Source organism: Gordonia sp. DT219, assembly GCF_049847065.1.
Classification (GTDB): domain Bacteria; phylum Actinomycetota; class Actinomycetes; order Mycobacteriales; family Mycobacteriaceae; genus Gordonia.
This window is the reverse complement of record NZ_JBNCNR010000002.1, coordinates 56,611-114,281: the sequence shown is the minus strand read 5'-3', so window position 1 is coordinate 114,281 and position 57,671 is coordinate 56,611. Positions and strand designations below refer to the sequence as shown.

General features: G+C 66.5%; 49 protein-coding genes, 1 tRNA gene and 1 pseudogene (1 of these 51 running past the window's edge). 18 read left to right on the top strand and 33 right to left on the bottom strand.

The features are described 5' to 3' along the window. Positions 1-522: 522 nt before the first annotated feature. The 3 genes from ACPXB3_RS03880 to ACPXB3_RS03870 form a co-directional block, all read right to left on the bottom strand. A complete protein-coding gene (locus ACPXB3_RS03880; protein ID WP_425726529.1) occupies positions 523-1,608 on the bottom strand; it encodes an IS110 family transposase in 1,086 nt (361 codons plus the stop codon). 115 nt (positions 1,609-1,723) lie between these two features. Further along, the gene (locus ACPXB3_RS03875; RefSeq protein WP_425726527.1) at positions 1,724-2,446 is read right to left on the bottom strand and encodes a type 1 glutamine amidotransferase; all 723 of its coding nucleotides are present in this window, start codon (positions 2,444-2,446) and stop codon (positions 1,724-1,726) included. After that, positions 2,443-3,759, bottom strand: a complete 1,317-nt coding sequence (locus ACPXB3_RS03870; protein ID WP_425726525.1) for a MurT ligase domain-containing protein — start codon at positions 3,757-3,759, stop codon at positions 2,443-2,445. The genes ACPXB3_RS03875 and ACPXB3_RS03870 overlap by 4 nt, the downstream gene beginning before the upstream one ends. A gap of 65 nt (positions 3,760-3,824) precedes the next feature. Between ACPXB3_RS03870 and ACPXB3_RS03865 the strand changes: the two genes are divergently transcribed. Continuing rightward, positions 3,825-4,886, top strand: coding sequence for an alpha/beta hydrolase (locus ACPXB3_RS03865; protein WP_425726523.1), 1,062 nt, complete (start codon positions 3,825-3,827; stop codon positions 4,884-4,886). A 44-nt stretch (positions 4,887-4,930) separates the two neighbouring features. Here the strand turns inward: ACPXB3_RS03865 and ACPXB3_RS03860 are convergent, their stop codons facing one another. Next, positions 4,931-5,716 (bottom strand): crotonase/enoyl-CoA hydratase family protein, encoded by a 786-nt coding sequence (locus ACPXB3_RS03860; RefSeq protein WP_425726896.1) that lies wholly within the window; start codon positions 5,714-5,716, stop codon positions 4,931-4,933. Further along, positions 5,706-7,205: an MFS transporter gene (locus tag ACPXB3_RS03855; RefSeq protein WP_425726521.1), complete on the bottom strand. Its 1,500-nt coding sequence runs from the start codon at positions 7,203-7,205 to the stop codon at positions 5,706-5,708. Before ACPXB3_RS03855 ends, ACPXB3_RS03860 begins: the two co-directional genes overlap by 11 nt. Positions 7,206-7,306: 101 nt before the next feature. Between ACPXB3_RS03855 and ACPXB3_RS03850 the strand changes: the two genes are divergently transcribed. Together ACPXB3_RS03850 and ACPXB3_RS03845 are read left to right on the top strand one after the other, a co-directional pair. Beyond that, entirely contained in the window at positions 7,307-8,203 is an 897-nt protein-coding gene (locus tag ACPXB3_RS03850) for a helix-turn-helix transcriptional regulator (RefSeq protein WP_425726519.1), read from the top strand. A gap of 55 nt (positions 8,204-8,258) precedes the next feature. After that, complete coding sequence (locus ACPXB3_RS03845; RefSeq protein WP_425726516.1) at positions 8,259-9,923, top strand: ABC-F family ATP-binding cassette domain-containing protein; 1,665 nt, start codon at positions 8,259-8,261, stop codon at positions 9,921-9,923. Positions 9,924-9,969: 46 nt separating this feature from the next. On the opposite strand, the gene ACPXB3_RS03840 is transcribed toward ACPXB3_RS03845, so the two are convergent. From ACPXB3_RS03840 to ACPXB3_RS03830, 3 genes are all read right to left on the bottom strand, one after another. After that, positions 9,970-10,908, bottom strand: a complete 939-nt coding sequence (locus ACPXB3_RS03840; protein WP_425726514.1) for an EamA family transporter — start codon at positions 10,906-10,908, stop codon at positions 9,970-9,972. A 121-nt stretch (positions 10,909-11,029) separates the two neighbouring features. Continuing rightward, positions 11,030-12,052 (bottom strand): LLM class flavin-dependent oxidoreductase, encoded by a 1,023-nt coding sequence (locus ACPXB3_RS03835; protein ID WP_425726512.1) that lies wholly within the window; start codon positions 12,050-12,052, stop codon positions 11,030-11,032. An 8-nt stretch (positions 12,053-12,060) separates the two neighbouring features. Then, complete coding sequence (locus ACPXB3_RS03830; protein ID WP_425726510.1) at positions 12,061-12,225, bottom strand: hypothetical protein; 165 nt, start codon at positions 12,223-12,225, stop codon at positions 12,061-12,063. Positions 12,226-12,285: 60 nt separating this feature from the next. Here ACPXB3_RS03830 and ACPXB3_RS03825 point away from each other — a divergent pair, with 60 nt between their 5' ends. Next, positions 12,286-13,176 (top strand): LysR family transcriptional regulator, encoded by an 891-nt coding sequence (locus tag ACPXB3_RS03825; protein WP_425726508.1) that lies wholly within the window; start codon positions 12,286-12,288, stop codon positions 13,174-13,176. A gap of 63 nt (positions 13,177-13,239) precedes the next feature. On the opposite strand, the gene ACPXB3_RS03820 is transcribed toward ACPXB3_RS03825, so the two are convergent. Continuing rightward, a complete protein-coding gene (locus tag ACPXB3_RS03820; RefSeq protein WP_425726506.1) occupies positions 13,240-13,797 on the bottom strand; it encodes an RES domain-containing protein in 558 nt (185 codons plus the stop codon). Positions 13,798-13,800: 3 nt separating this feature from the next. Further along, positions 13,801-14,226 carry an antitoxin Xre/MbcA/ParS toxin-binding domain-containing protein gene (locus ACPXB3_RS03815; protein WP_425705993.1) on the bottom strand — a complete coding sequence of 142 codons (426 nt, stop codon included), beginning with the start codon at positions 14,224-14,226 and terminating at the stop codon, positions 13,801-13,803. A gap of 134 nt (positions 14,227-14,360) precedes the next feature. On the opposite strand from ACPXB3_RS03815, the pseudogene ACPXB3_RS03810 reads away from it, so the two are divergent. Continuing rightward, positions 14,361-15,272, top strand: a pseudogene (locus tag ACPXB3_RS03810) (MFS transporter); the annotation flags it as partial. A 34-nt stretch (positions 15,273-15,306) separates the two neighbouring features. Here the strand turns inward: ACPXB3_RS03810 and ACPXB3_RS03805 are convergent. From ACPXB3_RS03805 to ACPXB3_RS03790, 4 genes are all read right to left on the bottom strand, one after another. After that, entirely contained in the window at positions 15,307-17,382 is a 2,076-nt protein-coding gene (locus ACPXB3_RS03805) for a neutral/alkaline non-lysosomal ceramidase N-terminal domain-containing protein (RefSeq protein ID WP_425726504.1), read from the bottom strand. Further along, positions 17,379-18,023 (bottom strand): TetR/AcrR family transcriptional regulator, encoded by a 645-nt coding sequence (locus ACPXB3_RS03800; protein ID WP_425726502.1) that lies wholly within the window; start codon positions 18,021-18,023, stop codon positions 17,379-17,381. The genes ACPXB3_RS03805 and ACPXB3_RS03800 overlap by 4 nt, the downstream gene beginning before the upstream one ends. Positions 18,024-18,327: 304 nt before the next feature. Further along, positions 18,328-20,223 carry an alkyl/aryl-sulfatase gene (locus ACPXB3_RS03795; protein ID WP_425726500.1) on the bottom strand — a complete coding sequence of 632 codons (1,896 nt, stop codon included), beginning with the start codon at positions 20,221-20,223 and terminating at the stop codon, positions 18,328-18,330. A gap of 119 nt (positions 20,224-20,342) precedes the next feature. Continuing rightward, positions 20,343-21,356 (bottom strand): TIGR00341 family protein, encoded by a 1,014-nt coding sequence (locus ACPXB3_RS03790; RefSeq protein ID WP_425726498.1) that lies wholly within the window; start codon positions 21,354-21,356, stop codon positions 20,343-20,345. A 169-nt stretch (positions 21,357-21,525) separates the two neighbouring features. Between ACPXB3_RS03790 and ACPXB3_RS03785 the strand changes: the two genes are divergently transcribed. Continuing rightward, complete coding sequence (locus tag ACPXB3_RS03785) at positions 21,526-23,148, top strand: MFS transporter (RefSeq protein WP_425726496.1); 1,623 nt, start codon at positions 21,526-21,528, stop codon at positions 23,146-23,148. A 19-nt stretch (positions 23,149-23,167) separates the two neighbouring features. Here ACPXB3_RS03785 and ACPXB3_RS03780 read toward each other — a convergent pair whose 3' ends face one another. Beyond that, complete coding sequence (locus tag ACPXB3_RS03780; RefSeq protein WP_425726494.1) at positions 23,168-25,750, bottom strand: LuxR C-terminal-related transcriptional regulator; 2,583 nt, start codon at positions 25,748-25,750, stop codon at positions 23,168-23,170. Between the two features lie 224 nt (positions 25,751-25,974). Between ACPXB3_RS03780 and ACPXB3_RS03775 the strand changes: the two genes are divergently transcribed. After that, the gene (locus tag ACPXB3_RS03775) at positions 25,975-26,907 is read left to right on the top strand and encodes an LLM class F420-dependent oxidoreductase (RefSeq protein WP_425726492.1); all 933 of its coding nucleotides are present in this window, start codon (positions 25,975-25,977) and stop codon (positions 26,905-26,907) included. Between the two features lie 112 nt (positions 26,908-27,019). Here the strand turns inward: ACPXB3_RS03775 and ACPXB3_RS03770 are convergent, their stop codons facing one another. The 5 genes from ACPXB3_RS03770 to ACPXB3_RS03750 form a co-directional block, all read right to left on the bottom strand. Further along, positions 27,020-29,668, bottom strand: coding sequence for an MFS transporter (locus ACPXB3_RS03770; RefSeq protein ID WP_425726490.1), 2,649 nt, complete (start codon positions 29,666-29,668; stop codon positions 27,020-27,022). Positions 29,669-29,750: 82 nt separating this feature from the next. Further along, positions 29,751-30,560, bottom strand: coding sequence for a YceI family protein (locus tag ACPXB3_RS03765; RefSeq protein WP_425706002.1), 810 nt, complete (start codon positions 30,558-30,560; stop codon positions 29,751-29,753). Then, positions 30,557-31,360, bottom strand: a complete 804-nt coding sequence (locus ACPXB3_RS03760; RefSeq protein WP_425706003.1) for an MSCRAMM family protein — start codon at positions 31,358-31,360, stop codon at positions 30,557-30,559. The genes ACPXB3_RS03765 and ACPXB3_RS03760 overlap by 4 nt, the downstream gene beginning before the upstream one ends. Then, positions 31,360-31,851, bottom strand: coding sequence for a MarR family winged helix-turn-helix transcriptional regulator (locus tag ACPXB3_RS03755; protein ID WP_425706004.1), 492 nt, complete (start codon positions 31,849-31,851; stop codon positions 31,360-31,362). The genes ACPXB3_RS03760 and ACPXB3_RS03755 overlap by 1 nt, the downstream gene beginning before the upstream one ends. A gap of 168 nt (positions 31,852-32,019) precedes the next feature. Next, on the bottom strand, positions 32,020-32,604 hold the full coding sequence (locus ACPXB3_RS03750) for a TetR/AcrR family transcriptional regulator (RefSeq protein WP_425706005.1): 585 nt from the start codon (positions 32,602-32,604) through the stop codon (positions 32,020-32,022). Positions 32,605-32,666: 62 nt separating this feature from the next. Here ACPXB3_RS03750 and ACPXB3_RS03745 point away from each other — a divergent pair, with 62 nt between their 5' ends. Next, complete coding sequence (locus ACPXB3_RS03745; protein WP_425706006.1) at positions 32,667-33,443, top strand: SDR family NAD(P)-dependent oxidoreductase; 777 nt, start codon at positions 32,667-32,669, stop codon at positions 33,441-33,443. Positions 33,444-33,530: 87 nt separating this feature from the next. Here the strand turns inward: ACPXB3_RS03745 and ACPXB3_RS03740 are convergent, their stop codons facing one another. From ACPXB3_RS03740 to ACPXB3_RS03720, 5 genes are all read right to left on the bottom strand, one after another. After that, positions 33,531-35,186, bottom strand: coding sequence for a SulP family inorganic anion transporter (locus ACPXB3_RS03740; RefSeq protein WP_425726488.1), 1,656 nt, complete (start codon positions 35,184-35,186; stop codon positions 33,531-33,533). A 38-nt stretch (positions 35,187-35,224) separates the two neighbouring features. After that, positions 35,225-36,553, bottom strand: a complete 1,329-nt coding sequence (locus tag ACPXB3_RS03735; RefSeq protein ID WP_425726486.1) for an ion channel protein — start codon at positions 36,551-36,553, stop codon at positions 35,225-35,227. Between the two features lie 66 nt (positions 36,554-36,619). Further along, positions 36,620-38,515: an alkyl/aryl-sulfatase gene (locus tag ACPXB3_RS03730; protein ID WP_425726484.1), complete on the bottom strand. Its 1,896-nt coding sequence runs from the start codon at positions 38,513-38,515 to the stop codon at positions 36,620-36,622. 34 nt (positions 38,516-38,549) lie between these two features. After that, positions 38,550-39,143 carry a hypothetical protein gene (locus ACPXB3_RS03725; RefSeq protein WP_425726482.1) on the bottom strand — a complete coding sequence of 198 codons (594 nt, stop codon included), beginning with the start codon at positions 39,141-39,143 and terminating at the stop codon, positions 38,550-38,552. Then, the gene (locus tag ACPXB3_RS03720) at positions 39,140-39,790 is read right to left on the bottom strand and encodes a TetR/AcrR family transcriptional regulator (protein WP_425726480.1); all 651 of its coding nucleotides are present in this window, start codon (positions 39,788-39,790) and stop codon (positions 39,140-39,142) included. Before ACPXB3_RS03720 ends, ACPXB3_RS03725 begins: the two co-directional genes overlap by 4 nt. A gap of 160 nt (positions 39,791-39,950) precedes the next feature. On the opposite strand from ACPXB3_RS03720, the gene ACPXB3_RS03715 reads away from it, so the two are divergent. The 3 genes from ACPXB3_RS03715 to ACPXB3_RS03705 all read left to right on the top strand — a co-directional run bounded on the left by ACPXB3_RS03715 (position 39,951) and on the right by ACPXB3_RS03705 (position 42,584). Next, a complete protein-coding gene (locus ACPXB3_RS03715) occupies positions 39,951-40,433 on the top strand; it encodes a hypothetical protein (RefSeq protein ID WP_425726479.1) in 483 nt (160 codons plus the stop codon). Beyond that, entirely contained in the window at positions 40,414-40,923 is a 510-nt protein-coding gene (locus ACPXB3_RS03710) for an alpha/beta hydrolase family esterase (RefSeq protein ID WP_425726477.1), read from the top strand. Before ACPXB3_RS03715 ends, ACPXB3_RS03710 begins: the two co-directional genes overlap by 20 nt. A gap of 194 nt (positions 40,924-41,117) precedes the next feature. Next, complete coding sequence (locus ACPXB3_RS03705) at positions 41,118-42,584, top strand: DUF1254 domain-containing protein (protein ID WP_425706013.1); 1,467 nt, start codon at positions 41,118-41,120, stop codon at positions 42,582-42,584. Between the two features lie 155 nt (positions 42,585-42,739). On the opposite strand, the gene ACPXB3_RS03700 is transcribed toward ACPXB3_RS03705, so the two are convergent. Beyond that, positions 42,740-42,810, bottom strand: a tRNA-Gly gene (locus tag ACPXB3_RS03700). 146 nt (positions 42,811-42,956) lie between these two features. On the opposite strand from ACPXB3_RS03700, the gene ACPXB3_RS03695 reads away from it, so the two are divergent. The 4 genes from ACPXB3_RS03695 to ACPXB3_RS03680 all read left to right on the top strand — a co-directional run bounded on the left by ACPXB3_RS03695 (position 42,957) and on the right by ACPXB3_RS03680 (position 48,098). Beyond that, positions 42,957-44,465, top strand: coding sequence for a DUF222 domain-containing protein (locus ACPXB3_RS03695; protein ID WP_425706014.1), 1,509 nt, complete (start codon positions 42,957-42,959; stop codon positions 44,463-44,465). A 46-nt stretch (positions 44,466-44,511) separates the two neighbouring features. Next, entirely contained in the window at positions 44,512-45,087 is a 576-nt protein-coding gene (gene dcd / locus ACPXB3_RS03690; RefSeq protein ID WP_425706015.1) for a dCTP deaminase, read from the top strand. Positions 45,088-45,177: 90 nt separating this feature from the next. Next, positions 45,178-46,608, top strand: a complete 1,431-nt coding sequence (locus tag ACPXB3_RS03685) for a UDP-glucose dehydrogenase family protein (RefSeq protein WP_425726475.1) — start codon at positions 45,178-45,180, stop codon at positions 46,606-46,608. After that, a complete protein-coding gene (locus ACPXB3_RS03680) occupies positions 46,605-48,098 on the top strand; it encodes a hypothetical protein (RefSeq protein ID WP_425726473.1) in 1,494 nt (497 codons plus the stop codon). The genes ACPXB3_RS03685 and ACPXB3_RS03680 overlap by 4 nt, the downstream gene beginning before the upstream one ends. 20 nt (positions 48,099-48,118) lie before the next feature. On the opposite strand, the gene ACPXB3_RS03675 is transcribed toward ACPXB3_RS03680, so the two are convergent. Both ACPXB3_RS03675 and ACPXB3_RS03670 read right to left on the bottom strand, forming a co-directional pair. Then, positions 48,119-48,919 carry a MerR family transcriptional regulator gene (locus tag ACPXB3_RS03675; RefSeq protein ID WP_425726471.1) on the bottom strand — a complete coding sequence of 267 codons (801 nt, stop codon included), beginning with the start codon at positions 48,917-48,919 and terminating at the stop codon, positions 48,119-48,121. 59 nt (positions 48,920-48,978) lie between these two features. Continuing rightward, positions 48,979-49,557: a TetR/AcrR family transcriptional regulator gene (locus ACPXB3_RS03670; RefSeq protein WP_425706019.1), complete on the bottom strand. Its 579-nt coding sequence runs from the start codon at positions 49,555-49,557 to the stop codon at positions 48,979-48,981. Between the two features lie 97 nt (positions 49,558-49,654). On the opposite strand from ACPXB3_RS03670, the gene ACPXB3_RS03665 reads away from it, so the two are divergent. Further along, positions 49,655-51,217, top strand: coding sequence for a DHA2 family efflux MFS transporter permease subunit (locus ACPXB3_RS03665; protein ID WP_425706020.1), 1,563 nt, complete (start codon positions 49,655-49,657; stop codon positions 51,215-51,217). A gap of 161 nt (positions 51,218-51,378) precedes the next feature. After that, positions 51,379-51,591: a hypothetical protein gene (locus ACPXB3_RS03660; RefSeq protein WP_425706021.1), complete on the top strand. Its 213-nt coding sequence runs from the start codon at positions 51,379-51,381 to the stop codon at positions 51,589-51,591. Between the two features lie 64 nt (positions 51,592-51,655). Here the strand turns inward: ACPXB3_RS03660 and ACPXB3_RS03655 are convergent, their stop codons facing one another. The 4 genes from ACPXB3_RS03655 to ACPXB3_RS03640 all read right to left on the bottom strand — a co-directional run bounded on the left by ACPXB3_RS03655 (position 51,656) and on the right by ACPXB3_RS03640 (position 56,440). Beyond that, entirely contained in the window at positions 51,656-53,227 is a 1,572-nt protein-coding gene (locus tag ACPXB3_RS03655; protein ID WP_425726469.1) for an asparagine synthetase B family protein, read from the bottom strand. Positions 53,228-53,229: 2 nt separating this feature from the next. Next, complete coding sequence (locus ACPXB3_RS03650; protein ID WP_425706023.1) at positions 53,230-54,078, bottom strand: DUF5715 family protein; 849 nt, start codon at positions 54,076-54,078, stop codon at positions 53,230-53,232. A 212-nt stretch (positions 54,079-54,290) separates the two neighbouring features. Then, the gene (locus tag ACPXB3_RS03645; RefSeq protein WP_425706024.1) at positions 54,291-55,205 is read right to left on the bottom strand and encodes a LysR family transcriptional regulator; all 915 of its coding nucleotides are present in this window, start codon (positions 55,203-55,205) and stop codon (positions 54,291-54,293) included. Between the two features lie 257 nt (positions 55,206-55,462). Beyond that, complete coding sequence (locus tag ACPXB3_RS03640) at positions 55,463-56,440, bottom strand: LysR family transcriptional regulator (protein ID WP_425706025.1); 978 nt, start codon at positions 56,438-56,440, stop codon at positions 55,463-55,465. A 179-nt stretch (positions 56,441-56,619) separates the two neighbouring features. Here ACPXB3_RS03640 and ACPXB3_RS03635 point away from each other — a divergent pair, with 179 nt between their 5' ends. Beyond that, positions 56,620-57,195: a TetR family transcriptional regulator gene (locus ACPXB3_RS03635; protein WP_425706026.1), complete on the top strand. Its 576-nt coding sequence runs from the start codon at positions 56,620-56,622 to the stop codon at positions 57,193-57,195. On the opposite strand, the gene ACPXB3_RS03630 is transcribed toward ACPXB3_RS03635, so the two are convergent. Continuing rightward, positions 57,196-57,671, bottom strand: the 3' end of a protein-coding gene (locus ACPXB3_RS03630) for a PDR/VanB family oxidoreductase (protein WP_425706027.1). It continues 664 nt past the right edge of the window; only the last 476 of its 1,140 coding nucleotides appear in the window; its start codon lies off the right edge, out of view; it ends in the stop codon at positions 57,196-57,198. It abuts the gene before it with no gap.

Here is a 57,671-nt window from a genome sequence, read left to right as displayed (position 1 = left end):
CTGCGCCATAGAATGCGCACAAGGACCTTCCGCGGCTTTCAAAGCGCGATCGGGGGGAGTGCATACATGAGGGCGCCCCGTGACGACGCTGTACCGCCCACCTCACCAGAAGACGCACGGTGGCCACCCACTGTCACCACGAGCGAATGAACAACGAATCCTTCCCCCGCACGACAACCACGACAGCCGCGGAGAAGCCTAACTAACTGATATGTAGGCACATTCTGTCAAGTCCCATGGCGATTGCCGCCCTGTGCGCGTGGTGATTGGGGCGGGAGGGGGATGGTCACCCGTCGCGGTTGGCGGTGGTCGTTGCTCACGACGGTTGTGTCGGACTGATATACGCGGGTTGGGTACCGCTGAACGGTGTTCGGCACGGGAACGCTTACCGACTGGTCTAGGGACGTGCGTCGCAACCAGATTCTGTGAAATCGGTTGCTACACATAGCTAGTTCGTGGTTTCGTTCCCTGCTCACCATCAGTTTCGTGACGGGTGACCAAGTGTGCGGGCGCTTGTGAGCGCTAGTTGTCAAGCACGGCCAGTGACCAGCACCATCCCGCGAGTTCACGGGCGACGGCGATGTTGGCGACGCACGCGTGTTTGCGACGTTCGTCGAAGGTCATCCACCGCTGATGGAGTCGTTTGTTTCCGGCGTGTCCGCGGTCTTTGGCCACGGGACCGGCAACGTCCCAGCGGGCTCGTAGTGCCGCCGATGGAGTGCGATACGTGCGCCGATGATGCCAGGCCGCCTCGACGAGTAGCCGGCGCACATGCGCGTTGCCGGCTTTGGTGATCGGCCCCTGGCTGCGTGATTGCCCGGAGGAGTATTCCGAGGGCACCAGACCCGTGTAGGCGCCGATGGACGCGCCGGTGAACCGGGACCAGTCACCGACTTCAACCGCCAACCCGAAGGCTGTCAGCGTGGAGATTCCCCGTAGGCACTGCAAGCGGGTCACCACCGGGGTCCAGGCCGAGTCGGCGGCCATCTCGGTGATCTTCTCACCCAGGCTGTCACGCCGACGGGTTACCGTGAGTACGGCATCGAAGTCGTTGTCGAACGTCGCCTGCAGGGCCGGGCTGTCGAAGCGTTGGCGGCGTAACCACTGCTCGTGTTTGCCCGTCCAGGCACTGCCGTCGAAGTAGACGATCCCCTGCCGTAACAGAAGTTTCGACAGACGATGCCGGGCCCGCATCAGGTCACCGCGGGCGTCGTCACGGGCACGAACCAGATCGCGGGCCGCTTCAGTGCTCTCATCGGGCACGGTCACCGCCACCAACTCACCCATCCGCAACAGTTTCTCCAGGTGCGCGGCATCCTTGGCGTCGGTCTTCACTCGGTCACCGACTGGCCGTTGGAGTTTCGACGGAGCGGCGACTGTGCACCCTATGCCCGCAGCAACGATCGCCCGGTACAGACCAAAGCCGGTCGGGCCGGCTTCATAACAGACCTCGACCGGACCCGTCAACGCCAGCAACCAGTCGACAATCGACCGGTAGTCCGGCGTCAGCCGCGCCCTGCGAACCTCGCCGCTGGACACATCGCGCGCATGCGCAACCACCGAACGCGCATGAACATCCAGCCCAACACTTGTACCCTGAGTAATCACCGGAGGCCTCCTGAAAATCTGCAATGTGGCTCTACCAGTGTGGTACTGGCAACCCACGTTCGACTTGCAGCTCGAGGCCTTCGGCCTCAAACCTCCTCATACTGTCTAACAAGTCCTACTGGCGTCGAGCTGCGGCGAGCCGCTGCTTGCGGAGCCGATCGACCTCGGGAAGATCCAGGGGTGCAAGCGAATCGGTGCCCATCGCCTGGGCGAGCAGATGATCGGCGAGTTCCGGGTTGCGGGCGAGCGCCGGACCGTGCATGTAGGTGCCGATCACCGATCCCTGCACGACGCCCTCGGTGCCGTCACCCGCACCATTGCCGACACCGTGCCGGACGCGTCCCAATGGTGCGGCGTCCGGGCCCAGAGTCGTTGCGCCGCGGTGGTTTTCGAAACCGGACAGTGGCGCGGACAGACCTGGGGTGACCGGGTCGGTGACGAGTTCGCCGATGCTGCGGGCCGCTTGCGGCGAGGTGGTGAGGTCGAACATCGAGATGCCTTCCACCCGTTCGCCCGCCGATGTCTCGTACCAGTGTCCGAACACCTGGATCGCCGCGCAGATCGCCAACACCGGACGTCCCGCGGCGGCGGCGCGCTGCAGGCCCGGATAGCGGGACAGGTGCCGGGTGGCCAGCCGCTGGGCGTAGTCCTCGGCGCCGCCGAGGGTGTACACGTCGAGCGAGTCGGGTACCTCGTCATCGAGGGTGATCTGCACGATCTCCGCGTCGATCCCGCGCATCCGGGCGCGCTGACGCAGGACCAGCGCGTTGCCGCCGTCGCCGTAGGTGCCCATCACATCGGGCAGGACCAGCCCGATGCGCAGCGTCGACTCGCTCACCGTCGTTCCTCCCGTACGCGTTCCATCGCGACGCCGAGGTCGCGGAAGGCGGTGTAGTTGGCCAGCACCTCGACGCGGCCGGGCGGGCACGAGGCGATGGCCTTCATCGGATCGGGGATGGTGGTGTGCTCGGCGCCGGCGTAGAGCAGGCGCACCGACAGGTCCGCGGCGCGTTCCCCGGCGGCGACGACCTGCATGGATTCGAATTCCTCGAAGCGCACGTCCCACAGCCAGGACAGGTCCTCGCCGTCGGGGACCTGGCCGTTGACGGCGATCACCAAGCCGTCGGCATCCTGGTCGATCATCGACAGCGCCTCCTGCCAGCCCGCCGGGTTCTTCGCCAGCAGGGTGCGCACCGAATGGCTGCCGACCTGGTGGATGCCGTAGCGTCCGGCGACCTCGCCGACCGTCTGCACCGCGGCCACGGCCTTGGCTGGGTCGGCGCCCATCGCCACGGCCGCGGCCACCGCCTGCGCGGCGTTGCCCCGGTTGGCGCGTCCGGGGACCGCCGGCGTCATCGGTGCGACGAATCCATCAGGGCCGTAGATGTTCTCGTCGTCGACCCACCAGTCCGGGGTCGGCCGGCGGAAACTCGGGTCGCCCGACGAATACCAGTCGATGCCGGTCTGCACCGCCGGGCCGCCACCGCTGTCTGCGGGTCCGCGGACGATCGGTTCACCGGTGCGGGGGCAGCTCACCGAGTCGCCCACCCAACTCGACCCGGCCGCCACCCAGACGACCTTCGGTGCGTCGAAGGCCGCGGAGGTGACCAGCACGTCGTCGCAGTTGGCGACGACGATGGTGTCGGGGTGCCGAGCGATGCCGTCACGCAGGGCACGCTCGATCGTGTTGATCTCGCCGACCCGGTCGAGCTGATCGCGGGAGAGATTGAGCAGCACCAGCACCTCGGGGGCGGTGGCGTCGCTGACGTGCGGCACGTGCAGCTCGTCGACCTCAAGGGCGCAGACCGGTGCCGAGCGTTGCAGGCTCAGGGTGGCGATGATCCCGGCGTCCATGTTGGCGCCGTCGGCCTGGGTGGCGACCTCGCCGAGCTCGGCGAGCGCCGCCGCGGTCATGCGGGTGGTGGTCGATTTGCCGTTGGTGCCGGTGATCAGGGCAGTGCGTTTGCCCGCGGCCAGGCGCGTCATGATCTGCGGGTCGATCTTCTCCGCGATCAGGCCGCCGATCATCGAGCCCTTGCCGCGTCCGGCGGTGCGCGACGCCCAGCGTGCGGTGGCTGCGGCGGTCAACGCCAGCGAGGTGCGCAGCGGAACGCGGTGTCCGGATGCCGGGGAGGCGACGCGGTCGGGCATGAGGACGAGTTTGGCACAGGGGCGCGCGCGGTGCCGCCGGCCGCCCGCGGAGTACCCTCGCGGCCGTGAGTAGGGCCACGTCGTTGTCGCTTCCGCTGCCTCTCCGACCCATCCGGTCGGTGTTGCGGCTGGGCCGATGGGTGCCGCCCGGCGTGGCGACCTCGGCGTCGCGGTTCTGCCCGGTGAACTCCGACGGCGAGCACATCGCGCCGGAGATGCTGGCCGTCGGGTCGGCGACCCGGCTGCTTCCCGGCGGCGGTATGGGCGGGGCGAGCGCTGCGAAGGCCCGACGCAACCTGGAGGTCAATGCCGGGATCTCCGCGGAGAAGACCCCGCCGCTCGCGGTGGTCGAGGATCTGCTGATCGAGCCCGGTTCGTCGGGCGCACCTGTTCCCGCGACGCGCTATCGGGCCGAGGTCACCTCGACCGGTCTCGTCGTGTTCTTCCACGGCGGTGGATTCGCGCTCGGCAGCCGTGCCACCCACGACGGGTACTGTCGGCGCCTGGCCCTCGACACCGGTGCCGACGTGCTCTCCGTCGAGTATCGGCTTGCACCCGAACATCCGTTTCCCGCAGCTCTCGACGACGCCGTCGCGGCCTGGCGTTTCGCGGTGGCGATGGCACCGCAATGGGGTGTCGCCACCGACCGTCTCGTCGTCGCCGGTGACAGTGCGGGCGGCAACCTGGCCACGGTCCTGGCGCATCATCTCCGTGGCGAGGCGGTGACGCCGTGCCTGCAGTTGTTGATCTACCCGGTCACCGACATGACGCGTACCGGCGGTTCCCGGGAGGAGTTCGCCACCGGCCACTTCCTCACCGCCGAACGGATCGAATGGTTCGCCGAGTGCTACATCCCCGCCGGAGTCGAGCGTGGCGATCCGCGCATCTCGCCGCTCTTCGCCGCGGACCTGACCGGAATGCCGCCCGCGCACGTGGTGGTCGCCGGTTTCGACCCGCTACGCGACGAGGGCATCGCATACAACGACGAACTCGGCGCCGCGGGCGTGGCCACCACACTGCAACGCGAGTCCGGACTCATCCATGGCTTCGCCAACATGCTCGGATTCAGTCCCACTGCGCGGCAAGCAGTCTCCCGCATGCACGAAGCGGTGCGCGGGGTGCTCTGAGTTTTTCGGGCAGTCGCATACGCCGAAGGGATGCCGGAGCCCGCTCAGAACTGCCGTCCACCAAACCGCGCAGGAACTTTGGCCAGCCCGGCCTTCCGGGCGATCGCATGGTTGCGGCCGCGCAGCAGACGCACTTGCAAGGCCTGCTCGACCGGGAACGACAGCCGGGTGCCGTTGAACCAGGTGTTCTCGAACAGTGCCTTCGACGAGGCGACCGCATCGGGTGAGCGTTGCCGGACCTTGTCGATGAGATCATCGGCTGCGGCGAACGGATCGTCGGAAACCTCGCTGAGCAGACCCCATTCGAGTGCCTGTGCGGCGGTGAAGAACTCGCCGGTCATGGTCAGCCGCTTGGCGATGTCGATGCGTGTCAGTTGCGCGATGCTGACCGACATTGACATGTCGGGGATGAGTCCCCATTTCGCTTCCAGCACAGAGAAATCCGCATCCGGGGTGCTGAACCGGAAGTCGGCGCCCAAGGCGAGTTGCAGTCCGCCGCCATAGCAGTGGCCGGTGATCACCGCGATCACCGGGACCGGCACACTGCGCCACGCCCAGCATGCGGACTGGAACCCGTTGGCCGCGTTTGCGCGTCGTGGAATGAGGTTGCGCATGACACGTCCGCGTTCGGTGCCCACCGAGGCGAAGTCGAGTCCCGAACAGAACGACGCACCGGAGCCGGAGAGGATGACCGCCCGCAGCGACCGGTCCTTGGCGAGGCGATCGGCGGTGGCGGCCAGATCACCCAGCATGTCGAGGGTGAGGCCGTTGTGCTTGTCGGGTCGGTGCAACTGCACATGCGCGACGTCGTCTCGGACGTCACAGGTCAGGTTCTTCACACTCCGCACGATACGTCGCCGGGGCGCCGGCGACTCGGTCGGCGCTGATCGTCGCACCGACGACACCGAGGGCGGCCACCCCGGCGGCGATCGATGCCGCGCCCAACGTCCAGGACGTGATGGACATGGCATGTGATGACGTGAACCGTTGGGCTGCCGACAGATAGATCGATCCGAAGAGAGCGATCCCCAACACGTTGCCGACCTGGAACGAGGTGGACAGTATGCCGCTGGCATCGGCAGCGAACCGCAACGGCACCCGCGCCAGGGTGACCGAGATGACCGGACTGAACGCGAACCCCATACCCAGCCCCAAGAGCGCGAAAGCGGCCTCGGTCGCGATGTCCGCACCGTTCCCGAAAGACCATGCAAGAGTGAAGAATGCGACTGCCGTTGTCGCCGCGCCGACGACAACGACGGTGCTGTGGTGGGCGGCGGGCAGCCGTTGCCACGAGAGACCGGCAAGGCTGAACCCGATTGCCAACGGCAAGAATCGGATTCCGCCGGACAGGGCTGATTCACCGAGTCCGGTCTGAAAGTGAATCGAGGTCGACAGAAGACATCCGGCGTAGCAGGCGAACACGATGACGAGTGTGAGAACCGCGGGGATCATCCCGCGCGAGCGGACGACGCTTGCCGCGATCATCGGGACCCCACCGGCGCGTTCGACACGGCGTTCCACGACGACGAACGCCGCTGCCAGACAAGCGGCTCCCACGAGCGAGATCCAGGTCCACGCCGGCCACCCGGACTCGCGGCCGAGGATCAGCGGTACGACCAGCGCGGACAACGAGCCGCCGCCGAGAGCGGCGCCGGTGAGATCGATCGTCCGCTCCGGGTCCCCCGATTCGCCAGATCGCTTGATGCGCAGGATGGCCCACAGTGCCGCGCCGATGGGGACATTGATCAGCATGGTCGGGCGCCACCCGGTGTGACCGATGTCGGCGGTGATGAGGACCCCGCCGATGATCTGCCCTGCGACCGCACCGGTCGCCGTGACGACGGCATACAGGCCGAGTGCGCGTGTACGCGCCGAGCCCACGAAGGTGCGTTGGATCAGGCTCATCACCTGCGGCATCATCAATGCCCCGCCGACGCCCTGCAGGAGGCGGAATGCGAACAACTGTCCGGGGTCTGCGGCCAGACCGCAGGCGAGTGAGGCCACGGTGAAGATCGCCAGCCCGGCCCGCATCACACGAGAATGTCCGAACCGGTCACCCAGGCGTGCGCCGGTGATGAGTCCGGCGGCGTAGGTGATGACGTAGCCGCTGACGATCAGTTGCACCTGCGCCGTGCTCGCCCCCATGGAGCGCTGGATGTCAGGGGCCGCGACATTGACGATGGTTCCGTCGACCAGCGCCATGAACTGGGCCGTCAGCAGTACTGCGAGGACAGCGCCGGAACCGCCGATCACCGCCGACGGTGCGCCGGGAGTCGAGGTCTGCGGAGAGGAGATGTGCGTCGATGATGTCTCGGTCATGAAGCCACCCTCGGACGTCGGCGGTGCCAGTGGTGAGAGCGTGCTGATACCGGTACTGCCACCACCTGGCAGACGAGAGCGACAACGTGCACGATGAGAAGATGGCCGTGGTCCCCGCATCGTTGTCCCAGGGCGACGCAACTGGTCGCGAGGCGTCACGCGATACCCGAAAGCGCAGCGAGCTGGCGCAATTCCTCCGGTCACGCCGGGCGCTCATCTCGCCTGCCGACGCGGGTATCGCGCCAGGGGTGCGTCGGCGTACGCCAGGTCTGCGACGCGAGGAAGTGGCGCAACTCGCCGGTGTCGGCATCACCTGGTACACATGGCTGGAACAGGGGCGGCCGATCAACGTGAGCGCACAGGTGATCGACGCCGTGGCTCGCGTCTTGCGACTCGATCCCACCGAACACGAACATCTCTACCGGCTCGCCGAAGTGCCGGGCACCCCCGGACGCGCTGGTGCGGACTTCGAGATTCCGGCTGGGGCGCAGCGTGTTCTGGATGCACTTGATCCGGCACCGGCGTGTCTCTACGACAGTCGCTACAACTTGCTGAGCGCCAATCACACCTATCGTCTGTTGTTCCCCGGGGTCAGCTCGGCTCGAGGTATGGGTGCGAATGTGTTGTGGCAGATAGCCATTGCCGAAGAGGGGCAGCGGCCTCTGGTCGACGACTCACTGCTGCGCGCGATGGTTCGCCACGTCCGGCGTGCCTACGGCGATCACCTCGATGATCCCGACTGGGTGAGCTTCATCGAGCAGATCACCGCAGCGTCACCGGTGGTCGCCGACGAGTGGGAACGTCAGTCGGTGGAGACGCCGCGCCCCATGTTCAAGGTGTTCAACTGTCCGCCGGCCGGGACGATCTGCTTGACGACGCTGAGCTACGAGCTCACCAACGTTCCCGGTGTCCGGATGGTGACCTACCTGCCACACACAGACGACGACGCGGAACGCATCGATCAGGTTCGTGCTGCCGGCGGAGTCAGATACGAATAGCGGCTGACCACCCTCTCGGCTGCCCGGCCGTCGCGGGTGCTGCGACAATGTCTGGATGACCGCAACGCTCGTCGCCAAAGACCTCGCCGGCGGGTATGCACACCGCACCCTGTTCGATCATCTCGATCTCACCGTCGCGCCCGGGGACGTGATCGGTGTCGTGGGCGCCAACGGAGCAGGCAAGACGACGCTACTGCGTGTGCTCGCGGGTGATCTCGCGCCACTGCACGGCACCGTCTCGCGTGCGCCGGCAGACGCATTCGTCGGCTGGTTGCCGCAGGAGCATGAGCGGATACCGGGGGAGACCGTCGCCCAGTACGTCGCCCGGCGCACCGGATGTGCGGAGGCGACTCTGGCCATGGACACCGCGGCGGATGCGCTTGCCGACTCGACGCCGACGTCCGGCTCCGTCGGTACCGCCGATGTCTATGCGGCGGCACTCGACCACTGGCTGGCGTCGGGCGCGGCCGACCTCGATGAGCGTCTACCCGGGGTTCTCGACGATCTGGGCTTCCACCGAGACGCCGTGGCACCGGAATCGGTTCTGATGACCGAGCTTTCCGGTGGTCAGGCGGCGCGAGTGGGCTTGGCGGCGTTGTTGTGTTCGCGGTTCGACGTGGTGCTGCTCGACGAGCCGACCAATGATCTCGATCTCGACGGGCTCGATCGCCTCGAAGATGTGGTCCGCGGTATGCGCGGTGGCGTCGTACTGGTGAGCCATGATCGAGAGTTCCTGTCGCGCAGTGTGACCGCAGTGCTCGAGCTCGATCTCGCCCAGCACACCAACACACTCTTCGGTGGCGGCTACGACAGCTACCTGCACGAGCGTGAGGTCGCGCGGCGTCACAAGCGTGAGGAATACGAGGAATTCGCCGAGAAGAAGGCCGATCTTGTGGCGCGAGCGAGGACTCAACGCGAATGGTCGAGTCAGGGAGTGCGCAACGCGATGCGCAAGGCTCCCGACAACGACAAGATCCGGCGGCGCGCGGCCACCGAGTCGAGCGAGAAGCAGGCACAGAAGGTTCGTCAGATGGAGAGCCGGATCGCGCGTCTGGAGGAGGTGGCCGAGCCGCGCAAGGAATGGGTACTCGAGTTCACGATCGGCGCGGCACCACGATCGAGTTCGGTGGTGGCGACTCTGAACGATGCTGAGGTGCGGCAAGGGGATTTCGTCCTGGGCCCGGTGTCGCTGCAAGTGAACGCTGGTGAGCGGATCGGCATCACCGGACCCAACGGCGCGGGAAAGTCCACGCTGTTGCGATTGTTGCTCGGCCGATTCGCGCCCGATTCGGGGACCGTGCACCTGGGCGCCAACGTCGCCATCGGTGAAATAGACCAGACACGAAGCGAATTCGAGGGTGCAGCGCCGCTGGCCGAGCGCTTCGAGGAGCTCGTGCCCGACTACAGCACCGCCGAGGTGCGGACACTGTTGGCGAAGTTCGGGCTGCGCGCCGATCACGTCGATCGGGCGGTATCGGACCTGTCGCCGGGCGAGCGCACCCGCGCTGCGCTCGCCCTGTTGCAGGCACGCGGCACCAATGTTCTGGTGCTGGATGAGCCGACCAATCATCTGGACCTCGCCGCCATCGAGCAACTCGAGTCGGCGTTGCATTCCTACGACGGCGCCGTCCTGCTGGTCACCCACGACCGCCGGATGCTCGCCAACGTCCGCCTCGATCGAGCATGGCATGTGGAAAGTGGTCGTGTGAGGGAGGGGTGACGATCGGCGTTCTCGCTCTGGAGGTGCCGCGCAGTCGGAACGCCGGTCACTGTGTGACGGATGCGGGTCGAGGTGACGGTGCCTCTGCGGCCCGCACCCTCGACCGCGGCGCCGCCAGGATTCCGGCGGCGCATCCGGCGATGACCAGTGCGGCACCGGCGATCTCGATGCCGCCGGGCACCTCGCCGAGCAGTAGCCAGGAGGCGCTGATGCCGACGACAGGCACCAGCAGTGAAAGCGGTGCGACTCGACTGGCCTCGTACCGTTTCATCAGCATCGTCCACAGTCCGGAGCCGACGATGGTGCCCAACAACACCACGTAGGCGAGTCCGACGAGGGCGATCAGTCCGGATGAGGAGCCCAGGGTCGTGAGCGACTCGAGGTCGGCAGTGGGGCCCTCGGTGGCAAAGCTTAACGCCAAGAACGGGATCGGCGGCACCACCGACATCCATAAAGTCATCCGCAGCGCGTCGTCGGGCCGGGCCAGGCGGCTGCCGATGTTGCCGAACGCCCACGACAGACCGGCCATGACGGTGAGCACCATCGGGATGACGATGCCCAAGCCGATCGACGAGTGTCCCGCACGGTCGACGCCGATGATGACGATCCCGGCGACGGCCACCGCGATACCGAGGATCTGCGCGGGCACCAGCCGTTCGCGCAGGAAGAACACACCCAGCAGGACGGTGAACGGCGCCGAGGTCTGTAGAACCAGCGAGGCCAGTCCGGTCGGCATGCCGAGTTCCATGGCGAGAAACAGGAACGCGAACTGCCCGAACCCGAACCCCAACGCGTACAGCAGGAACCAGCGCATCCGAACCCGAGGGAATCGGACGAACAGCACCACCGGGACGGCCATCACGCCGAAGCGCAGCGCCGCGAAGAAGAACGGCGGGAAGTGGTCGAGACCCACTCGGATGGCGATGAAGTTGAGGCCCCAGAGAACGACGACGGTCAGGCCGAGCAGGCGGTCGCGAGTGGTCATGGCATCCATCGTCGAGGCGCAATCGATGAAGCACAATCGAATTCTTTTACATCAACAATTCAGGAATGCTTCACCGGTCACCTGTTGTCGCAACCAGGCTGTGGCGGATCCTCGAAAGGTTTCAGCGCCAGCCGAGTCCGGGTGCCACCTCGGTGAGGATCGCCTCGATGACGTGTGCGTTGTAGTCGACGCCGAGTTGGTTGGGCACCGTCAGCAGTAGCGTGTCCGCAGCGGCGATGGCCTCGTCCTCGCGGAGTTGCTCGATGAGTTTGTCGGGCTCGTCGGCGTAGCTGCGGCCGAAGCGTGCCAGACCGCCGTCGATGTGCCCGACCTGATCGGTGCTCGAGCGATCACGTCCGAAGTAGGCGCGATCCATGTCGCTCACCAGTGGGAAGATGCTGCGGCTCACCGACACTCGTGGCTCGTGCGGGTGTCCCGCGGACTTCCAGGCGTCGCGGAAGCGGCGGATCTGTTCGGCCTGCAATTCGTGGAAGGGCACGCCGGTGTCCTCGGTGAGCAGCGTCGAGGACATGAGGTGCATGCCTTGCTCGGCGGTCCATTCGGCGGTCGCGCGGCTGCCGGCACCCCACCAGATGCGGTCGCGCAGCCCTGGTGACTGCGGCTCGATGCCCAGCGGGCCCGGCGGGTTGGGGAACATCGGGGACGGGTTCGGTTCGGCGAAGCGTGCACCGTCGATGACCTTGAGGAAGACGTCGGTGTGGGCGCGTGCCATGTCGGCGTCGGACTGGCCCTCGGCGGGGACATAGCCGAAGTACTTGTAGCCCTCGATGACCTGTTCCGGCGATCCGCGGCTGATCCCGAGCTGCAGCCGGCCGCCCGCGATGAGGTCGGCCGCGCCCGCGTCTTCGGCCATGTACATCGGATTCTCGTAGCGCATGTCGATGACGCCGGTGCCGATCTCGATGCGGTCGGTCTTGGCGCCGACGGCTGCCAGCAGCGGGAACGGGGAGCCGAGCTGCCGTGCGAAGTGATGCACCCGGAAGTATGCGCCGTCGGCGCCGAGTTCCTCCGCGGCGACGGCGAGGTCGATCGACTGCAGCAGGGTGTCGGCGGCCGTGCGGGTCTGTGAACCCGGCGACGGTGACCAGTGTCCGAAGGAGAGGAAGCCGATGTTCTTGCTCATGACACCAGTTAACCGGACTCTGGTCCGGATTGTTCCATGAGGGTGGGCAGCCGCGCGAGATTCGCGGCGACCGTCTCGGCGTCACGGTCGAACTCCTCGTCGGAGAGGGCGAGTTGGCGGATGGTGAAGAGCACCTCCGAACCGTCGGGATGTCTCACGCGACGACTGCGCATACCTCCATGATGGATTCCGGGCCCGGCTTCCGTGGGCATTCGAGGCCTTATGATCCCGACATGGAGGTTCGTCGGCTGCGTCTGCTGCGGGAATTCGCCGATCGCGGATCGATCGGCGCGGTCGCCGACGCGTTGCACATGACGCCGTCGGCGGTGTCACAGCAACTCAAGGTGCTGGCCGAGGAGGCCGGGGTGGCGTTGCTCGAACCGGACGGGCGACGTATCCGGTTGACCGGTGCGGGGCAGGCGCTGGTGTTGCGCGCCGACGACGTCATCGCGGCGGTCGAACGCGCACAAGACGAGATGGCGTCGTACCGATCCGGACACGCATCGGTGCGGCTGGCGATGTTCCCGTCCGGTGCGTCGCTGCTGTTGCCCGACGTGCTGACGCGGGCGAAGTCGTCGGGCACCGACGCCTACGCCTTTCACCTCGACGTCGGATATGCCGAGGCGGCAACGGCATTGGCCGATTTCGACATCGTCGTCACCCATCGCGACGAACGCATGCCGACTCGGACGGACCCCCGGGTCGCGGTCACCGAACTGATGCGCGAGCCCCTCGACGTGATCGTCGCGCGCACCTCGGATCTGGCCGCTCACCGACGTGTCACCGTGTCCGAACTCGCCGACCGGGACTGGATCAGCGTGCTCGGCGGATTTCCCGTCGACGATGTGCTCCAGTCGATTTCCGCGTTGACCGGTGTGGCACCGCGGGTGACCCAACGCATGCTCGACTTCGCCACCATCGAGTCGCTGGTCGCCGCCGACCATGGGATCGCGCTGATGCCACGACATGCGACGCGCGACCCGGGAGTGGTTCGCCTGGAACTCAAGGGAGTTCGGGCGGCACGCGTCTACGAGGCGCTGACGCGTCCGCACCCGCGCGCTGCGATCGCGGCGGTCGTCGACGGTCTGGCCGCGGTGGCCGCCGACGTCGCGCGCACGCCGTGAACGGCACCCACCGAGGTGGGCCACAGCATGGCCAGTGCGCCCAGGCGACGGACCGGTTGCGGGTCAACGTATCTCGCGGTAGAGGGCGCGACCGGCGTCGACGATTGCCGGGTGGTCGATGGTCAGTGGTTCGACGCGTTCGAGTGTGGGGCGTTGCCAGCAGCCCAGCACGGTCCAGAAGGGCCGGTGAAATGACCACCACTGCACGGCCTGCCAGCGCCGCCCGTCGATCGCCGCATCGTGTTGAGACCAGATGCGGTGTCCCCATGCCGAAGTGACTGCAAGGTTGCGGGCAACGACCTGGGTAGGCCGCAGCTGCTGCTCGACGAGCCGGTGCGGGTCGTCGAGATCGCACACGCGCAGATCGTCGGGGAGTCTGAACACGGCCAAGGCCCGGCGCGCGCCCGCGATGAACGGGACATCGAACATGTCGTCGGTCCAGCGGGAGAGGTTGCCGAACGACTCGCCGCAAGCGCCGGCGGCTTCGCGCGCCAGATACCACGTGTAGTAGTCGGGATGGTCGACGCGCCCGCCGCGTTGCGGCCGATGCTCATAGAGCGGATGGCCGGGCCTACCCGCTTTGGCGCCGGCGAGATAAGGGAACACTCGATAGACGAGCACGGGTCAGGCGGCCCCGCCCCAGGTCTCGGCATCCAGGGCATCCAAGACGCGTGCGACTCCGTCCTGCTGCAGAACATCGACCGGCCGCGCGCCGTCGAGGAACGCGTTGGGGCTCTCGATCCAGATGGCCGCAGCCTCCGGTCCCCACACCAGCCGCGCGCGGGCGTAGACGTGGTCGAGGTCGATGAGCGCGGCCGCCGCCGCGGGCCCAGGGCGTTCCTTGCCGCTTGCCCATCGGGATGGCTGCGACGGGCTGACCCCGATCAGGGCCGCCAATCGGGCGCCGGAGAACGCGCTGCTGAGCGCTTGCACGCGAAACGCGGCGACGGGGTCATCACCCGCCGAGCCCGGCGACTTCTTCGTCGTGGCACTGCGGCCGCGAGCGGAGCGCTGTTGTCGTACCGGGGTGGAGGGGCGCGTCGTGGTCATGGCCCCATACTACCCAAGGAAAACATTGGGTGGGCGCGGCGACTTGTAAAGCTTCGGCAAGTGGAGCAACTGCGTCTCTGGGGCAGAACTGCTCACGAACATCGCCCGCCGACCGTGGCGGCATCGGAGGCTCTGTGGGTGGCCACGACCGGACACCGCGCCGACGCCCAGGGGCGAGTCCGCCGCGCTCGGCGCTGGTGCTGGCGGCCCTGATCATCGTGGCCGGCGTCGCCAACATCAATCTGTCCGTGGCCAACGTGGCGCTGCCGGACATCGGGAAATCGCTCGATGCGAGTTCGACGCAGCTCAATCTCATCGCGGTCGGCTATTCGCTCGGCCTGGCCGCGTCGGTGCTGTACTTCGGTGTGCTCGGCGACCGCCACGGTCGGCGTCGGTTGCTCATCGCGGGCATGCTGCTCACCCTGCCCGCATCGCTCATCGCCGGATTCGCCACCGACCCCGACGTTCTCTTCGGTGCGCGGGTACTCGGCGGCATCGCGGCGGGGCTGGCCATCGCGGCCTGGTCGGCGGTCGGCGGGGCGATCTCGGCGTGCGGGCCGCTGGTGTCCGGGGCGTTACCGGAGAAGTTCGCCTGGCATTCGGTGTTCTTCTTGACGGTGCCGCTGGCAGTGATCGCCCTCGTCGGCGCGTGGTGGGTGGTGCCCAAGGACGGCGGTGACACCGAGGTCGTCGTCGACAACATCGGGGGCGTCGTCTCGATCGTCCTGGTCGGCGCCACGGTTCTCGCGATCAATTTCGCGCCACTGCACAACATGGCCACGACCGTCTGGATCCTCGCCGCGGTCGCGGTGGTCGCGGCGATCCTGTTCGTGTGGCGCCAGTTGCGAATAGCAGTGCCGCTCTACGACTTCCGGATCGCAGCACGGCCGACGTTCTGGGTGGCGGCGGTCGGCGGCATCGTCATCTTCGGCACGTTGATGGGTGCGATGTACGTCGGGCAGCAGTATCTGCAGAACGCGCTCGGCTATTCGACGCTGGCGGCCGGCGCGATCGTGTTGCCCGCCGCGGCGACGATGGTCGTGGTCCTCGCTGCGCTTTTCTCCGGCCCGACTCGGGTGGTCAGCTCACGTCGAAGGCCGGGCTGACACCGGTGATCGTGGTCAGCCGCCCGGACGCCGACTTGGCGTCGCCGAAGTACCGGATCCGGTGACGCCCCTTGGTGTCCTGCGGGATTCGCCACGAGATGGTGATGACCGACGCGGATGCCTGGCCGTCCGGGCGCTTCCAGTCGAGTTCACCGGACGGCCCGTCGTCGTCCTCGGCGGTGACCCAGCGTCCCCCGTCGAAGCGCTCGATCACGTAGTAGCCGTCGCCCGGCCGGGATCCGTCGGCGGCCACGCGATGCACCCGATTGCTCGGATGGGCGCCGGAGAACGATACCGTCGCAGTCTGTCCGGCCGTGTATCGCGGCTTCGGCGCGGTGGTGACGGCGCCGAAGGTGGTGCCGCGCACCGGGCTATCGGCGGGAACCGGGGTGAGCAGCTCGGGTTGCGCGCCGCTGGTGTCGGTGGGCACCGGGGCGGGCGCGAGGCGTCGGCCGGTGGCCATGGCGCGGGCCAGCCGGTCGAACTCCTGCATGTAGGCGCACAGTGTGTACCGGCCGAACAACGTCTCGCCGCCCTCGTATTGCTGGGACAGGTACTCCTCGGGCGTCGTCACGTATTGGCTGTACGCATTCGAATATCCCTGCATCAGCACATTTTCCAGCGGCACACCGAGAGCGTCGGCGACGACGCGCCGGATCCGCAGGCCGGCGACGATGGTGTACTCGGCAGGTCCGCCGGCGAGTACGAGATCGCCGATCCGGATCAACTGGATCGGCAGCACCTGCTGAATCCAGGGCCGAGGTGGCAGATAGCCGAGTGGAAAGAGGTCGAGCTTGGGTGCCTGGATGGCGGTGGCCCACGCGGGCGGGGTGGCGGTGGTGTCGACGCCGAGTGCCCGTGCGAAGGGCAGCACCATGCCCTCGTGCAGGAAGCTCAATTGACTCCGGGTGTTGTCCTCGGTGCTGGTGGCCGCGGCACCGGCGCCCATGATGGCGGGCGTGGTCCGCGCGGGTTTGCCGTCGGGGGTGTAGTGCCCGTCGATGGGCACATCGGCGAGGTCGATGAATCGGTAGGCATAGGAGAGGCCGCCGGTCACCGGCCGCGATGCGGCGAAAGCCCGTTGGCCGGCCCGGTATTGACGCTCACCGATCATCGCGCGGTTGGTGCGGTGATCGCCCGTCGGGCCACCCGGGTGCATCTTGCGCACCCACAGGTTCGGTGTCATGTCCCCGGCATTGGTCTGTGGAAAGGCCGCCACCACTGCGGGATCCGCACTTTCGGCCAGGTACGAGGCAAACCCCTTGTTGTCGCTGGAGATGAGGGTGTTCGCATCGGTCAGCGAGGTGCCGTGGGTGGCGAACCAGGTGATCTCGCCGATCACGCTGCCGGACTGGCGCAGTCGCAGGGAGGTGACCTGCGGGTCGATGTGGTCGGGGAAGTGCTTTTGGTCAGCGGCGGGGTTGCGGACGAACGCCTCCGGCGAACGGTTGGCGCTGGCGTCGTGGAGATCGCTGTGCCCGAGTTCGAGCGTGCCCGGCGCCAGACTGTGATGTGCGGCGGTGATGGCCTCGACGATGCCGTCGACCTCGGCGCGGTATGAATTCTCTTGATGTCCCAGTGCGGCAAGAATATACGCGTAGTCCCAGGCGGTGCCACCACACGAGTTGTGGTTGTGGGTGGCGTTGAGATTGACGTTCTCCTGGGTGTAGATGTTTCCGAAACGTTCGGCGAGGGCCTTCATCACACCGACCCGATGGGACTCGAAGATGCACGCGAGGTCGGCGTTGACGAACGCTACGCGTTTGCCGGTCGCGGCGTCGGCGATGATGTAGGCCCGCGCCCACACCCGCTGCAGCAGTCCGCTGGCGACCTGGGAGAGATCGGAATAGCCCATCATGCCCTGTCCGGCAATGGCTCCGGTGATGTCGCCGCGGCCGGCGCCGACGAGATAGCCCGTCGACGGCGCCGCATGTGCACGCCCGGTGGCGGAAGTCGTTGCGGCGGCGGCCACTCCGAGTGCGGTCACGCCCGCTGCGCCGGCCAGCAGCCCGCGGCGTGACAGTGATGGTGAGTGGGGCGGGGTCGTCATCGTCGGTGGTGTTCCTCTGTGTTGTCGGCGGTCTCCGTAGAAGCTGGATCTGCGAGGGGAATCGCCATGGCGGCGAAGGTGGTTGCCAGAACCGCGATATGCCTGCGCGCGGCGGCACTGTCGCGGTCGGTGAGCCACGACAGTGTCAGCCCGTCGAGCGAGGAGGTCACCATGTGTGCCAGCTCCTCGACGGGCATGCTCCAGCGCAGCTGCATCGTCGTCGCGATGAAGGTCAGGGCGTCGGCGACGGCCGAGCGGTAGGTGGCCCATTGTCGTCGCCCGGCATCGGGGTCATGCCGCATCGCATGGGTGGCGACCTCCAGGAGTGCGATCTCGCGTCTCGGATCACGCTCCAGCAGCCGCAGGTAGGAGTCCATGGCGGTGGTCAGCACCTCATCGACTCCGATGTCGGGCGCCGAGAGCTCGATGCTGAGCAGGGCCCCGAGCCGTTCGGCGCCGGTGATCTCCTCGATGACCGCGCTGATCAGGGCCTCGCGCGAGGAGAAGATGTAGAACAGGGCGCCCTGTGGCATGCCCGCCTCGCCCACGATGGCGCGTGTCGTCGCAGCGGCGAGCCCGTCGCGCGCGATCACCCGGATCGCGGCATCGATCAGCTCGGTACGTCTCTCGTCGAACGTCATCCGGCGCATCGAGAACCCCCACTCCGAACTCGCGCCCGCGAGTTGACCACATGATCAGTTGATCGTTTGGTCAACCATGCCGCACCGATGACGATCTGTCCCGGCAACCGAGATATTTTCTCGGCACCGTCGGGGATTCGGCGGTGTATCGAGCGTTGGCCTGCGGTCGGTAGCCTCGTCGGCAGACCCTTTGGGTGAGAAGTACACCGCGACGAAATATAACGTGCAGCTATAGCGACGGCCGCGACGATAATCGTCACGGCCGTCGCTATAGGTGCACGTTATATTTCGTCTGCCGCGGCCATCACGGCGTGACGATGGCGAAGTCCGTGTCGGGGGAGTCCAGGTAGCCGGCGAGACTCGTGAAGAGCGTGGCGTCGCCGTCTATCTGGATGAGGCCGTCGGCCACGGCCTGTTGGGTGTCGGCACCGGCCAAGATGATGCCCAGTAGTGCTGGGCGGGTACCGCTGATCGTGAGTCCGGCCGACGCCGCGGCGGCGTCGATATCGTGATGCACGAGCACGCCGTTACGCAATTCGCTGCGGTAGAAACGGTTTTCATCGGTGATGCGCCAGTCGATGACGATGTGCGCGTCCCATGCCGCCGGACCGTTGACGCGCAACGCCACCGCGTCGAACAGCTGCTCCACCGTCAGCGCGGCGGCGATGTCGGGGGCGGCCGCGGTGGTCGGGGTGCCGATGGGGCCGTGGCGGAGCTCGTAGGCGCCCATCAGGTAGAAGTTGCGCCAGGTGCCGTTCTCCGATCCGTACCCCAGCTGTTCGAGGGTGTCGGCCTGCAGGGCCTTCGCGGCTGCGTTGTCGGGGTCGGCGAAGATGACGTAGTTGAGTACGGTGGCGACCCAGCGGAAATCGCCATCGTCGAACGACTTTCGTGCCTTCTCGAGCACCGCATCGGCGCCGCCCATGAACTCGACGTGCCGGACGGCCGACTCGACCGGCGGATGCTCCCACAAGTGAGCCGGATTGCCGTCGAACCACCCCATGTACCGCTGGTAGATGGCTTTGACGTTGTGGCTCACCGAACCGTAGTAGCCGTGGGTGTGCCAGGCGTTCGCCAGCGTGGGCGGGAGTTCGATGTCCTCGGCGATCTCGAGACCGGTCCGACCCTGATTGAGAGCGCGCAGCGTCTGGTCGTGCAGATAGCCGTACAGATCACGTTGCAGAGCAAGGAATTCGGTGAGATCGTCGGTGCCCCAGGTGGGCCAGTGGTGCGACGCGAACAGCACGTCCGAGCGGCCGGCGAACGTGTTGATGGCCTCGGTGAGATACTTCGACCACACGTGGGGGTCGCGCACCAGCGCTCCGCGCAGGGTCAGCAGGTTGTGCAGGGTGTGCGTGGCGTTCTCGGCCATGCACAGTGCCCGCATCTGCGGGAAGTAGAAATTCATCTCCGCGGGGGCCTCGGTGCCCGGGGTCAGCTGGAATTCGATCTGGACCCCGTCGAGCGTCTCGGTGTGGCCGGTGACGGAGATGTCGCGGGTCGGCACGATCAACGTGGCCGTACCTGTCGACGTCGACTGACCCAACCCCGCACCGATCGCGCCGCGCGGACCCCGCGGCAGTGCCGCGCCATACATGTACGCGGAACGACGGCCCATAGCCGTTCCGGCGTAGACATTTTCGGCCACCGCATGTTCGACCATCCCGGCGGGCGCGAGAACCACGCAGTCGCCGGCGTCGACGGCCTCCTGGGTCGTCACCCCCTTGACACCGCCGAAGTGGTCGATGTGTGAATGCGTGTAGATGACCGCGACCACCGGACGGTCACCGCGGTGGCGCCGGTAGAGGGCCAGCCCCGCCGCGGACGTCTCCTGGGAGATGAGCGGGTCGATCACGATGACGCCCGTATCGCCCTCCACGATCGTCATGTTGGAGAGATCGAAGCCGCGGATCTGGTAGATGCGATCGGTGACCTCGTACAAGCCGTGCTTGGCCACCAGGCCGGATTGCCGCCAGAGACTCGGGTTGGCGGTGGGTGGGCAGTCGTCGCCCAGGAAGGAGAATTCGGCACAGTCCCAGACCGCGGTGCCGTCGGCATCGGGGATGATCGGCGAGTCGAGGGCAGCGACGAATCCGCGGTCCGCGGCGGTCTGGTCGGCGGTGTCGCCAAAGGGAAGCGTCGAACGGAGCTGGTCATTGGCCCGGGAAATGCTCGGGTCGGCTTCACGGGTATCTGTCATGTCAGTCACCTTCACCTCGGGATTGCGGGTATCAGCCGTGCTGCCCCAGCCTTGTGTCGCACGTAGGTGGTGTCAACACCCGCATGGGGTGAAAACGCGGTGCTCGGTCGGTGGTGATCTCAGTTGGCCGACTCCCGGCTGCCGGTGGTGTGGACGACCACGAGCTGCGGGTCCCACGGGACGAGTCCGTCGACGGTCCGGTGCAGCGAATCGATCGGGGGTAACGCACCGGGGGCCAGCACGTTCACCGTCACGGTGTCGCCGCTCCACGCCACATCGGTCACCTCGGCCGACGCAACACCGGCGGAATCGAGCCAGTCCCGGGTGGCGTCGGCGACTTGGCCGGCCCACAGGGAGGTGAGTGAATTGATCACCATCGGCACCGCGACGACGACCAGCGCGACGAGCAACACGGTGTAGGCGCGTGCCCGGCGCGGTGCGGAGTGTGGTGCAGCCGATCGGGGCGTCGAATCTGCCTCGGGCCGTGCGATTCCGGCGACCGTGAACACGATGACGGCGGTGATGACCATTGCCACCACATTCGAGGCGAACAGCACGAAGGCGCCGAGCGCCAACGAGGGCGCCCCCGACCCCAGACATACCCCGACCACTCCGAGCGGTGGTACCAGGCTGATGGCGATCGCCACCCCCGGCAGTACGTCACCGACGTCGCGGCGGGTCACCGCGACGGCACCGACGAGCCCGGTCGCCAACGCGGCGACGAGGTCCACCACAGTCGGTGAGGTGCGGCCCTGCACCTGCGAATTGGTGAGCACGTTGGTGGGATTGGGCAACACCTGGGCGAACAGCACACCGAGTACGGTCACCACGACGACGCCGGCAAGGACATAGGCCACGCTCGTTGCCACCAGCCGTCCACGGCCACTGACGATGCCCAGGCCGATGCCGAGAATCGGAGTCGACAGTGGCGCAACGATCATGGCACCGATGACGGTGGCGGTGCTGTCGCCGATCACGCCGGCGACCGCGATGATCGCCGACAAGGTCAGCATGATCCAGAATGCCGACTGCTTCGACCGGACGTCACCGGAATTCAGGTCGAGGCGGTCGACGAGCTCGTCGAGTGTTCGGCGTTGCCGTTCTGGGATGAGGTGCGCCGCGATGCCGAACACGATGCCTCCTCCGCACGGCCGGGCACGACTGCCCGAGTGGCGATATCAGCCGAGAATAGGTAGTCGGCGCGGCCCGTTCACGCACAACGTGCGGAATCGGCGGCCTGGGATCGGCAATTCACCCCGAAGGTATGACAGCTCAGCTGCGACAGATGCTTACCTTTGCGTGATGACACGCTGGTCGGTACTGATCATCTTGTGTGCCGCACAGTTCATCATGGTGCTGGATACCACGGTGATGAACGTGTCGGTCGCCGATGTCGTCGCCGATCTCGACACCTCGATCACGCAGGTGCAGTTGGCGATCACGCTCTACACACTCGTCATGGGTTCGTTCATGTTGCTCGGCGGACGCCTCGGAGACATTTTCGGCCGCAAACGGATCTTCGGTGTCGGACTCCTCGTCTACGGCGCCGGTTCGCTGATCACCGCGTTCAGCCCGTCGCTCGGGTGGCTGTTGTTCGGCTGGTCTTTCGTCGAAGGTGCCGGGGCGGTGCTGGTGATGCCGGCGATCATCTCGCTGACCGCGACCAACTACACCGGCAAGGACCGCGCCACCGCATATGGTGCGCTCGGCGGAATCGCCGCCGCCGGTGCCGCCGCCGGCCCGCTGATCGGCGGGTGGGTGACCGAGGCGCTGACGTGGCGGGTGGTCTTCGGCGCCGAAACGGTCGTGTGTGTCGGGGTGGTGGCGTGCCTGCGCCTGATCACCGACGGCAAACCCGACCCGAATCGGGAAATCGACTGGGGCGGAGCGGCGTTGTCATCACTCGGACTCGGTCTGGTGGTGCTGGGATTGCTGCAGGCGGGCACCTGGGGGCTGTTCCGGCCGACGGGCGCGCTCACCGTCGCCGGGCACGAGATCACCCCGTTCGGTTTCTCGGTCGTTCCGTTCATGATCGCGGCGGGCCTGTTCGTGCTGGCGTGCTTCCTCCGCTGGGAGCGCCGCCGGATCAAGGGCGGGCACAAGCCGCTGATGAATCCGGCTCTCTTGCGTCGGCTGCAGTTGCGCAATGGTCTGGTGATGCTCGTCGCGCAGCAGACGATCATCGGCGGGGTGTTCTTCGTCATCCCGATCTACTTGCAATACGTGCTGGGCCACAACGCTTTCGAGACGGGGATCAAGCTGGCACCGATGTCGATCGCCATGCTGATTGCGGCGTTCTCCGGACCTGTTCTGGGACACAAGCTCTCACCACGGGCGATCGTCACATCCGGTCTCGTCCTCGTCGTCATCGGTTCGGTGATCCTGGTGTCGACGATCGAACCGGAGCTGAACGGCGCCCTGTTCGCGGTGGGCATGGCGATCTTCGGCGCCGGCTTCGGTTTCGTTGCCTCGCAACTCGGCAACGTGATCATGTCGTCGGCGAAGGACAGCGAGCGCGGTGAGGCGGGCGGACTGCAGGGTACCGCCCAGAACATCGGCATGTCCGTCGGTGTGGCGATGATCGGTGCACTGCTCATCAGCGCACTCGGTGCCGGTTTCGACCATGCGGCGCAGAGCGATCCGGCAATCTCGGCGCAGACGAAGGCGGTCATCGCCACCGAGACCGACGACGGGATCGACATCCTCGCACGTGATCAGCTCGACGACGTGGCCGCCGCCCACCACGTCCCGGCGTCGGAGGTGAATGCCCTGATCGACCACTACGTCGACGCGCAGCTCATGGCCATCAAGGCGGCCCTGCTGCTGGCGATCGTGTTCGCGGCGTTCGGGTTGCTCATCGCCCAGCGGTTGCCCCGGGTGCCCGGCGTCCAGCTGGGAACGGTGACCGGTGCCGCGGCCGCGTAGCCGAACAGTCGCCGTCTCGTCAGCGTGCGGCAACTCCGACGACACGTACCGCTCCCCGACGGTTGGTGACCCCGAGCTTGCGGTAGAGCGACCGGCAGTGCGTTTTGAGGGTGTTCGGTGAGATGAACAGCGCATCGGCGATCTCGTTCACCGTCATCGGCATCCGAAGGTATTCGAGCACCTCGTGCTCGCGTCTGGTCAGCGGGCTCGAGACACCGGCGGAGCGGTGCGACAACGACATTCGCCGAGACAGGGCTTCTGCGAGGAAGAGCGGGGCCGAGCCGCGGGACACGTGCGCGTCGAGGAGCTCGGTGGTCGCAAGATCGGTGTTGTCCAAGAACGGCAGCATGATGCGCTCCGGCTCGGCAACCGCCAGCGACTTTCCGAGCAGCCGATGTGCCCGGTCGCGGTCGCCGGACTGCCAGGCGATCACGGCGTGCGTCAACGAAGCATAGGCGCGAACATAGGACGGCAGTTCCGGCGCCTCGAGGCCCTCGAGGAAGCGCCGCGACCAATCGAGTTCACCGAGCCGGCGCAGCATGCCCGCGAACAAGGCCCGGGAGACCGGCACTGCGGGGATCTGCTCGATCTCGGTGGCCATCCGTCGGACCGTGTCACCGTCGCCCTTGAATTCGGCAGCCCGGGCGAATGCCAGACGCCGGTACACCGGCCAGGGCACGCCGTGCAGGAATTCATCGGCCACCGACTCCGCGCCGGTCTCTGCGTCGGGCAGCGCGGTGCCGTCGTGCAGAACGGCCGCGGTGATCACGCGGTACAACCGGGCGAGCGGCGGATAGCCGTCCATCGTTCGGGACTGCCTGTCTCGCGAGAAGAATTCCAGTGCGGTGTCGAGCTCGCCCGTCCAGAAATTGAACCAGCCGCGCGTGAAATTGCTTATCCCGACGTCGTAGTAGTCCCATTCGCCGCCATCTCGGCCGCGATCGGCGGACGCGCTGATCGTCTCGGCGATCTCGGTGAACCGGCCGGCGAAGGCCAGGGCGAACGCGTGGTTGCTCTCGGCGCGCTGCGCGAGGGTGGCGAGTCCGGCGGCGCGGCATTCCTCGATCGCCGTGCGTATCAAGGCCACCCCGCGGTCGGCGTCGCTCCGGAGCCGGGGTGCCGTCCAACCGACCACGAATGCGCAACCGGCACGCAGAACGGGACGCATGTGCTCGACGGCCACCGGATCGTCGAGTATTGCGACAACCCGATCATGGGCGGCCACCAGGCAGGTGTGATCGTCCGCGTAGAGGATAGTTGTCAGCGCGGCGGTCAGCTCGAGCCGCGCGTCCGGCCCGCGCTCGAACTGCGCGCACGCGTCATCGAACAATCGGCGGGCACCGAGCATGTCCCCGCGGATCGCCCGGCAGCAGGCCCGGATGAACGTCAGGTGGCACAGATGGGCCGGATTGTCGGTGTGTTCGGCGAGCGAAGTCGCGGTCGCCTCGGTCGGCGTGGCACCCGAGGAGATGACCAGGCCGACCCAGTTGTCGACGAGGATGTCGACGGCGCGTCCGGCATCGTCGGCGAGCAGCGACAGCCGGGCGGCGAGCAGGGGATCGGTATCGCGCAGGTGTTCGGCGGCGGACTCGCGCGCCTTGCGTTGCCGGTCCGGATCGGTGCGCGTCAGGACCCGCCGACAGTGTTCGACGAACAGCGAATGCCACGCGTAGACGGTCGTCGATCGGGCGGTGTCGCTGTAGCGGCTCAGGAACAACCCCCGGCGGACACACTCCTCGATCAGTGCGGCGGCATCTGAGCGACCGGTCAGGGTGGTGGCGAGTTCGGTATCGAACCGCGCGGTGGTGGTCGTGTCGAGAATGAACTCCGAGAGTTCGGTCGGCAGGGGCGCGAGGATCTCGTCGGCGACGTAGTCGGTCAGCAGCGACTCGGGATCGCCGCCGTCCAGCGATGCAGCCCGGCCGCCCATGCGGGACGCGTAGACCGCAATGGGCCAGCCACCGGTGGCGGTCCACACATGGCCAGGATCGAATTGCGGTCCGGCATCGACGCAGGCACGCTCGACCTCGTCGAGGGTGAACGTGAGTTCCGACGCGCCGATCACCCCGCACACACCATGCAGGATCGCGCGGCTGACGCTGCGGCTCAACGTGCTGTGCCCGATCAGCACGATCGACAACCGCGCCGGACCGTGCTCCAGCAGGTCCGCGATGGCCGGATCGGCGAGCGCGTCGGCCGCGCGGTGGGCGTCGTCGAGGACCAAGACGACGCGCTGACCGATCTCGTCCACCGTGGCGGCGAATCCGGCCGGGCTCGTCGATGTCGAAGGAGTGTGCAGTGCGGCGACGGCCGGGTGGTCGCGTAGCTGCGGCAACCGGCTGACGGAGCTGATCATCCCGCGGAGTAGCTCACCTGGGTCGTTCTCGGTGTGTGGGACCGACAACCACGCCACCGGGAGGTCGCTCGATCGTGCCCAGTCGGCGACGGCCACGGTCTTGCCGTGTCCGGACGGGGCGTTCACCGCCACGACACGGTGGCGGCCGAGCAGGTCGGCCAGCCGATCACTGAGTCGTTCACGCTCGATGGTGTCGGGCCGTGGCCGCGGGATCGCGGTGAGGTACCACGGGACGGGCTGCCACATCGACGACGAATCCACTACGCCCCCTGTCTTCCCTCGAACGCCCCGTTGTGGTTGCATCCCGAACCTCGAAGTTCCGATGAGCAATCGGTGCGGTGAAGTCTAGGCCACCCGACGCCGTGTCACTATTCGGATCGGAGGTGGTCGGGTCATCCGTCCGTTGCTGTCGCGAGATCGCCGTGCGGGCCCGCACATGTAACGGTGGCCGGCTGAGTACGTTGATCAGAGTGGACTTCAGAATATTTACCGAACCCCAGCAAGGCGCCGACTACGATCAGCTGCTCGCCGTCGCCAAGGCGACCGAGGACCTCGGATTCGACGCGTTCTTCCGGTCGGATCACTTTGGCGCGATGGGGGATGGCGATGGTCTTCCGGGGCCGACCGACTCGTGGGTGACGCTGGCCGGACTGGCCCGGGAGACCAGTCGCATCCGGCTGGGCACGCTGGTCACCTCGGCGACCTTCCGCCTTCCTGGCCCGCTGGCGATCTCGGTGGCGCAGGTCGACCAGATGAGTGGTGGGCGTGTCGAATTCGGGCTCGGCTCCGGGTGGTTCGAGGACGAGCACCTCGCCTATGGCATTCCGTTCCCGTCGGTGGGGGAGCGTTTCGAGCGGTTCGAGGAATCGCTCGAGATCATCACCGGGCTCTGGGGCACGCCGGTCGGCGAGTACTTCGACCACGATGGCCGCTACTACTCGTTGAAGAACTCGCCGGCGCTGCCCAAGCCGGTGCAGACGCCGCGTCCGCCGATCATCATCGGCGGGAAGGGCAAGGCCCGTACCCCGGCCATCGCCGCGCGCTTCGCCGACGAGTTCAACATCCCTTTCGAGCCCGTTGACGTCGTCGCCGCACAGTACGACAGGGTGCGCTCGGCGTGTGCTGCGGCCGGGCGCGACGCCGACGAGCTCACCTACTCGGTGGCCCTCGTGTTGTGTTGCGGCCGAACCGAAGACGAGATCGCGCGGCGTGCACAGGCCATCGGCCGTGACGTCGCCGAGCTACGGGAGAACGGTGCCGCAGGCACGCCCGACGAGGTGGTCGAGGCCATCGGCCGGTACCGCGACATCGGCGCGAGCCGTGTCTACCTGCAAACGCTCGATCTGTCCGACCTCGATCACCTCGACCTGGTCGCGAAAGAAGTTGTGCCGCAGCTCGGTTAGCATCCCGACGGCACCACCCTCGGCTCGGACGCGAACGCGCGGCGTACCCGGACTCCGGATACGCCGCGCGTTCTTGTGTATTCAGTTGTGGTGCATTACCGAAGGGGTGACCTCACGGCACCGACGGGCGGTCGACGCCGAGTCGGATGTCGACGTTGGTGCGTTCACCGGTGACGATGCGCGCCTGCACTGCGGTCGGCTCATACATGTTGGCCACCAACGTGAACTGGGTGTCGGTGAGCCCCTCGATGCGGTAGCGGCCGTCGTTGTCGGTGGTGACCGACGCGACGATCGTCTGATCCGGACCGATCGCCGAGACGGTCGCCCCGGCGAGCGGACTGCCGTCGACGGTTCGCACCGTGCCCTGCACGCCACCGGTCGCCGTCAGCACGATCTCGGCCTCGCCACCCACGCCGGACTCGACGGTGATGAGCTGGCTCGACGGCTGATAGCCGGGCGCCGACGCGGTCACTGCCACGGTGTCGCCGACGGTGAGTCCCGTGATCGTGAACCGGCCGTCCGAACCGGCGTGCGCATTGGCGACGACCGCACCCGACTGGTCGGTGACGACCAGGTTCGCGGGCAGCGGACGCTGGGCGTCACGCACCGAACCACGCAGTGCCGCACCACCTCCGAGCGTGAAGTCACGCCGGAACACCAGCTCGCCGACGACCGAGACGGCCAGTGCCCGCGGCGCCAGTCCGGGAGCGGTGGCGATCACCGTGTACGTGCCGTCCGGCAGGTCGGTGACCGCGTAGGAACCGTCGTGATGTACGGCGGTGGCTCCGATCTGATGGCCACGCAGATCGGTGACGGTGATCGCCGCATCGACGGCGGGTTTGCCGTCGGTGGAGGTGATCAGTCCGGCGATCCGTGGCCGCACCGACGTGCTGCCGGCTTCACCGGTGGAGGTGAGACGGTGCCGTGGTGCGGCGGCCGCGCGGGTGGATTCCGTCTCGGTGACCAGCTCGGCCGGGGTACCGAACCCGGCGTCGGCGGCAACCGCCGCCAATTCTGCTCCGACTGTCTCCGGGACTGCCGGCTTCTTCGACGAACCGGTGAACAGTGAGGCGATGCCGCCGATGACGCAGCAGATCAGGGCGAAGGTGAACGCGGCGGTCAGACCGTCGGAGAACGGATCGCTGATCAGGTGCGGGAAGAAGTCGAGCCCGGTGAGGTGATCGACAGTTGCGCTCGGAAGCCCGTTCAGCGCTTGCCCGGCAACGTGCTGAATGGGGTTGTAGCCGAGGAACGCGGCGAACAGGATACCGACGGTCGGGATGTGTGCGATGCCGTTCGCGGCCTGCGCCGGCATGCCGTTCTGCGTCAGACCGCTGAACATCGCGTCGGGCAGGTGAGCGCTGAGGCCGGCGATCATCAGCGAGAAGAACAGGCCGATGGAGAGCACCATCGCGGCGTTCTGGAACGTCGTCATCATCCCGGCGCCCGAGCCGCGAGAGTTGACCGGCAGGCTGTTCATCACCTCGGCGCGGTTGGGCGAGGCGAACAAGCCCATGCCGATGCCGTTGATGAGCAGGATCAGTGCGAAGACCCAGTAGTTGAAGTCGACGGGGATCGCGATCAAAGCGGCGAAGGTGCCTGCGGTGATGAACATGCCCAGCGTGGTGAACCACTTGGTACCGAGCTTGTCCGAGAGCGCGCCGGAGACGGGTGCGCTGAGCAGGAAGCCGATGGTCATGGGGACCATGTAGATGCCGGCCCACAGCGGGGTTTGCGAGTAGTCGTAACCGTGCTGGGGCAGCCAGATTCCCTGCAGCCAGATGATCAGGATGAACTGCAGACCACCACGGCCGATCGACGCCATCAGATTGGCGAGGTTACCGAAGGCGAACGAGCGGTCCTTGAACAGCGACAATTCGAAAAGTGGACTGGCCACGCGGGTTTCGATGAGCACGAAGATGGCCAGCACGATGACGCCACCGATCAGGCCGGTCAGCACCCAGGGGTTGGACCAGCCCATGTTGGAGCTGCCGTAGGGCTGGATGCCGTAGGTGATGGCGACCAGGATCGCGATCAGGCCGATCGCGAAGGTGGCGTTGCCCCACCAGTCCATCTTGGCGTGCTTGCGTTCGCCGAGGTCGTGCAGCTTCAGGTAGGCCCAGATGGTGCCGATGACACCGAAGGGCACCGAGACCAAAAAGATGTAGTGCCACTGGATCGGGGCGAGCAGGCCGCCGATGAGCAGGCCGAGGAACGAGCCGGCGATGGCGGCGACACCGTTGATGCCCATGGCCAATCCGCGCTGGTTGGCAGGGAAGGCGTCGGTGAGGATGGCCGAGGAGTTGGCCATCAGGAACGCGCCGCCGACGCCCTGGACGATGCGCCAGACGATCAGCCAGATGGCCGCCGCACTGCCGTCGAACCAGGTGATCGCCAAGAAGACCGAGGAGATGGTGAAGACGGCAAAGCCCATGTTGTACATGCGCGCTCGGCCGAACATGTCACCGAGGCGGCCGAAGCTCACCACGAGAACGGCGGTGACGACGAGGAAGCCCATCATCATCCACAGCAGATAGCTGGTGTTCTGCGACTCCAGCGGGTCGAGGTGGATGCCCTTGAAGATGTCGGGCAGTGCGATCAGCACGATCGAGGAATTGATGGTGGCGATCAGCATGCCCAACGTGGTGTTGGACAGCGCGATCCACTTGTAGTGGGGGCCGAGTTCTTCCAGCGTCCGGTGCCTGGACCGACGTGGTGGTCCGGCAGCGGCGCCGGCCTCGGCGACTGCTTGGTTGGACATGTGTTGCCTTTCAGATCAATACGTCACAATTGCGCGGAAACGTCGACGGTGACTTCCCGCGAGTGCTGGGTCGGTGGAGACGTCAGTCGCCGGTTCGGACCGCCTCGACTTCGAGTGTGATCGTTGCGGTGCCCCCGATCTGGGCGACACCGGTGATCAACGTGTCGTCGAAGCTGATACCGAAGTCCTTGCGGTGCAACGTTCCCGTTGCCTGGAACGCTGCCCGTCGTCCGCCCCACGGATCGTCGACCTCGCCCTGATAGCTCAGTTCGAGTTCGACCGGAACGGCATGCTCGCGCAGCGTCAATGTGCCTGCCAGCGTCCACGCCTCGTCATCGCGCGGGGTAACGCCTTCGGCGGTGAAGGTCGCCACCGGATGGCGTTCGACGTCGAAGAACGCGTCCGAGCGCAGATGCTCGTCGCGCGTCCGGTTGTCGGTGTCGATGCTCGCGGTCTTGATCTCGGCGACCACCGAGGACCGCTCGACCGATTGCGGTACGTCGATGTGTCCGGTGAAGTCGGCGAAGCGTCCACGGATGCTGGAGATCCCGAAGTGCCGCACGCTGATCTCGAGCAACGAGTGCCCGGGGTCGATCTCCCAGTGCCCGGCGGTCGGAGTGGGTGCGTCGCCGGATCGCACGGCGGTGATCTGCCCGATGTTGACGGTCCCGGCACCGGTGACCACGGCGACTCGCGCCGTCGGCTGATAGCCCTCGGCGCCGACGACCACGGTGTAGGTGCCGGTGTCGAGCTGGTCGGCGACCGCGGTGCCGCTGTCGTCGGAGCGGGCCACGGCCCGTTGTTCTCCGGTGTCGCTCATGACTGTCATGACGGCATTGGGCACCGGTCGGCCCGATGTGGTGACCACCTTGGTGGTGATGGAACTGGTCATGCCTGACCCCTTGCGCCCAAGACGAATTCGTGGTTGACGACCCGGCCGGCCTCGACGTCGATGCTCGCTGCGACCGGTGTGTAGCCGTTGGCGATGACGGTGTAGTCGCCGGGGACGAGATTGGCGAACAGGTAGCGGCCGAGGTCGTCGGTGAGGGTGCTCGCGGCCATCTCGCCTGCATCGTTGAGCAGGGCCACCTGACTATGTGCGACTGGGCCGCCCGTTCCGGTGGCGCCGTCGCTGATCACGCCGGCGAGTTCGGCGGCGGTGCGCACCACGATGGCGACCTCGCTGCCATCGGCGAGGTTGACGGTCTGGGCGACCGGATCGCAGCCGGCGGCGGTGACGATGACGGTGAAGGTGTCGTCGCCGAGCCCACCGATCTCCCAGCGGCCGGTGCCGTCGGTGATCGTCGTGGCCAGGATCTGACCCGCGCGGTCGGCGATGGCGATGGTCGCCTTGGCCACCGGCTCGCCGGTTGCCGACGTGGTGACGCTCCCGGAGAGGGCGGCCATCGAGGCAAGGGTGATCTCGGTGTCGACGGGCGTCGTCCCGACTGTCACCGTGACGGCGGCGGGGTCATGGCCGGTCGCCGACACCGCGAGCACGTAGTGACCGGCGGTGGCGACCTGCACGCTGAAGGTCCCGTCGGCGCTGCTGACGGTGCGGGCGGCCTGGCTGCCGCCGGGGTCGATGACGGTGACCGTCGCGTCGGCGATCGCGGTGCCATCCGGGCGGTGCACATCGCCCTGGATCAGGCCGACTGCCGCGCTCTTGTGGCCGTTGACGGTGGGTTCCATCAGGCTCCTTCCTCTGCAGTTTCTGTGTGGATGGTGGGGTGTTCGAGATCGCACAACGTATCGGCGAGCAATCGCATCGAGCGGCTGACCACGGCACGGTCGGCGGTATCAAGCCGGCCCAGAGCCGCCTCGAACAGTTCCGACTGCCGTGACGATGCGCCGCGCATGTACTCGTATCCGGTGTCGGTGGGCGCCAGCAGGCTGGCGCGGCCATCGTGCGGGTCGGTGGTGCGGGCCACCATTCCGGATTGTTCGAGACATGCGACGACGCGCGACATCGTCGGCCCGGCGACCGACTCGCGCGCGGCGAGTTCGGTGGCACGGATCGGCGTGTTCTGCGCGATCGCCCAGAGCGCCGAGAGCTGCCCGGGGGACAGCGGCTCGTGACTCGAACGCGAACGCACCGCCCGGCCGATCCGGATCAGGTCGCGATGAACCGCGGCCGCATCGCTGATAGTCGCGACAGGCGCGGCGTCGGACATCTCGTCCATGGCTCACCACCGAAGGGTTGATAGTTGCACAACGTAACTAATTACTTAGCTAGCCTAAGCGAAGCGATGGCCGGAAAGCACGCCGATATCGTGTGATGTGGGTGACATTGCGGGCAAATACCCGCTGGTAAACAAGAAGATTCGGACATACGCGGCAGTCGGTGCGAGCTATCCGCTCCGCAGATGATCGAACATGACGCCGAGCACGGCCTCGAGGTGTGCGGTGTCGCCGGTGGTGCGAAGGACGGTGACGCCACCCTGAATGCCGGCGATGAAGGCGGCGGCGAGGCGCTCGGCGTCGAGGTCGGGGCGCACCAGGGCGGCGTCCTGCATGGAGACGATGCCGCGGCGAACATATGACTGCCATCGCCGCAATAGCGCCGTGGCCACCTCCGCCGTGCCGGGCCCTGACCCGAGTTGACTGGTGAGAGCGGCCAGGGGGCACTGCGGACCCTGTGCCCGATACCGCTCGATCAGGACGCTGCGCCACTGGTCCCACGCCTCCCACGAGTCGAGCGCGCTCAGATACGGTTGCTGATCGTCGAGCACCCGGTCGGCCTCCCGGTGGGCGACCTCCAGCCAGAGCTGCTCCTTGCCGCCTGGAAAGTAGTGGAACAGTTGGCTTTTGCTCGTCTGCGTCACGGCGCGAACGTCATCGAGAGTCACCCCGCCGGGATCGTTGCTCCGGAGGTAGGTGGCGACCTCGTCGACGATGCGCGCACGAGTGGCCAGTCCCTTGGTGGTGAAAGCCATGTCCTGCACCGTACGCGGTTTTGGACTTGCTGGTCCAAAAATGCGTGTCTACCGTCGCTCACATGCCAGGAAAACTCGACCACACATCAGCTCTGATCACCGGCTCGACCAGCAACATCGGTCGCGCCATCGCCTACCGGTTCGCGGCCGACGGCGCGTATGTCCTCGTGTCCGGCCGCGATGAACGACGGGGCGCCGAGGTCGTCGCCCAGATCCGCGAACGCGGTGGCAGCGCCGACTTCGTCCGCGCCGACCTCGACGGCAGCCCTGCCGCAAGCCGGGCCCTCGCCGACGACGCCCTCGCGCTGACCGGCGGACGTCTCGATGTCCTCGTCAACAATGCGGGGATCTTCCCCGCGTCGACGACGCTCACCGCCGACGGCGCGACCTTCGACCGGGTCTACGGCGTCAACGTGAAGGCGCCGTTCTTCCTCGTCCAGGCGCTCGCGCCGGTGATGGCCGCAGCCGGTGGTGGGGCCATCATCAATCTCGGTAGCTGGGTATCCCGACTCGGGATCGGGTCCGGAGCGTTGTACGCATCGACCAAGGGTGCGCTCGAAACCCTCACGCGCGCATGGTCTGCCGAGTTCGCCGCGGACAACATCCGGGTCAACGCCGTCTCCCCGGGCGTCATTCGCACCCCCGACCTACCCGACGACGTCGAATACCCGGGAGAGGCCCTGATGGTCGGTACGCCGGCCGCTCGGGCCGGACATCCCGACGACATCGCCGCCGCCGCAGCGTATTTGGCCTCCGACGACGCCAGGTTCGTGCACGGAACGGTGCTCGACGTCGACGGCGGGCGGGTGGGGGTGGCGGTCATCGCGGAAGCCTCCTGACCCCGCCGTCGGTGCCACGGGGTACCGGTGAATTCTCGACTCCGATCAACTCGGGAACTCCGATCGCGACCAGAAGGCATACGATGCTCATCCGGTGGCAAGCCACCGCTTCGCCTCGGCGTAGGCATCTTCGACCGCGCCGAACACATGCTCTGACGTCGCGAAGATGTTCTCGGAACCGAGGGCATCGGCCAATCCTGCACGCCGGATGGTCGTCATCATCGCCGGCCGCACGCCGGCCAGCATGAGACGTCCGCCGGTTTTCCGTAGCTCTTCGGCTCGCGCGTGCAGCAACTTCTGAAGTGTGGCCGATGGGACATCGGGCAGTCCGCGAATGCTGAGGATGACGACGTGGCGCCCGCTCTGTTCTGGTAGCGCCGGCCAGGTTTCGGCGATCCGCGGGATCTCGGCAAACAGAGCCACGCCGGAATAGTTCAAGACGGTGATCCCCGTGGTGGGCAACGTGTTCGGCGGCTTCTCCGCGCGCCAACCTTCGTCGTCGGGTATCAGCGCCGTGAGGTGGGCCGTTCGGGCAGCCTGCACGCAGTAGAGGACAAGGGAGATCGCCGCGCCCGCGAGGATTGCATCTTGGAGCGGGAACTGTGTGGTGGCGACGAACGTGGCGATCATGGCGACCGCACTGAGCGGGGCGCTCCGCATCACCAACACGATGTCGTCCCACCGCCCTTCGATGAGTTCGAAACCGATCACGAACAACAGTCCGCCGATCACCGGCATGGGGATGATCTGTGCTGCCGAGCCGAGCAGCAGAACTGCCACGATCAGCCATGCACCGGCGAAGATCCCGGCCCACCGAGTCTGCGCACCTGCCGACACCGCGACACCGGTCCGGGACAACGATCCGCCGGTGGGTAGCGATCCGAAGAATCCGCCGACGAGATTGGCCGCGCCCTGGGCTGAGAAGTCGCCGGACGCGCTCGGTCGCGAGCGGTCCGGATTGGGCACGGCGGCCGAGATGCCCGCCGCCTGCGCCAGCGCGACGAGCGCGATGGCGAAAGCACCCAGGATCAGCTTGGGGAAGGCGGTGATATCGGGGAACGTGAACGGCGGCAGGCTATTCGGCACCGTCGCGATGTCGCCCACGGTGTCGGTGTCGGCCCCGGTGATGGCTGTGACCGCGGTGACGACGACCAAGGCCAGCAGCGTTGCATACGACCGAAGGGGTCGGAAGAATCGGACGACGACCCAGACCGCGACGGTCGCGAGGGCCACGAGGACCGCAGTACCGGACCACTGTGAGAGGTGCGCGGCGACGTCGACGAATTTGAGTACGGTGTTGTGGGTATCGGAACTGTAGCCGGTCACGTCTTTGAGAATTCCTGCGACGATCTGCACCGCGATGCCCACGGTGAAGCCGGTCATCACCGCGCTCGAGACGAAGTCCATGATCGCGCCGATACGCAGCAATCCGAAGAGCAGCATCACTGCGCCCACCGCCACCGTCAGCATCGCGATGTTGCCGACGCTGTGTGGATCGAGCCCGGCCGAGCTCAGGACACTCTGCGCCGACAGCGCGATCGCGCTGGTCAGCGTCGTCACCATCAGCACCGTGCGGGCGAAGACCGAACCGACCAGTGTTGACACCATGCCGGAATACAGCCCGCTGACCGGGTTGAACCCGCCGATCGAGGCGTATGCCATACCTTCCGGGATGGAGAACAGCGCGGTGACCAGCCCGGAGACGACATCGGCGGGCCGCGGACGGGTGATCCTTCGAGACACGTCCCGAAGGTGTTTCGGTCGCAGCGAGAAACGGATCGTCATCCCCCCTCGGGAAGTCGGTCGATGGTGCGGTCCTCGTCGAGGGGCTCTGCCCGGAACGCTGGTGCGTTGGCCACCACCAGCCATGCGGCGAGCGTGGCGAACAGCAGCGGTACCAGCAGATCCCATTGTGGTACGACGGCGAGCCCGAGGAACAGGCTGACCCAGCCGTTGCGGGTGGCGACGACGACGATCCCGACGGCGGCCGAGGCAACGGTGATCACGAGGGGTAGATCCGGTAGCCCGGCGTGGACAGCGAAACCCAATGCGACACCGACGAATACGGCGGGAAAGATTCGTCCGCCGCGGAACCCGGCGGCGCTGGCGATCATCAACGCCACGAGCTTTATCCCGGCGAAGGCCAGGAATCCGAGCGCCGTCGTGGTGGCCATCCGGTCCGGCAGGTCCTTCATCTCGTCGAGCCCCTTGAACAAGGTGATGGTTCCGCCGAGGGCCCCGAGGAGGCCGAGCACCGCGCCGGCGCAGGTGATCAACAGGATCGGGTTCGGCAGCGCACGATGCAGCAATCGGTGCAGCGGACCGAACAGCGCCGCAGCGACCACCCCGATCGCCGCCGCGGCCACTGCGATGGCGATGGCCACCAGGACGTCGACGACGCCGCCGACCTGCTCGGCGGGCAGCCCGATGGACATGTCGAGGTCCGTGAACCGGAGAATGATGAAGGAGCCGGTGGCGGCGGCCACCATGGGTACGTAGAGGCGATTCCACAGCGGGACACGCGAATCGCCCGCGTTGGCCTCCGACAGCATCAGCGCCGCGGCCACCGGGGTACCGAACAGCGCTCCGATCGTGGCCGCGGTCGACAGTCCGGTCCACTCCGGGACGGCGACCTTGGGTACGAGCCGCGCTCCGATCGCCACGATGAGCGCCGCGTTGATGGCAATGATCGGGTTCTCCGGTCCGAGGCTGACACCGCCGGCAAGAGACAAGATGGCGGCGATGGCAAGACCGGGCACGACTCGCGGCGCCAGTGGCGTGGACACCAGCTCGACGGTGGCCGGGTCGTCGCCGGCGTGACCGGGCACATATCGGACGACCAGCCCGACCAGTAGTCCGGTGACAGTGAGGACGGCGACGATCCACCACCGGTCCGCGGACGACACCCCCAGTGCCGACGCGAGATCGTCCCACACGAGGTGCTCGATCAGTCCGGCCAGCGCCGAAATACCCCAGAGGCAGAGGGCGCACAGGGTTCCGACGACGATCCCGACCGGGGTCATCGCGATCAGGCGGCCGACGGGGACGCGGAATCGGCGGACATCGGCGGTGGTTCCTCGGTCACCCATCGACGCGTCTCCTCGGCTCATGGGCAGGATTGTCGACCCTGGAGGCCGGCCCGATCGGCGGGTGACCGGTGCGGGGCAGGTGGGTGTTCAGTCGGGGGTGACGATCGCGAAGTCAGGGTCACCCGGATCGAGGACTGCCGCAAGTCGCGTCAGAACTGTTGCATCACCGCTCAATTCGATGCTGGCGTCCGCAAGCTGCGCTGGTGAGAGGTCGCCCAGTGCGAGTGCGGGGAGGGCGTGTCGCGGTGCGGTCAGAATCGCGTCTGCAGCACCCTTCTGCGGCCGGCCACTGTAGGTGAGCACACCGTTGGCGACCCGTAGACGGTACTGCTCGTCGGAGTCGGTGAGAATGACGTCGATGGTCAGGTTCTCATCCCAGGCGCGCGGACCGTCGACCTGGATGGCGATCGCGTCGAACAACATCTCCGGGGTGAGTGCGGATATGACGTCGGCCGAGGCCGAAACGGTCGGAGTGCCGAACTGCCCCTCACGAAGCTCGGTGGCGCCGGAAAGGAAGATGTTGCGCCATACGCCGTTTTCCGCGCCGTATCCGAGTTGCTCGAAGGTGTCCGCGAGTAGTGCACGGGCGTCCGCATGGTCCGGCTCGGCAAACACGACGTGACTGAGTATCTCTGCGGCCCAACGGTAATCGCCTTCTCTGTATGCGGTTTGCGCCTTGGCCACCACGGCGTCTGCGCCGCCACCGAATTCGACGTAGCGCTTGCCCTGTTCGGTGGGCGGGTGCTGCCACAGATGGGCCGGGTTGCCGTCGTACCAGCCCATGTAGCGCTGGTAGATGGCCTTGATGTTGTGGCTGGCCGAGCCGTAGTACCCGCGCGCATGCCACGCGTTCTCGAGTACGGGCGGGAGTGACAGCTGCTCGGCGATCTCGATCCCGGTCCAGCCCTTGTTGATCAGCCGCAACGTCTGATCGTGCAGGTAGGCGTACAGGTCACGCTGCGCGGACAGGAACGCCGTCACACGCTGGTTGCCCCACGTCGGCCAGTGGTGTGATGCGAACACGACGTCGGTCTCGTCGCCGAAGAGGTCGATGGTCTCGGTGAGATAGTTCGACCACGCGTGCGGGTCTCGGACGAGTGCTCCCCGAAGTGTGAGCAGGTTGTGCATCGTGTGGGTGGCATCCTCTGCCGCGCACAACGCCTTGTGGTCGGGGAAGTAGACGAGGAACTCGGCCGGCGCCTCGGTGCCCGGGGCCATCTGGAACACCATGTGCACGCCGTCGATGGTCTCTTCCTGGCCGGTCTCGGTGATGTCCAGGGTCGGCGCGATGAGTGTGATGTTGCCGGTCGCGACGGTTTGTGCGAGGCCCGTGCCGAGCCCGCCCTGCGGACTGCGGGCGAGTGCCGCGCCGAACATGTAGGCCGACCGCCGGGCCATTGCCGTGCCTGCGTAGACGTTCTCCGACGCGGCGTGCTCGGTGAACTCTGCGGGTGCGACGATCGGTACCTTCCCGGAATCGACGTCCGCCTGCGTGGTGACCCCGCGGACACCGCCGAAGTGGTCGACATGTGGATGTGTGTACAGCACGCCGGTGACCGGCCGGTCGCCTCGATGCTCGCGGTACAGCGCGAGCGCTGCCGCTGCTGTCTCTTCGGTGACGAGCGGGTCGAGGACGAGGACTCCCGTCTCGCCCTCGATGAATGACACGTTCGAGAGGTCGAAGCCGCGCACCTGGTAGATCCCGGGCACGACTTCGAACAGGCCCTGGATGGCATTCAGTTTCGACTGCCGCCACAGGCTCGGGTTGACGGTGTCCGGAGCATCCCCGTCGAGGAAGGAGTAGGTGTCGTTGTCCCAGACGACCGTTCCGTCTGCTGCGTGGATCGCGTTCGGTTCGCGTCGACCGATGAGACCGCGGGTGGCGTCCTCGAAGTCCTGGGTGTCGGCGAAGGGGAGGCTTGCGAGGAGTGCCTCTTGTTGAGCGGTGATGGTCGCAGATGCCGGCTTCGATGAGGAGTCCATGCCGCCAGGGTGGTCGCACGGGTCTGCAGCCGCTTCACCCCCGCGGGGTGAAACTGCTCGTAGTCCCCGACTTCGTGCCCGCTCGATCTGCGAGTTCCATCGCCCACGTGTAGAAGGCGCGCCCTTGGTCGGCCTCAGACCGATGCCAGACCGACGACGCGCAGATGAGGTCGTAGAGATCGAGGTCCGTCCACTCCCACATGAAGGCGTTGTAACTCTCGGCCATCTCCGCGACATTGGCGCGCACTCCACCGATTTCGGCGTCGGTGAGGCCGTGTGCGCGAAGAATCCGGTCGACATGCCCGATCTGCTCAGTGGTGACCTCCGTGTCGAGGAAGGGATCGAGCAGAAGACCCCACAGATCGGGACGCCGGGTCTCGGGAATACCGTGGCGCGCCGCAAGTTCGGCGAGCGCGAACCGATTGGTCCGCGGAACGAAAAGGGTTTCGCCTCCCTTTGTCCGGATCTGCGGCGGAAACTGAGTCGAGTCGACGTCGCGGATTCCGTTGACCGACAGGTCCGGCGTCCCGCGGACTGACGCCGCCGGATGCGGGTACTTCACGAAATGGATGGTGTCGGCACCGAACTCGGCGACGGTCGACCAGTCCGCATGCCGCCAGACCGTCATGACCGTCCCCCTGTGTCGCCGGTGCGAGTCTGTTCCGGCCGGATCAGTGCGGTCATGATCGCGACGAAATGGCGGCGGACCGTGGCCTCGTCCATGTCGAGCAGCAACTGATAGATCACGCCGTCGTAGACGGTGACGATGGCGCGGGCCAGCTCGGCGGGAGTGGACAGCGACGGTGGGAGCGGCATGTTCTGGACCTCGATGAAGGCGGCCACCACGTCGGTGACGGCGGTCCGCAGTTCCCGACGATGGTCGGCGAGTTCACCGGCGACCTCCGGGAAACGTGCCGCATAGGAAACGAAGTCCGTGTTGATCAGCAGCCAGTCGCGGTCCAGCAGTACCTGCTCGGCCCAGGCGACGATGAGCTCTTCGACGGCGGTGGTCTCCGATCCGATCATGTCGGTGGTGAACTCGGCGCCGTACGCCGATTGTCGGTCGTACAGGGCGAAGAACAGCTGCTCCAGGCTCCCGAAGTTCGAGTAGAAGGCACCCTTGGTGTACCCGGCCGCTCGGCAGACATCGTCAATGGTCGTTCGGCCGAAGCCTTTTGCCACGAATGCCTCGAAGGCGGCGTCGAGCAGGCGCTCGCGTGTCTCGCTGCGACGACGTGTAGGCGCCGACTTCCGACGAGGTGGTTGCTCGGGCATGGGTCGAGTGTGCGCCGCCGCCGGACCGGTGGTTGCGCCGGGGAGTGCGGGCAGACGGGTGATCGACTGGGGAACCATTGACGCCGAGGCCACTCGACCGGTCTAATACCTTTTGGTATCGATACGCTCGAGGAATCGGGCGGCAAGAGGGGTGGAACTGATGCGGGTACACGATGTGCGGGAACGGATCGTTCCCGGCCGGATCGCCACTGTTGTCGTGGTGCTGTTGCTGGCTGCGGTGTGGACCGGCGCGGGGACGACACTTTTCGCCGGCGACGCCGGCGCGACACCCGCCGGGTCGTCGGGCGCCGCCGGCGGCTCGATCGTGACCCGCACACTCACCAACGCTGCGGGCACCCGCGACTTTCAGCAGTACCGGCCGGTCGGTGCCGGACCGGGTCGGCCGCTGATTGTGTGGCTACACGGCGCCAGCCAGGTGGATCGAGGTGATCCCCGGCAACTCCGACGCACGAGCGTGTTGCTGACCGAGGCCGATCGTCGGGGGTATGCGGTGGTCGCGCCGATGCAGTCGCTGCGCGCAGATCCCGCGGGCACCTGGCGTCTGACCGATCCGAGCAACTTCGTGCGCGGAAAGGGGGGAGGGATCGATCATCGCCGACATCGTGCGGCGAGCAGTCCGTGAGTTGCACGCGGATCCGGCGCGGGTCTACCTCGTCGGGCACTCCGCAGGCGGCGCGATGACCCAGAACGTCGCCGCGCTGTATCCGGAGGTGTTCGCCGGGATCGCCACGAGCGCGGGTATCCCGTTCGCTGCCGACCCGACCGGCGCCGCGGCCGCGATTGCCCGCACCGATCGGGGGCCGCTCCCCACACTGATCGTGCAGGGTGACCGGGATTCGGTGACCCCGCCGATCCTCGGCGAGATAGGTGTGTCGGCAGCATTGGGCGCCAACGGGATTCGTGGAGTCCGCGGATCGTCGACGACGTTTCCGGCGTCGGTGTCGGGCGACCCCTACACCAGTGTCGTGACCCGATACGGGCGAGGGCAGCAGGAGGTGGTGTCGGCAGTCGTGCATGGCGCCGACCACTGGACCGGCCCGGGAGGGGTGACCGTGAACGGCCCCGCACTCGACCGCCTGCTGATCGATTTCCTTGTCTCCAAACACCGGTGAGTTCGATCTCCGGAGTGCTTGAAACCGGCGGCAATCCTGCCCGAATGGGGATGGGAGGGCAGCCATCGTGCCGCCGGGCTTGTACGTCCCGCGAACCTTCACCCCGCACGGGTGAGGTGATCGATCCCGCCCGCGGGCACAGTCGGTGCTATTGATCGGCGCTACTGATCACCTGACGAGAGGACTGTGTGCGAATGTCAGAGGATTTCATCAAGTTCACTGCATTGGCCTCGGCCAATGTCGATGGTGGATATCCGACGCCGGACGCCCAACGACAGCTCGAGGACGAGTTGTTCTTCCAGCGTGCAGTGCAGGTCTATCTGTGGTCGCTTCCCGCGATGAACATGTGGGCGATGAAGCGGGGCCTGGAGGCAGTCTCGGGGTCCGGCTACAACGTGATGTCTGTTCCCGAGAAACGGCTGACGCCGGCGACGGTGATCACCACCCCGAACTCGGACTTGATCTACGGGCTGACGTTCGCCGATCTGAGTGTAACCGGACCGTTGGTCATCGAGGCGCCACCGAAGATTCAGGCACTGGTCGACGACTTCTGGCACCGTCCGTTGACGGGGCCGGTCATCGACGGTGTCCGGTATCTCGGCGATGTCGGAATCCCGGGGCCGGACCACGGTGTAGGCGGCAAGTACCTGATCGTCCCCGACGGTTACGACGGCGAGATTGACCGCGACGAGTACTTCGTTTTCACGAGCCGGACCAACGGCGTCTTCATCTTTGCGCGGGGGTTCTTCCACTCCGTCGACGATCTCTCGCCAGGTGTGAAGTCGGTCGAAGGAATCGTCGTGCGCCCGTTGAATGGTGACGCGAAGCCCATGGAGTACAAGCACGTGTCCGACGTGCCGGTGGATGCGTTGTTCGCGCAGGACGGCAGCTACTTCGACTCGCTCGACGATTTCATCCAGAGCGAGCGAGTCGATCGAATCGACCCCTATATGCACGGTATGCTCGCGGCACTCGGAATCCGGAAGGGCGGTGTGTTCGCGCCGTCGGCGAGGGAACGCACGATCCTGGACTTGGCTGCACGCACCGCCTGGAACATGTCGAAGACGGTCGCCTCGGGTTATGACGAGGACGAACGTGCCCGATGGTGGTCGGATCGGCACTGGGTGGCGCATGTGAAGACGGACCCCGACGACTTCATGCACACCGTCCTCGACGAGGAATGGCGCAACCGGGAAACCGGACACACCGACGTCAATGCGAAGATCCACATGTTCACCAATCACTACTCGATCAGCACCGGCATGATGTCGTCGATCGTCGGTATGGGCGCCAAGTACGGGGACGCCTACAAGGACAGTGACGGTGAATTCTTGCGCGGCGAGAACACATACACGATCACCCTGCCCCCGAACCCTCCGGCCGGATTGTTCTGGTCGGTCACGGTCTACGACGCCGAAACCGCCGCGGGCGTCGATGCCAAAGGGCAGAAGTACCCTTCGCTAAACGGTATGAACGACCTCGACTACAACGCTGACGGGTCGATCACGCTGACGGTCGGACCGAACCCGCCGGACGCGGCACGGAACTGGCTCCGGACCGTTCCGGGCCGTGGCTGGTTCAGCCTGTTCCGCTTCTACGGACCGAAGCAGGAGTTCTTCGACCGGAAGTACAAGCCAGGCGACTTCATCAAGACCGGCTAGCCACATCGAAAAGCAGTGCGGTGAACCGCGGGCCCCGACAGCGTCGAGCGCAGCTTGTGCAGTCGGCCCGCGGTTCCCGGTGCTTGGGCACAGTACGGGTGCAAGACGATTCCGAATGAAAAGTGGTCGAGGCTGAGATGCTCTCTGACCTGCGGAGCCGATGACGGGAATCGAACCCGCGTATTCAGCTTGGGAAGCTGATGTTCTGCCATTGAACTACATCGGCGTGCGGGCGACGAGGCCCGCGACGGTCATGCTAGCAAAGGTCTTCACACTCGCGTCGCACCAGCCTGTGGAAAGCGGATCGGACTTGTCGGTGGGCGGCGGTAACATCGAACGCAAGTTCGTTGATGACGCTGGGGGGTGATCGTGATGACGGTGACGCAACCGCCTAACCTCGATCAATCCTCCCCTGACCTCGTCGAGAAGATGGCGCAACTGCACGCCCTGCTCGATGAGATCGAGGCTGCCGACCCGACTGGTTGCACCGACGCGGAGATCGTCGGCGTGGTCAGCGAACATGAGCGCGCCATGCGCCGAATGGATTCCATTTCGGTGTCGCACTACGTCGAGACCAACGACCGCGCCGCCTACCAGGAGGCCGGGTACACCTCGATGCACGCATTCCTCACCGGGGCGCTCAATGTGAGCCTGGGCACGGCGAAGCGGAGGCGCATCCAGTCGGCCAAGCTGGGTTCGCTGCGAAACATGCAGGGCGAGAAGCTGTCCCCGGATCTGCCGAAGACCGCGAAAGCGTTGGCCGAGGGCGCCATCTCGACTGCGCACGTCGACGTCATCATCGAGACGATGAAGCGCATTCCGTCGTCGGTGCCGGCGATCGAGCATGAGGTCGCGGAGTCGACGCTGGCCTTCTACGCGCGAGAGATGATCCCGAGCTCGTTGCGCCGCGTCGGTGTGCAGATTCTGGCGCATCTCGACCCCGACGGGCAGCTGACCGACGATTCCGACCGCAAACGACGGCGGTCGCTTCACGTGGAAGATGCCGACTTCCAACAGATGTCGAAGATCTGGGGAACGTTGGACCCGGTGACCCGTGCACAACTCGACATCGTGCTCGCCATCTGGGGCGAGAAAGGTATGAACAATCCCGACGACCCCGACTCGCCGACCGGCGATCCCGGGCAGGCCGACCCGGAACAGCTCAGGGCCGCTGCCGCACGTGACGACCGATGCGCCGAGCAACGCAACCACGACGCGTTCGCGGCGGTCCTGCGATTCGCCCTCGACGCGGGTGCGCTCGGCAAGTCCCATCGCGGACTACCCGCGCACATCATCGTCGCGATCACCGAATCGCAGCTGCACGAGGCCGCCGGAGCGCCCGCCGAAACCGCCACCGGCGCACCGATCCCCATCGCCGACCTCGTCGAGATGGCCGCCGAGTCCCAGCACCACCTGGCCGTCTTCGCCGACCACACCACCGAGGTCCTCTACTTCGGCACCCAACGCCGTCAGGCCAGCCAGGCGCAGCGGTTGGCGCTGATCGCCAAGGACGGCCCGGGCTGCACGTGCCCGGGTTGCTCCACCAAGGCGTTCGACTCGGTGGTCCACCACATCACCGACGTCCAGGACGGTGGACCCACCGACATCACCAACCTGACGTTCACCTGCTCGCCCGACAACAGGCACGTCGGCAAGCTGCCCGACAAGTGGCGGACGACGATCCAGCCGGACGGACCGGACGCCGGACGCACGGTGTGGCAACCACCCGCGGCGCACCCGAACCAGGATCAGAAGATCAATCACACCCATCTCGCCCACGACGTCGTCAAACGCTTCCGCGCGGCGATCGAGCGCCGCTACGACGAGGAATCCCGTCGCAAGAAAGGCGGTAGCCCCGAGTCACCCGATCCGCCTCCGTGACCGGGGACACCCGCACACGTATTCACCGGTCCGATAGCCTCGCACTGTGCTGCTCTCCGACCGGGACATCCATGCCGCCATCGACAGCGGTCGCCTCGCGCTGGATCCGTTCGACCCTGCCCTCGTCCAGCCGTCGAGTATCGACGTGCGCCTCGACGGGCTGTTCCGGGTATTCAACAACACCCGCTACACCCACATCGACCCAGCACAGCGGCAGGACGAGCTGACCACGCTCGTCGAGCCGACGAAGGGCGAGCCGTTCGTCCTGCACCCGGGCGAGTTCGTCCTCGGCTCGACACTCGAGGTGTGCAGCCTGCCCGACGACCTCGCCGGCCGCCTCGAGGGCAAGTCCTCGCTCGGGCGGCTCGGCCTACTCACCCACTCGACCGCGGGGTTCATCGACCCCGGGTTCTCCGGGCACATCACACTCGAACTGTCCAACGTCGCGAATCTGCCGATCACGCTCTGGCCGGGCATGAAGATCGGGCAACTGTGCCTGCTGCGCCTCACCAGTGCGGCCCAACATCCCTACGGCAGTGCTGCCGTCGGCTCCAAATACCAGGGCCAGCGCGGGCCCACCCCGTCCAAGGCGTATCTGAACTTCGTGCGCGACGCCGACTGACCTGCGCCGACCGCGGAGTTCACGCACGCGTCGCTGTCGCGCCACGTCATTGTCGGCTGCGCGCATCACGCCGCGCGTACGTCTACATCTATGAAGCTCACCGTCATCGGATGTGGATATCTCGGCGCGACCCACGCGGCCTGCATGGCCGAACTCGGGCACGACCTCCTCGGCGTGGATGTGGATATCGAGAAAGTGGCCCGGCTGCGCGCCGGTGAGGTGCCGTTCTTCGAACCCGGGCTCGCCGACATCCTGCGCCGCAATATCGCCGCCGGCCGCCTCGACTTCTCGACGTCCATGCAGTCCGCCGCCGACCACGGGACCGTGCACTTCATCGGCGTCGGCACGCCGCAACGAGCTCGCGGCTACGGCGCCGACACCTCAGCAGTCTTCTCCGCGGTAGAGACGCTGGCCGGGATGCTGCGCGGCGAACACCTCATCATCGGCAAGTCGACCGTGCCGGTTGGCACCTCCGCCGAGCTGGCCACCCGCATCGCCGACCTCAGCAGCAACCTCGCCACCATCGAATTGTCCTGGAGCCCAGAGTTTCTGCGAGAAGGATTCGCCGTGGAGGACACGCTGCGGCCCGACCGCATCGTCGTCGGAACCGATCCGACCGCCGAAACGACCGGCGCGGCGGCGGTGATCGGCGAGCTGTACCGCGAGGTTCTCGACTCTGGCGTACCGATGGTCGTCACCGACTGGGCCACCGCCGAATTGGTCAAAACATCAGCCAATGCCTTTCTGGCAACCAAGATCTCGTTCATCAATGCGGTCAGCGAACTCTGCGAGATCGTCGGCGCCGACGTCACCGCGCTCGCCGACGCCATCGGCTACGACAACCGGATCGGCCGCCGATTCCTCAATGCCGGCTTGGGATTCGGTGGCGGATGCCTCCCCAAGGACATCCGCGCATTCATGGCGCGCGCCGAAGAACTCGGTGCGGGACGCACGTTTCGGTTCTTGCACGAGGTCGATGCGATCAACATGCGCCGCCGCGAGGCGATGGTCGAGCTCGTCGAGAGTGCTTGCCACAGTGACCTCATCGGGGCGAACATCGCCGTCCTCGGTGCCGCGTTCAAACCGGAGAGCGACGACGTCCGCGATTCTCCGGCGCTGAGCGTCGCCGGCCAGCTCGCGTTGCGGGGTGCGTCGGTCACCGTCTTCGACCCGAAGGCCGCCGCCAACGCCCGGCGCATGTATCCGACGCTGAACTTCGCCGAGACTGCGCGCGCGGCGGCCGCGGACGCCGACGTCATCGCGCTGACCACCGAATGGGCCGAATTCGTGCACATGAGTCCCGACGAGTTCGACGGCGTCGTGGCGCGCAAGGTGATCGTCGACGGCCGCCGATGCCTCGCGGCGGCGCAGTGGCGGGACGCCGGCTGGGACTATCGGGCGCTCGGCGGCGAGGTCCGCCGCAACCCGCAGGACGCCGGAACCGCCGGCGCCGGCCCGGCGGTCCATCGTGGGATAGCTCACTCATCGGTCCAGGTGCCCCGCCCTCACGTGTTAGGTTGAACAACCAATGGGCGCAGGGGAGGCGCCCGGGCGACTGGAATGCCGACGAGGACACCTCGGGCGAGCAACCGATCGACCAGCGCAGCGCCCCCGACGACCGCAGGAATCACCTACCGATGACCGAACAGACACATCCCGCAGCACGCGTCCTCGACGCGACGCTGACCGAATCTGTCCGTCAACGGCTCGTCGACGAGGGTGTGCGTCTGGTTGCCGTGGTCGATCTGGACGCTGCCGGTGCGATCGTGGCCGCTGTCGACATCGTCGAAGACCAGGTACTTCTCACCGCACCCTCGCTCGGTGAGGTCACGCCACGCGAACTCGACCGGGTAATCGCCGACCACCTCGTCGCCCTCGGGCGGGTGACTCCGCCCGCCGGCGACGAATGGCGCGATGAACTGCGCAAACTCGCTGGACGAGGGCGTACCCGACTGGCCTCCTCCGGCGGCGCGTTCATCATGGGCGAGCAGCACGTCCGGCTGTTCCGGATGACGCACCGTGACGTCGAGGTGGCCACCGCCCCGCTCGCGGCCGCGCTGGCCGAGCACCTCGACGCCACGCTCGCGCAGGTCGGCGTCCTCGACGCGCCTGCCCTTCTGACGAGCTCACATATCGCGTGGCCGGGGCTGGCCGTGATGCTCGCCGACGCACGCCGCACACCGGTGGCAGTCGTCGACGACAGCGCCACCGACAGCAGTGCAGCCGACGACAGTGCCGACGGCAGTGCAAGTCACGGGGTGACCGCACCGACGTCGGGTGATTTCCCCATGCCTGGATCGATGAGCCACCTGATCGTCCGGATGGTGGAGCCGTCCGGAGTCGAACCGGCCAGGGTTGAACCGCCGCGCCGCGCGCCCTCCCCGGCGGCCCCGAAACCGGCCCCGCGTGTCCCGCCACTCTCGGATGCCTCCACCGAGACGCTCGCTGCGGTCACCGAAGAACTCGCTGCGCTGCCCGACGAACCGGCCGGTCCGGACGAGTTCGCGACGGACGCCGACCCGGCATTCGGTACCAACCCGGCGATCGATACCGAGCTGGATCGCGACGCCGAGCCGGAGCTGGATGGCGAGCCGGCCGGAGATTTCGACTCCAACGCCGATCGGGACGAGCCGGCCGCTGATCGCCGCTGGTATTCGCGGCCGCGCTGGTTGCTCGGCGGTGCGGTCGCCGGGGTGCTCGCGGTGTTCGGCGCGGCAATGGCGGTGGCCTTCACCGGCGGTTCGTCGGCGCCGACACCCCCGGCCGCGGTGTCGACGACCACCCCATCGGTCTCGACGTCGGCCACTCCGACGTCGCCGCCGGAGTACGCCGATCCGTCGGATCTGGTCGAGGCCCGCCGTCCGGCGGTGCGATACACGCCACCTCCGCCACCACCCCCGCCGGCCCAGACCGATTCGCAGACACGCGGCAATTCCCCTCGCCGAGGTTCACCGCGACCGCCGCGGATTTCCATTCCGGTCCCGGGGCTGCCGCCGATCGTCATTCCGTGACGGCATCGCCCATTGATTGACTACTCGCCGGCGCTCGGATCTGTTGCGGCGGTGGGGTTGTGGTCTGGGTCATGCCCGGATTCCCGTGCGGCATCGAGGTAATCGGCCAGCTGCCGCGCCATGTCGCGGTCGAGAGCGCGATCGAGTGCGTTGTGGGCCGACACCTGCCCGGATCGGCGAAGTTCGGTGAGAAGCCTTGTGGCTTCGGAAGATTCCTCGGATGTCTGCGGAATCCAGCCGTCGGAATGCCCCGTGGTCACCATGCGTCGGCCGGCGGAGATCAGGGTGTTGGCCGCCGCATCCATCGCGCGGTCGAGCTCGGCGTGGACATCCAGAAGATCGCTCAACGTGATCCCGAGTGCGACGAGACGGCCGTAGCCGGCGACGGTCTCGGGATCGCGAATCACGTAGCTGCGCGGTCCATCGTCGCCGGGTTCGGGGCGGATGAGCCCGAACTCGGTGAGTCGGCGGAGGTGATCGGGGTCGGTGGTGTGCAACATCTCGGCGAGTTCATCGGCGCTCACGATCGTCGGCCGGGTCGTCGACCACCGTTCGGAGACCACCTCGCGCAGCCCGAGGACATCGGTGAGATCGTCCCCGCGCGCCACCCCGGTGAGGAAGTCGCCGATGTGGCGAATGGTGAACCCGCGCTTGAGGAGATCGTTGATGACCTTCAGGCGTGCGACGTGCGCGTCGGTGTAGATGGCAATGCGTCCGCGCCGGAACGGCCGCGGCAATAGTCCGCGATCCTGATATCCGCGGACGTTCCGGGTGGTCGTCCCGGCGACCCGGGCCAGGTCGTCGATCCGGTATTCGGTCACGGTTGTCCATTCTCGCAGATCGCGGCTCGTGTTCGGTCAGGTCGACGACGTGGGCGCGTTCAGGGCCGCACACCACGCGCGATCAGGGCGATGACGTCTGCGTAGTTGCCGGCGGGGTCGATGAACGGCGGCCCGGACCGGGCGAGCTCCAGGCTCACCGCGCCATGCACGCAAGACCAGATCTGCATCGCCAACAGGAGCGGGTCGCCGGCGCGGATCATTCCGGCGACCTGGCCGTACCGGACGACGTCGGCGAGGGAGTCGAAGGCGGTGGCGGCGGCGTCGGTGCTGGGATCGCAGTCCGCGGAGAACATCAGCTCATAGACCGTCGGGAAGGCAAGGGCGAATTCCCGGTACGCGCGTCCGCTGTGTGCGAGCCGCTCCACGGGATCGGTGTCGGTGGTGGCGGTCGCGGTGGCCAACTCGAAAAAAGCGTCGCTGACCAGGGCATCGAGGAGACCCTCTTTGCCGTCGAAGTGGTTGTACACCCCCATCGGTGCGACTCCCGCCTCTTTCGCGACCGCGCGGACGGTCAGTCCGGACACGCCATCGCGCTCGAGGATGTGGCGGCCCGCGCGTATGAGATTCGCGCGGACCTCGGTCGCCGGGGTGCGCCGGTTGGTCGGGGTGGTGCTCATATTGACAACTTACTAGAACAGTGTTCTTCTTGAGTAGAACGATGTACTACAACTGTGGATCGTTGTTACAGACACGAGCGCCGAAAGGAACAGCACGATGCGTACTCGTTGGGTGGCGCTGGGCGCCCTCTGCTTCGCAGAACTTCTCGTGATGATCGACAACACGATCGTCAACGTCGCATTGCCGACCATGTCGCGTGACCTCGACGCCGGGATCTCCGGCCTGCAGTGGATCGTCGACGCCTACACGCTCGTCTTCGCCGGATTGTTGGTGACCGGTGGGTATCTCGGCGACCGCTACGGGCACCGCCGCATGCTGCTCACCGGCATCGCCGGATTCGCTGCGGTGTCGGTGCTCGCGGCGGAATCGCAGACCCTGGGTCAGCTGATCGCCGCACGCGGCGGCCTCGGACTCTTCGCGGCACTGGTGTTCCCGGCGACGCTGGCAATCATCGTCACCGTCTTCACCGAGCCCCGTGAACGTGCTGCCGCGGTGGGTATCTGGGCGGCGACGTCGGGTGTGGCCGTCGCGATCGGCCCGGTCCTCGGTGGCTGGCTGCTCGAGCACTTCAGTTGGTCCTCGGTGTTCTGGGTCAACCTGCCGATGGGAATACTCGCGGCCGCAGCCATTCTCGGATTCGTCCCCGGGACGCGGCCGACCTCGGTGTCACGTCTCGACGTCGTCGGACTGCTGCTGTCGATCACCGGGCTGGGCCTGCTGGTCTACTCGCTGATCGAGGGCCCGAATTTCGGTTGGGGCGACCTGCGCACCATCGGCGGTCTGATCGTCGCGGTTAGCCTGCTCGGCCTGTTCATCTGGCGTCAGCTCGTCATCTCCCATCCGATCATCGATGTGCGACTGTTCGCCAATCGTCACTTCGCCACTGCCGCCGCGATGATCAGTGTCGCCTTCTTCGCGCTGTTCGGCTTCATCTTCCTCATCACCCAGTTCTTCCAGGCAGTCAAGGGCTACGGTCCCCTCGGGTCGGGCGTGCGGACGCTGCCCTTTGCCGTGGTGATGGCCGTGTTCTCGCCGGTGGCCATGGCGCTCTCACACCGCTTTTCGGCGCGTCCGGTCGCGGTGGCCGGTGCGGCCCTGATGGCGACCGGCTTCGCCCTGGTCGAATTGGCCACGCGTACTTCGGGTTATTGGGAACTCATCATCTGGTCGATGACGCTGATGGCGATGGGTCTGGCGTTCATCTCCGGCCCGTGTACGCAGCTCATCATGGATGCCCTCAAACCCGAGCAGGCCGGTGCCGGCAGCGCCGTCAACGACACGACGCGTGAGGTCGGCGGCACCCTGGGTGTCGCGATCCTCGGTTCCGTTCTCACCTCGGTGTACGCCTCGGGTGTCACGGATCGGCTTGGTGCGCTGGGGGTTCCACGTGATGCCACCGACATTGCCGGTCAATCGGTGATGGCGGGTGTCGAGGTGGCGCAGCGGGCGCCGGCGGCGGTCGCCGACACCATGCGTGCCGCGATACAAGACGTGTTCGTCGATGGCCTGCATTCGGCAGTATGGGTGGCCGTGGGTATCACGGCCGCGGCCGCAGTAGCCGCCGCAGCCCTGCTGCGGGGCGCGCCGCGCGGTGGCGAATCGGCTACCACCGAGGTGGAGACGTCCGATACCACCGAGGCCGTGGGGGTTCGCGAGTAGGTCGCCGACGCGGTGGAGAGCGCTGGCGGCATGGCTTTGTGACATCCGTTCACGAGCGGGCCACACTGACCGCCGTGCTTGTGGATCAATATCCCGGCCCCTGCACGCCGAACAAGTCTTTGGGTACGCTCGATCCATCGCAAGTTCATCCAGGGGGGCTAATGACCGACGACACCACACCTTCGCCAGCGCTGTCCGCGGAATTGGCGGGCATAGTCGATCAACTCGCCGGCCACACAATCAGCGCAGACCTCACCGCCGGCGAAGCGATCGCGGCGATGCAGCAACTGGCCATCCTGTACAACAAGGTCGATCACCTCATTGCCACTCTCGCCGACGAATTGGGTCAACCGACGGACATTCCGCCTCGATAGTGTTTCATTAAACGTACTGCCGCACAGAGACTTCCTGTCCCGGGGTCGAGCATACCGGGACAGCTCACTTCCGCACGCTGCGCAACGCTCCGGTGAGATTCCACCGGAGTGCGCCGGCGAGATCCTTGCCGCGTTCGAACATCGTGTGGTCATCGAACAGCGAGCGCCCCGAACGGGCTGCGCGCAGGTCATTGCCGGCCGCGGCCAGGGCGACGTCGAAGTCTCGCCGCAGCGGTGCATGCGCGTCGTAGCCGCACTTGCGGTAGGCGGCCGGGATCAGCGGCTTGTACAGACGCACGCGGTCATGCAGCCCCGAGGAGTAGGAGAGGCCGTGCTTGGGGCGGGCGATGACATAGTCGGGAAGCTCGTTTTCGAATGCCCGACGCAGCACCCATTTCTCGACGCCGTCGCGCACCTTCATCGACACCGGTACGCGCAGCGCGGTGGTCACGACGCGGCGATCGAGAAAGGGCACGCGCATCTCCACTGTCGAAGCCATCGCCGAACGATCGACCCGCTGGAGTTCGGTGCGGGACAGGTTGCCCAGCTTGTGCGCGAACAACTCTCGACGCTGATCCGTGGGCACCGTGTCGTACATCGGGTATCCGCCGAAGAGTTCGTCGGAGCAGTCGCCGCCGATCGCCACCTTGATGCCGGCTTCGTGGATGGCGGCGAAGAGGCGCTCGGAGATGACCGCGTTGATGATGTCGCCGTATTCGGTCAGCTCGGAATTCCGGACGGCGTGGGCCACGTCGGCGCGCGAGATGTCACGGGGACGTACGGTGATCACCCGATGCGCCAGCCCGAGGTCGCGTGCGACGCGGGCGGCGTAGTCGATGTCGGGACTGTCGGGGGTGCCGATGGTGAATGCGGTGCTGCCGGGGTGTGTCCGGGCCACATGGGCGGCGACGATGCTGGAATCGAGTCCTCCCGAGAGAACCACGGCGACAGGAAGATCCGTCTGTAGGCGGGAGTCGACGGCGGCGCTGACCGCATCATGGACGGCATCGATCGCCGTAGGGGTATCGGTGAATTCCCGTGCCGCGCCGATCGCGGATTGCTCCTCGACATCGAAATACGGTCGAAGCCGAGGTCCGCTCGCGGTGATCCACCCGTGGTGCCCGGCGGGGACCTCGTGGATCGATGCGCCGATCGCGAGCAGCCCCTTGATCTCCGAGCAGAGGTGTACCCGACCGTCGGAGATGGCGAAGTAGAGAGGTTTCACGCCGAGCGGATCGCGTGCCACGTAGACGCGATCACCTTCGACCACGGCGAACGCGAACTCGCCCTCGAGCCGGTCGACGGCATCTTCGCGCCACACACGGAATGCCTTGGCGACGACCTCGGTGTCCGAATCCGTGTCCGGCGCCACCGATTCGCGGCGCAGCGCGGTGCTCAGCTCGGCAGTGTTGTAGAGCTCGCCGTTGTAGCACAGGGTCAGGTCGCCTTCTCGCCACGGCTGAATCCCATGGGCGCGGTCGACGATGGGGAGCCGCCGGGTGGCCGCCGCAAGGCCGGGGCGGTGGTAGGTCTCGGTGACCTCGCCGCGATGCACAATTTGCGTGACGATGACGTCGAGCAGCGTGGAATCCGCGGCAGATGAATGGTCACCTACGATGAGAGCAATTCCGCACATTGTCAAGGACTTTCGGGTCGAAGCGGGTCGGGGTCAAGGCAGAGGTGCCACGCCTGTCCTTCGTCGATGACGTTGACGCGGCCCGTCGCGGCGCGGCTCGTCAGGATCGCGGCGAGTACGTCGGCGTGTCCGCGCGCGGCCATCCAGGCCATCTCGATATCGGCGGCCCACCCGACGCAGTGCGAGCTTCCCGACACCGCAAGGTAACCCGCGCTGCGCATGTCCTTCTGATACGACGCACTGCGCACCGTGCTGTTGACCCACAGTCGCGGTGCTCGTGGGCATGCCGATGCGAAGTCGTCGGCGATCGAGTTGAGCAGCGACACCATCGCCGGCCGCGCATACGGAAGACGCATCCCGATGGTGCGGGGAGAACGCCCCGAGAGAAGGCGGCGGTCGGCGGCCCGCACCACCCGTCGGGGGCGGTCATAGATCTGGACGCGGAAGTCGAACCGCAGTTCGCCGCGGCAGCGGGCGGCGACGAGGTCGACGAGATCGGTGGCGCTTCGGACCTCCTCGTCGGTGGCATAGGGCGAGTGGCCCGCGCACCAGACGGCGTCGAGCATCGAGAGCAACTGCACCTTGACCATGGCTGCGGTGGTCGACGCGGTCGAGTTGTCGGTGGGTCGGAACCTGCGCGCGGCCTCGACGAGTTCGTCGATCCGGAAGTCCGCGTCGGAGAACTGCCCGACGATGCCGTACAGATCCGGCTCCGAGAGTTCGCGCCGGATCAGCGAATCCTCGACGCCGGTCGGGCACCCGTCGATCGCTGCGGCCAGACGTTCGACCCCGGCCCGAAAGGCAATGGCGGCGGCGGGTGTGATCACTCGCGCTCCGACAGGGTTCGTCATCGGCACTCCCGATGTGATTTCTGGGATCCGATCACGGCCGGTCTCCATTTCCTTCGAGGTTTTCCCAGACTGTCCAGCGTCGACGGTAATGCCTGGGGAAGGCATTGATGTGCAACGTCTCCCGAGTGTCGATGCACGGGTGGGCGCAACCTGGGATCACAAGCGAATTCTGTGCGTTGACAATTTTCTCTGGTTCATCGATATCCGAATGCTCACGTCTCCTTGGTGAGTAGCAGATCTCTCACCGGGGAGACCGTGTGCGGCAACCAGACGGCTTGCATCGGAACCTGGTGGGGTTCGGTGAAATCGATGACCCGTACCCGGCCGCCGAGAGCGGTGCCGCTGGGGCAGGTGACAAATGTGCATGCGGTATCCGATGTCGCCACCGCCGTCGACGGTGGTGCGCCCTCGATGGGATTGGTCACCAGATCGGGGTAAAGACCCTCTCGGTGACAAAGTGCCGTCACGTAGTCGGTGTAGAAGGAATGGTGTTCCGGGCCCCACATGATGATCGGGTAGCCGGCCAGGTCGGAGATCTTGACCGCGGACGCGGCAGCCAGGGGATGGCGCACGGATACCGCCAGCCGAAGCGTGTGGTGGGCCACGACTGTCGTCGCGAGGTCGAGTGAATGGTCGATGGCTCGGCGGATAGCCAGGTCGATGTCGCCGTCGAGGAGTTCTTGGCGAATGTTCTCCGGCGATACCTGCACGATCTTGAACGGCTGCGTTCCCACGGTGGCGAGCGCGGGTTCGATCAGCTCGAACACTTCTTCACCGACGATGGCCGGGGTGTGGCCGATGACGAAAGGCCGTGGCGTCTCCTCGATGGCGCGATGCACGGCCTCGATCGTCTGTTGTCCGCCGGCGAGCAGCGCGGGTGCGCGGCGATAGAGCTCTCGCCCGGCCTCCGAAGGTCGGAGGTGGCGCCCGGAGCGGGAGAACAATTCGACACCGAGGTCGGCTTCGAGCTGGCGAAGAGACGACGAGAGGCCCTGCTGGGTCACGAAGAGTTCGGCGGCGGCAATCCGGAGATTCGGGGATTCGACCGCGGTGACGAATTGGTGCAACCGGCGAAGGTCGAGGAACCGCGGGTTTCGTCGCGAGTTGTACTCACCACTCGCGCTCAATCTCTCACGCTCCTGAACTACGTCGACGCGGTGCACGATCGGTGCCCGAGGCCGTCGCGGTGCTGACTGGTTCACGCCGGACGTGGCGTAGCTGTCAGAGATTTACTATCAAGTAAAGACCTGGCGGGCAAGGTCGGCCACTTCGGTGCCGATCGGTGACCTACCGACAAGAAAGCGCGAAAAAAACTGGGCCCCAGCGGATTCGCAGATCAAACCACACCGACATTCGAGCGTGGGTACAGGAAGAATCTGATCACTCACAAACAGCGGTTGTGGATCTCGCGGGGGCACCTCGCGGTGCCATTACGGGTCGTGGGTGAGGTCGGCGCCCCTGTGAGTAGGAGATCTCTCACCGGAGATACCGTGTGCGGCAACCAGACTGCCTGCATCGGAACCAGATGGGGCTCGGTGAAGTCGATAACCTGCACGCGTCCGCCGAGAGCGGTGCCGCTCTGAGATGTGACGAAGGTGCACGCGGTGTCAGACGCAGCCACCGCCGTCGACGGTGATGCCCCCTCGATCGGATTGATCACCAGATCGGGACGGAGTCCCTCCCGATGGCATAGGGATATCAAGTAGTCGGTGTAGGAAGAGTGGCGTTCCGGACCCCACATGACTATGGGGTAGCCGGCCAGCTCGGCGATCGATACGGCCGACGCGCCGGCCAACTCATGGCGGACCGACACTGCCAGCCGGAGCGTGTGATGGGCCACGACAGTCGTCGCGAGGTCGAGAGAATGGCCGATTGCCCGGCGGATCGCCACGTCGATGGTGCCGTCGAGGAGTCGCTGGCGGATGTTCTCCGGGGACACCTGCACGAACTTGAACGACTGAGACCCCATACCGGCAAGCGTTGGCTCGACCAGGTCGAATACTTCTTCACCGGCGACGGCGGGCGTATGGCCGATGACGAAAGGCCGTGGTGCCCGTTCGATGGCACGGTGTATGGCCGCGATGGTCTGTTGTCCGACGGCGAGTAGCGCCGGGGCGCGACGATAGAGTTCTCGTCCGGCCTCCGAGGGGCGCAGGTGACGCCCGGAGCGGGAGAACAATTCGACGCCGAGGTCGGCTTCGAGTTGGCGAAGGGACGACGAGAGGCCCTGCTGGGTCACGAAGAGTTCGGTGGCGGCGACTCGAAGATTCGGGGATTCGACTGCGGTGACGAACTGATGCAGCCGGCGCAGATCGAGGAACTGGGGGCTTCGCTGCGACTTGTGCTCGATACTCACGGCCATTCGATCACGCTCCTGAGCGTCGTCTACGAAGACACCTCTGCTGCCCGAGAGGCGTGCGTGGTGTGTGGCAAGAGAACTCCCTCATCAGAGAGTATCTATCTAGTTATTTACACGACGAGTCTGGCACGCCGGGTCCCGGACTGTCAATAACCAGATAGTTACGTTGTAACGTGGAGGATATGCCGCCTGACGCCACTGATACGAAGCGCCGAATCCTCGTCGCGGCCGACAAGGAATTCTCCCGGTATGGCTTGGCCGGAGCACGAGTCGACCGGATCGCGGCCGATGCTCGAGCCAACAAACGCTCGATATACGTCCATTTCGGTCCTAAGGAAGAACTGTTCGACCTCGTTGTGGCCCAAGCGCTGTTGGCCATATCCGAGAATGTGCCCTTTACGCTTGATGATCTCCCGGGATACGCCGGTGCGCTGTTCGACTATATGATGGCGGACCCATCCATTCTGCGATTGATCACTTGGGCAGGACTGGAGCGCCCGGAGGCCACCGACGCCGAGGTGCGCACTTACGCTCCGAAGGTGACGGCCCTCAGCGACCGATACGGCCCGTCGGGCGCCGACGTGCTTGCGCTCATGCTGGGGCTGGTCACCGCGTGGCCCGCGGCCTCGCCTGCCCTACGTGCACATGCATCTGGCGAACCGTGGTCCAAAGGTCGCCTCCGGACCCATCGAGCACTGATGACCTCCGCGGTCCGGGCTCTCGCGGCAACGGCGCAGTCAGCCGCGTCAGGTCGGTGATCAGAGGTCCAGCGTGAGGTGATCTCCGCGGGCGCGTGAGACGCAGGTGAGGATCGCACCGGACGCCCGTTCGGGTTCGGTCAGCGTGTTGTCCCGGTGATCGACTTCGCCGGCAAGAGTGCCGAGTTTGCAGGTACCGCAGAAGCCCTGGCGGCAGGAGTACGGCACAGACGGAATCTCGCGCCGTAGTGCGGCCAGCAGCGTTTCGTCGGCGCCGACGGTGATCTGGGCGCCGGTCGAGGCGATGGTGGCGGTGAATTCGCGGCCGTTCTCGACCGGGGGCGGACTGAACCGCTCGTAGTGCAATTCGATGTCGGGTCGATCGGCGAGATGGCGCCGCAGGCTCTCCAGCATCGGGACCGGGCCGCAGCAGTACACGGCCAGACCCGACGGTGCCCGGCCGGTGCGGGGATCGACCTCTCCGAGCAGCTCTTCCATCGACGGCAGGCCGGCGGCGTCGTCGGTGCGGATGGTGA

Coding starts and splice junctions, on each gene's coding strand:
- ACPXB3_RS03770 (WP_425726490.1), bottom strand. CDS start 29,668: ATGTCCAACCAAGCAGTCGCCGAGGCCGGCGCCGCTGCCGGACCACCA.
- ACPXB3_RS03745 (WP_425706006.1), top strand. CDS start 32,667: ATGCCAGGAAAACTCGACCACACATCAGCTCTGATCACCGGCTCGACC.
- ACPXB3_RS03735 (WP_425726486.1), bottom strand. CDS start 36,553: ATGAGCCGAGGAGACGCGTCGATGGGTGACCGAGGAACCACCGCCGAT.
- ACPXB3_RS03660 (WP_425706021.1), top strand. CDS start 51,379: ATGACCGACGACACCACACCTTCGCCAGCGCTGTCCGCGGAATTGGCG.
- ACPXB3_RS03730 (WP_425726484.1), bottom strand. CDS start 38,515: ATGGACTCCTCATCGAAGCCGGCATCTGCGACCATCACCGCTCAACAA.
- ACPXB3_RS03765 (WP_425706002.1), bottom strand. CDS start 30,560: ATGACCAGTTCCATCACCACCAAGGTGGTCACCACATCGGGCCGACCG.
- ACPXB3_RS03800 (WP_425726502.1), bottom strand. CDS start 18,023: ATGACGTTCGACGAGAGACGTACCGAGCTGATCGATGCCGCGATCCGG.
- ACPXB3_RS03715 (WP_425726479.1), top strand. CDS start 39,951: ATGCGGGTACACGATGTGCGGGAACGGATCGTTCCCGGCCGGATCGCC.
- ACPXB3_RS03635 (WP_425706026.1), top strand. CDS start 56,620: ATGCCGCCTGACGCCACTGATACGAAGCGCCGAATCCTCGTCGCGGCC.
- ACPXB3_RS03640 (WP_425706025.1), bottom strand. CDS start 56,440: ATGGCCGTGAGTATCGAGCACAAGTCGCAGCGAAGCCCCCAGTTCCTC.
- ACPXB3_RS03840 (WP_425726514.1), bottom strand. CDS start 10,908: ATGACCACTCGCGACCGCCTGCTCGGCCTGACCGTCGTCGTTCTCTGG.
- ACPXB3_RS03825 (WP_425726508.1), top strand. CDS start 12,286: ATGGAGGTTCGTCGGCTGCGTCTGCTGCGGGAATTCGCCGATCGCGGA.
- ACPXB3_RS03845 (WP_425726516.1), top strand. CDS start 8,259: ATGACCGCAACGCTCGTCGCCAAAGACCTCGCCGGCGGGTATGCACAC.
- ACPXB3_RS03850 (WP_425726519.1), top strand. CDS start 7,307: ATGGCCGTGGTCCCCGCATCGTTGTCCCAGGGCGACGCAACTGGTCGC.
- ACPXB3_RS03855 (WP_425726521.1), bottom strand. CDS start 7,205: ATGACCGAGACATCATCGACGCACATCTCCTCTCCGCAGACCTCGACT.
- ACPXB3_RS03665 (WP_425706020.1), top strand. CDS start 49,655: ATGCGTACTCGTTGGGTGGCGCTGGGCGCCCTCTGCTTCGCAGAACTT.
- ACPXB3_RS03760 (WP_425706003.1), bottom strand. CDS start 31,360: ATGGAACCCACCGTCAACGGCCACAAGAGCGCGGCAGTCGGCCTGATC.
- ACPXB3_RS03780 (WP_425726494.1), bottom strand. CDS start 25,750: ATGTGGCAGCCCGTCCCGTGGTACCTCACCGCGATCCCGCGGCCACGG.
- ACPXB3_RS03830 (WP_425726510.1), bottom strand. CDS start 12,225: ATGCGCAGTCGTCGCGTGAGACATCCCGACGGTTCGGAGGTGCTCTTC.
- ACPXB3_RS03750 (WP_425706005.1), bottom strand. CDS start 32,604: ATGGCTTTCACCACCAAGGGACTGGCCACTCGTGCGCGCATCGTCGAC.
- ACPXB3_RS03670 (WP_425706019.1), bottom strand. CDS start 49,557: ATGAGCACCACCCCGACCAACCGGCGCACCCCGGCGACCGAGGTCCGC.
- ACPXB3_RS03655 (WP_425726469.1), bottom strand. CDS start 53,227: ATGTGCGGAATTGCTCTCATCGTAGGTGACCATTCATCTGCCGCGGAT.
- ACPXB3_RS03650 (WP_425706023.1), bottom strand. CDS start 54,078: ATGACGAACCCTGTCGGAGCGCGAGTGATCACACCCGCCGCCGCCATT.
- ACPXB3_RS03685 (WP_425726475.1), top strand. CDS start 45,178: ATGAAGCTCACCGTCATCGGATGTGGATATCTCGGCGCGACCCACGCG.
- ACPXB3_RS03725 (WP_425726482.1), bottom strand. CDS start 39,143: ATGACGGTCTGGCGGCATGCGGACTGGTCGACCGTCGCCGAGTTCGGT.
- ACPXB3_RS03835 (WP_425726512.1), bottom strand. CDS start 12,052: ATGAGCAAGAACATCGGCTTCCTCTCCTTCGGACACTGGTCACCGTCG.
- ACPXB3_RS03795 (WP_425726500.1), bottom strand. CDS start 20,223: ATGACAGATACCCGTGAAGCCGACCCGAGCATTTCCCGGGCCAATGAC.
- ACPXB3_RS03705 (WP_425706013.1), top strand. CDS start 41,118: ATGTCAGAGGATTTCATCAAGTTCACTGCATTGGCCTCGGCCAATGTC.
- ACPXB3_RS03815 (WP_425705993.1), bottom strand. CDS start 14,226: ATGACCACGACGCGCCCCTCCACCCCGGTACGACAACAGCGCTCCGCT.
- ACPXB3_RS03870 (WP_425726525.1), bottom strand. CDS start 3,759: ATGCCCGACCGCGTCGCCTCCCCGGCATCCGGACACCGCGTTCCGCTG.
- ACPXB3_RS03755 (WP_425706004.1), bottom strand. CDS start 31,851: ATGGACGAGATGTCCGACGCCGCGCCTGTCGCGACTATCAGCGATGCG.
- ACPXB3_RS03805 (WP_425726504.1), bottom strand. CDS start 17,382: ATGACGACCCCGCCCCACTCACCATCACTGTCACGCCGCGGGCTGCTG.
- ACPXB3_RS03695 (WP_425706014.1), top strand. CDS start 42,957: ATGACGGTGACGCAACCGCCTAACCTCGATCAATCCTCCCCTGACCTC.
- ACPXB3_RS03785 (WP_425726496.1), top strand. CDS start 21,526: ATGACACGCTGGTCGGTACTGATCATCTTGTGTGCCGCACAGTTCATC.
- ACPXB3_RS03720 (WP_425726480.1), bottom strand. CDS start 39,790: ATGCCCGAGCAACCACCTCGTCGGAAGTCGGCGCCTACACGTCGTCGC.